Source organism: Haloferula chungangensis, from assembly GCF_042664875.1.
Lineage (GTDB): Bacteria > Verrucomicrobiota > Verrucomicrobiia > Verrucomicrobiales > Akkermansiaceae > Haloferula > Haloferula chungangensis.
The window spans coordinates 1-57671 of the sequence record NZ_JBHTBS010000012.1 but is presented as its reverse complement, the minus strand read 5'-3'; the positions used below and the strand labels follow the sequence as shown (position 1 = coordinate 57671).

Genomic DNA, 57671 nt, shown 5'->3' with positions numbered 1-57671 from the left:
CGGCCAGTGCTTCATCCGTCGCGGTATCCGACTGACGAACAATTTGTCCGAATGTCTGGCTCGTTCCGTTCAAATCAAGCTTGAACCCGGAATTCGTGGCATCGGTAAACCCGGCACCGAAAACGAGATCACTGTTCCAGGCATGGTCGATGCCGGAACCGACCTTCAAACCCACGGAGCCAAAGGCCATTCTCAAGCGAGTCAACTGGTTGCCAGCCACGTTGATCTCATGGCCGGAGTTCGACGTTAGCGCCAGCGTACCATCCGGGGAATTGATGGGCACGGTATCGATGATGAGCGCCTGGTTGAAGGAAGCCACGTCAGTGATCTCCAGACCACCCGACAATTGCAGGGTTCCTCCGCCACGGGTATCAAGATCCGCCGCATCAACCGAGAGAAGACCTGTCACCTGCGTGGTAGTTGCAGCCAGGAGGTTGATGTTGCCACTACCGCTCTTGGCGACCACATCAATGTCGTCGGCGATGATGCCGCCCATGAGGTGAAGTTTGCCAGTTGAAGTCACGACCGTCTGGCCATCCGTTGATCCCAGGCCCGCAGCATCCTCGACGAACAGTGTTCCGTTGGAGACCGTCGTCACACCGGTGTAAGTATTGGGAGTGGCGAGAGTGAGACTTCCCTCGCCAGACTTGGTCAGGCCGAAGGTCCCGCCAATCGGGTCGCCCGTGAAGACGTAGTCCTTGCCAAGGGTATTGTTTACCAGAACGCCTGAGGGCTCGATGGCGCCCAGGATCGTCACGGTTCCAAAGCCCGTATCGCCAAAGGTTGCACTGTCACCATTGGTGAAGGTTTCACCGGACCAGCTGGTCGAGTCCGGGTTCGTCCATGTCAGGTCGTCGCTTCCGTCCCAAGTCGTCCCCGGCACCGTGAGAGTCACCACCACATTATTCCCTTCCAGAGAGATCTCAGAGTCCAGGCCAGGAAATGGTGCGGTGACCGTTGCTGCCAAAGGTGCAATATTATTGGCTCCAGGCGAGGTGATGAGATTGATCACGCCGGGGCCACCTTCATAGTTGGAGCCGTCGACGTTCACCGTCACATTATTCAAGCGCATATACCCTCCGATGGTGATCGGGCTCACTCCAGTCGAATCAAACTCGTAATTGATCTCCACTCGACGCCCGTCGTTGGCGATGTTGAAATTGTCGAGGTTGATGGTGGCGTCATCTCCGGTAATATTGAAAACCAGTCCGCCGTTTCCGAAGGTCTGGCCACCAACGGCACTAAAGAGCCCACCGCTGATATTAATGACTCCGCGGAAAGCGATGGTATCGATGCCGCCGATGGCCCCGTCCACGATGAAGCTGCCGCCGGTGAGGTTGAGGATGCCGGTGCTTCCCGGATTCATCACGTTGAAGGTGGTGCCGCCCGGTATGGGATCCGTGAGGGTGACCGTTCCGGACGAAACATTGAATTGCCCTCCCGCAAGGCTTAGACCTGTCGGAGAAGTGACCGTTCCACCCATCACATTGAAGCTATGACTCGGGTCCGCACCCACGGATATCCCACCCGTTGCGGTGAGAGTTCCTCCCGCTTTCACATTGAGGGTTCCCGTGTCGCTCCCGGCTCCTACCGTTAATAGCCCGGTCGTTTCCAGGCTCCCCCCTGACTCAATATTCAGTGTCGTCGAAAGGAATGTTCCATCCACCGTATTGCTAACAATAACGTCACCAACCGCTCCAAGCGCGGTCGTCACGTCAATAACCCTGTCCTGATTGAGTATAACAGTGTCGCCAATTCCGGGTAACACGGTCGACGCCGCATAGTCCGGTGGAGCAACGCCATCGTCGTTCCATTCGGACAGCGTGGACCAGTCTCCAGAAGCCGTCCGAAGATAGGTCGCGCCTTGCACGGTCACGGGTAGAATACCCGTCATGAGAATCGTCACAGAGACCCTCGCAAATGATAAATTCGAGGGTTTGGGTTTAGGTAGCTTCATTGTTTTTTGGGTTGCCTGAACACGAGCTCCAGGAGTCGAGCTCATCAAATAAATGTCAGATGATGCAGCATCACATGTCCGGAGATTCTGGAGTATCCCTATTTCATATGAGATGCCGGCATTTGCCCGTTCCCAGCCTGGAAGGAACGCTCAAGCAGCTCAGCGGGAAGTGGATGCCATCAGGACAAAACGAACGCAGCCAGAGCCGGGTAGCCCAGCACCGCCATGCCCTCCCTGAGGGAAAAGGAGCGCTCCCCCGGATGAACGAGGAATACCGAGTCCAGCCCAAGATCAGCTTTCGCGATGGTCATCGAGTGGGTCACCCGCGGCTCATCCGTTGTTTGGAAGTCGAATCCATACCGCCGCCCATCGCGCTCAATAACGACATCCATCTCGGCACCTCCGTGGGTTCTCCAGAAAAACATCTCGTCCGCCCTCAGCCTCAGCACGGATACCAGTTGTTCCATCGCAAAGCTCTCCCACGAGAGTCCCAGCAGGGGATTCGACTTCAGCCCTTCCATACCCGTCACCCCTAACAACTCGTGCACGAGCCCGGAGTCTCTCACGTAAACCTTCGGAGCCTTGACCATCCGCTTGCTTCCCGGAGGGATCAGCGGCGACAACTGTCGCAAAATTCCGCAGTCTGTCAGTAGCTCCAGATAGGCACGCGCGGTCGGGTGCGAAACACCCAACTCCTTCGCGATTGCCGAGCTGTTCCATGGCTGACCCTGATGGCGCGCCGTCAGGACCAAGAAGCGGCGCAAACGCTCTGCCGGAAGATCAATGCCCTGCCCCGGTAGATCTCGCCTAAGGAAAGTCTGGATGAACGCCTCCCGAAATCGCGCGCTCTCCCCATCCGTGGGAGCCATGAATGACTCCGGGATACCACCTCTCCACCACAGCCGGTCGCGATTCTCGAAACCCACCTCCCCCACATTCAGCCCGCCCAGTTCGATCACATTCATCGCAGGGTCCGTGATCGAGGCGACCTGCTTTCGCATCTCCCGCGACGCACGCCCCACCACCAGAAATCGCGACGGCCCACCCCAACTTTTCGCCCGATCGAGCAACAGCGGCAGAAGATCTGCCTGATAATGGAGCCCATCGATCACCACCAAGCCTCTCAATTTTCCCAAGGCCTCTCCCGGATTCTCAAAAATTGCCTGATCCATCGGATCCTCCAAATCGAAGAAGTTCTCTTCCTCCCATTCCAATAATCGAAGAAGAGTCGATTTCCCCATTCGAGGGGCTCCCCACAACACCGTCAGCTTGAACGCCCCCAGCGACTCTTCCACCAGCCGTAAAAAGTCCGAGCGTTCAAGGTCATTCATCTTTCATGAAATATGAAAGACGCCTTCCCAATTTTTCAAGATCCAAGTCGAATTCCTTGCCTTATTTTGAGAAATTTGTTCACACTCCTTTCATTTTTCCTGATTGATGGCGTGTTTCGTTGGCTGCGTCACTTCGTGGTTTCACCAGACGCCCATCTCCTTGAGCTGTTTCTCCGCGGCCTCCGCCCATCCTCTGTTTGCCGCCGGGGATGCGGGTGAAGGGTGCAAAATCTTCCCCAGCTTCGCCTCATAGCCGATTCGCCCGACCGCCTCCTTAAGCTTCTGCTCCGCGTAGGCCCCCACACCAATGAGGAATTCAGGTTTCAGAGTTCTAATCACCTGATCAAGATGCTCTTCGCAGGCGGCCTCCACTGGAGCCATTTCTCCCTTGGGAAGCTTGTCTGGAGTGATGTTCGCACCCGTTTCGCTCATCCAAACCAGCGGGCAGTAATTGGCCACGAAGTGCTCAGCAAAGAAGTCATCCGCTCGCGGAAATTTTTCAGCAAACAAGCCCCACAGTCTCCGGCCGCTCACCTCCGAACGCAGGCAGTCGAATCCATCGACTGGTCTTTTCGGGTGTTCCGGATCGGGTTTCGCCACCTTTCCGGAAATCCCCATCCAATCCCGCACCGCGGGAATCTCCCCAAATGGCACCCCCGTCTGCGCCATCCCATACGGCCCAGGATTCATCCCAAGCAGCAGCACCCGTTTCCGGGCTTTGCCGAAGCGCTTCAGATACTTCTCATGGGGAATCCGTGCGTAATCCGTCGGGAGATAAACATACGCCGCCTTCGAAAACGAAAGCGTCCGAAGCCGGTCCGCCTGCACCCGTGCTGCTTCAATCAATGCCTTGCTCACGACCCCAATCAAGCGGCCCTAAGCGATCGGCGCAATGCCAGGCTGCCTGCCAACGGGGCGACTCGTGCCCGGCCATATCACCGCCGATCGTTCCGGAGAATGTTCACCTCGCCACTTCGCCCTTCCATCCCACGCCATCTCGGCTCTGATAGATCCCAATGAATTCCACGCTCCCCGATTACGAAAAGCTCGGATCCTTCTACCTCGGCAAGGACTACGACCTTGAGACCAAAGAGGTCCGGGAGGAGCTCGTGATGTATGATTCCAGAGACCTCGTCACCCACGGCGTGGTTCTCGGCATGACCGGCTCGGGAAAAACCGGACTCTGCATCGCCCTGTTAGAGGAAGCCGCGATGGACAACGTTCCGGCAATCGTTATCGACCCTAAGGGCGATATCTCCAACTTGCTCCTCCAATTTCCCGAGCTCTCCGCCGAGGACTTCCGCCCATGGATCAATGAGGACGATGCTGCGAAGAAGGGAGTCTCGCCCGAGGAATTTGCCGCCAGGACCGCAGAAACGTGGAGGAATGGTCTCGCCGACTGGGGACAGGGCCCTGATCGTATCGCGGCTCTCAAGGAGAAGGTCGACATCAACATCTTCACCCCGGGCTCGAAAGCCGGCATCCCCGTCTCGATCCTCTCCTCCCTCGAGGCTCCGCCCTTCGAAATTGTGGATGACGGGGAACTGTTGGGTGAACGCATCGAATCCACCGTTTCCTCGCTACTCTCGCTTGTCGGTGTCGATGCCGATCCGATCCAATCGCCCGAAGCCATCCTGCTCTCCAACATCTTTGCCAGCGAATGGCGAGGCCAGCGCGACATCTCCCTGGAAACGCTGATCCGCCACATTCAGAAGCCACCTTTCGACAAGGTCGGCATCATCGACCTCGAGTCATTCTGCAACGCAAAGACCCGCCAAACCCTGGCGCTCAAGTTCAACAACCTGCTCGCTTCACCCGGCTTCTCCAGCTGGCTGGAAGGCCCGCCGCTCGACATCAGGAAGATGCTCCACGCGCCCGACGGCAAGCCACGCATTTCGATTTTCTCGATTTCCCACCTCAGCGACAGCGAACGCATGTTCTTTGTCAGCCTGCTGCTCAATCAGATGCTCGGCTGGATGCGTGCCCAGGGGGGCACCACCTCACTCCGCGCGCTGCTCTATATGGATGAAATTTACGGCTTCCTCCCGCCGACGGCCAATCCGCCGAGCAAGAAGCCGATGATGACGATGCTCAAGCAGGCACGCGCCTTCGGCCTCGGCTGCCTGCTCGCCACCCAGAACCCTGTCGACCTCGACTACAAGGCCCTTTCCAACATCGGGACATGGTTTCTTGGCCGACTCCAGACCGAGCGCGACAAGCTCCGCGTGCTCGACGGTCTTGAGGGTGCCGCCGGATCGCAGAACGCCAGATTTGACCGCGCCTCGATGGAAAAACTCCTCTCCGGCCTCGGAAACCGCGTTTTCCTGATGAACAACGTCCACGAAGACGGCCCCGTCCTCTTCCATGTCCGCTGGGTCATGAGCTACCTAACAGGCCCTCTCACCCGGGGAAAAATCAAGCGGCTGATGGATCCAAAACGGGGGGCTTTCGAGGACTCCGCCTTGGCTCCCAGCGGTGCAGCGAATTCCTCCAACCCCATGGCCATGCCTACGGCATCCACCGTACCTCCCAGCGCCCGTCCGATCGTGGGCAATGGCGTCATCGAGAAATTCCAGCCCGTCGCCGGCGCCAGCGATGGTGTCATCTACAGGCCACACCTTCTCCGGGTCGGCGCCGTCACCTTTTCTTCGGCCAAGGCCGACATCGAAACCACCCGCAAGGTCCGCATGGTCAATCCGATCACCGCCGATGGCATTGACTGGGACGAACAGATCCCACCCCCGCTCAATCCTGAAAACCTTGGCAGCGAACCTGATGACAGCACCGGCTTCGCCGAACTCCCCGGCTTCGCCATGAATGCCAGCAACTACAGGCAGGTCGACAAAGACTTCTCCGACTGGCTCTACCGCAACGAGCGAGCTGAAATCTTCGTCTGCAAGGACCTCAAGGAGTATTCAAAAATCGGCGAGTCCGAAGCGGAATTTCGCACCCGACTTTCCCACGCCGCCCGCGAAGCACGCGATGCCGCCGTCGAAAAGCTTCGCGACAGGACCCGATCAAAACTCAGCACCCTCGCCGATCGGCTTCGTTCCGCCGAAGCGCGACTATCCAAAGAGAAGGCCGAAGCCAGCAGCGCCAAAATGCAGGCCGCCACTTCCGTACTCGGTGGACTGCTCGGCGGTCTGTTAGGTCGAAAGACCCGTCGTTCCTCCAGCAGTGCGATCAGTCGTTCCACCCAGGCCTACAAGCAGCAACAGGACGTCTCGATGGCTGAAGACAAGATCGAAGGCATTCAGAATCAGATTTCCGAACTCGAAGCCACCCTCGCCACCGAAATCGCCGAACTGGATCAGGCTTTCGCTCCCACCGCACTCGACCTTGAGACCGAGACCCTCAAACCAACCCGGGCCAACGTTCAAGTCGACACCATTGGTCTCCTGTGGCTCCCCTACGACGAACGTGGCGACCGGGCTTGATAGCGGATGGCATGAAAGGCACTTCAAAGGATTGATGTTCATCAATCGAATCCACAGGATGCCCATACGATCCATTGGGATCAGACTCATCATACTAATCCAACTCCCCAACATTACCCATCCGATGCACCCATTCCTCAAAACCCTCCTACTCACTGTCTTCACTGTCACCGCTTTGTCTGCTGAGGAGGAGGCAGGCTTCGTCTCGCTTTTCGACGGCAAGACTCTTGAAGGCTGGAAGTCGGCCAAAAGCAAAGGCGAGGGAGATTACGGTCCCTTTTCCGTGAATTCCGATGAAAAGGCCATTCACGTCTACGCAGGGCAAGAGCAGGGATCCAAACAGAACAACGACTGCCTCGTCAGCGACAAGCAGTTCAGCCACTACGTTCTCAAACTCGAATACAAGTGGCTGGAAAACCGCCATGCCCCCCGCAGCGACTGGGATCGCGATGCCGGTCTGCTCTATCATGTGCACGGCGATCTCACCAAAGTTTGGCCCCTTTCCCTGGAAATGCAGATTGGCGAATCCCCCGGCGACAAGTCTCATGGCCCAGGAAACAAAGGCCGCTTCCACACCGGCGATCTGTTCGTTCTCGGCAAGGACCTGCGCGTTGATGTCCCGCGCAATGGAAAATACTACGAGGCTGGCGCGCCGTTGAAGAACGGCAAACATTGCGAAACGAAACTCGGTGTCGAAAAGCCCAAGGGCGAGTGGAACGAGATCGAAATCCGGGTCGATGGTGCCAAAAAAGCGACCTACCTCCTCAATGGTGAAGTCGTTTTCGAGCTGGAGAACTTCACCCAGAAGAACGCCGACGGTGAGAAGGTGCCCCTCGACAAAGGCCACCTCGGCCTGCAGGCGGAATGGGCGGAAATCCTCTACCGCAACATTCGCATCAAGGAACTTCCCGCTGAGTGAAGCGGAGCCGCAAACGCTCCCATTCCGCCTCCCCATCAATTTCATTAAGACGGCTCACAGAATGAGCCATCTCGAAACCCATGCGTACCCCGATGATGAGGAGTCGGACATGTCCTGATTTGCTGGCACCCCTTTTGGCTTTCCTGTTCTCGTCGATCTTTGCCGTCGCCGATCCCACGGATCGCCTGAGGGCCGAGCTTGAAAACGCTCACAAGGCATCAGGCGCCCCAGGCATGGCGGCCGCCACCTTCGATACCAAAACGATCCTCGCCCAAACCCAACTCGGCGTTCGAAGGGCCGACAAAAAGGGTGATGTCGAGGCGGGCGACCTGTGGCACATCGGCTCAGACGGCAAAGCCATCACCGCCACCCTGATCGCACGGCTGGTCGAGAGCGGGAAGTTGACTTGGAACACAAGCCTGAAGGAAATTTTCCATGATTCGGTTGGGAACCTTCATCCTCAAGCGCAGCAAATCACCATCCAGCAGTTGCTCAGTCACACGGCGGGATTGCCTGCAAATCCCCCTGACGACCTGATCAACGAAGCGCATGAGGCAGGCGATCGCAACATCCGCAAGCAGCGCATGAAGATCGCCATGGACGCTCTAACAAAAGCTCCACTGAGCACGCCGGGCACGACATTCCTCTACTCGAATACGGGTTACATCATTGCCGGAGCAGTGATCGAGGAACTCCTCGGAACCACTTGGGAAAAGGCGATTGCGAAGGAGGTTTTCTCACCATTGGGAATCAAGAGTGCGGGATTCGGCGCTCCGAGCGGGTCACAGCCGCGAGGCCACCAACTTTCGGATGACGGGAGCAGGCAAGCGGTGGAAGTCGGCTACGCCGGTGACAACCCCGCGATCTACGGCCCCGCTGGAGGCATGCATCTCTCACTCGCCGACTGGGTGGTCTTTCTACAGGATCAAATGCTCGGACATCAGGGAAAAGGTAGGCTCCTTGAGAAAGAGAGCTACCGGAAACTGCACCAGCCGATTCTGAACAATTATGCCATGGGTTGGCTCGCAGGAAAGGGCGGCAAGGTTCTCCAACACGATGGTTCGAATACCTACTGGTATGCCACCGTGACGCTCCACCTTGACACCGGCAGAGGCAGCGTCGCGGTGGCCAACGATGCCGGCCCGAAGACCGGCGCCGCCATGCACCGGGCCATGGCCCGTGCTCTCCAAGAATGACCAACGAGGTCAGCGCTTCTTGATGAGCGCCACCCAGTCCTTGCCATCAGCTTCCGGTGGCATCCCGAGCGAGTGCGCTCCTTTGCCCTCGGCGCTGATCGAAGTCACCTCGCCCTGCTGAAGTGCGCCGCCCTCGCGAGGATTGAACCACTGCAGCTGATACTCACCGCTTTCAAGTGTTAGAGAAATTGCGTTCCCCTTCTTGACCAGAACCACATAGGCCTGACCAGGCTTGGCAAGACAGTAGTCACCTTTCGCGCTCCTCCGGGTTGGGCCGTTATCGACGATCAGCTCGTCGTGACTCTCCATCTCGGCATAGGGCAGCCTGACTTCGTTGAAGAAATCGAGTGCCACCTTGCACTGGTCCCAGAACAAGTCCCGCGATCGCCAGTCCTCACAGGTGAGATCCGAGTGCGGATACTTGTAGCCGAAGTACCACTCCAGTCCCCAGGCTCCCGCCAGAAAAGCCCCCCACAAGCCGTTCTTTCGCGCGTCGTCGTGCTCTGCATCGACTTCATCAGGAGCCAGCGAGAACTGCGCATCACCCGGTTCATCCACCGCCACCGCCCAGATTTTCCCCTTCTTCTTCGAATCCTCAAGGATCCGCAGGACGCTGCCATGGACGTTGCTGAAGTCCTGCTGATTGGTTTGAAGGGATGCACCCGTGTAGTAGCTGTTAGGCCCGTAGAGATCATCGAACCAATTGCCGTTATGGATCACGATATGGTGATGGTAGGGGTCATGATCATGGAAGTACTCCGCCATCGCCAATCGCTGATGCGTGTACTGCGGCGGTGTCCGCTGCTTCGGCTGCCACTCGCCGATCTCCTCGCCCATGTTCCAGTTCAGCGCCGGATGGTGACCGAAGCGCGCGATCAGTTCGCGGTAGTAAAGTCGGCGGAGCGCCCCCAGCCCACCCCCATCGAGCAATCCCTGATTCTCGGCTTCCTGGGTTTTGAAATGAAGGAAGAGCCCCCGTTCGGTGGCATGCTCAAAGAGAATCTCCCACTGATCGAGCTTCGAGACATCCATTCGGTCATAGGTGTCGTAATCGATGTAAGGGAACACGTTCTGGTCATCACCCACGATCGTCAGTGTCAGAAATGAAAAAGCGTTCATCCCCTTCTCCTCGAGATAGTTGAGCGCGCCAATCAGCGCCTTGCCCTTGCCATCCCCCCAGGTCGGGTCCCCCTCCTTCCAGTCCTTGAGATGGGCTTCCCAGGTTTTGATCCCCTCATTCGGATGATCCGCGAAGGCCCCCTTGTTGTAGTGACCGTCGTCGTGGTAACTGCCGTCAAAGTCGGTGTAGGAGAGCAGGTTCTCAGGCGCATCCGGGCCACACTTGAAGAAGATCTCACCCGTTTCCGCGAAGCGCAGGTAGCGATCCCCCGAGACCTGAAGACGACCCTTTCCTCGGAAATCGCGACCCGTCTTATCCGTCTTGTCGACCGTGAACTTCCCCGTCTCTCCGTGCATGTAGCCCGTCTTCGCCGGCTTGGCGGGCTTCTTCCACTCGCTCACCGCCACATAGTCGTATTCATAGAAGCTCGCGGTGTAACTCCACTCGCCGATTTCATCCGGAGAAAAGTGCACGCGCCACTGATCGCCGCTCGTCGCCGAGGTTTGAGCTGCATTTCCATCAGCTGCAAAGTATCCGGGAACCGTGTAGGACTTGCCCGATGCCTCGTGCTTGAACTCCACGTTGAATCGGTAGTGGAGGAAAGGATTGGGATTCGCGGTCTCGGATGTCTCCGGCCCCGTGAAGGTCAGCGTGACCTTGTGCCACTTTTTCAGCTCCCCCGTAATCTTGGCTTGCTCCGAGGCCGAGGCGAGCGAACTCCCCAGCAGGAGGGTGAACAACAACGAGAGGGTTTTCTTAGATCGTAAGGTCATGGTCGTTTGCAATGGTCAGCGTCCACCATCCATCAATGGTGTCACACAAGTAGAGACGAACGAATTCCGCAAAAGGGTCAGAAATCTTCCAAATTCGCATTCTCCCTCCCCGAGACCTCATCGACCCGCAGGTGGAAGAATTCCTTGAAACAAGAAGCTCAGCCACCCCAAGCTCCAGTCAGGCGACCTTGGATCTCAAGGTCCGAGGCGATGACACCATGACCTGTTAGCCGACAAAATGAATCGCATGACCCGTGAAATGGCAAAGAGCATGCCATCGAGGAAGCACCATAGGGACTACGAATACCCAAGCTCCCCAATCGACCGTGATTTAGAGGCCAAACAACTTCGCAAAAGAATCATCGAATCATTTGCAGGAGTTACTTTAGGTGCGGGCATCGGTCTCTGGGAGGCTCAGGCCATCGATGATCGGGAGAACGACGAGGTTCGACTCGCCTGCCGGCGCCGGGACGAAACAGAAGACTGGTCGAAGCTTCGTCTCGATACGCTCCAGCGCTGCAACAGCAGTCCATCTTTTCTGGACGCCGAGGGATTCCGTTTTCATCTTCCCGCCTTCATGCTTTCGGAACTGGAGGGCCGCTACGGCTTCGCCTTCTTCCTCAGCCTGATTCACAACGAAACCCTAGAGTTTGGGCGTTTTGAACTGCTGGATCGAGTCCAGCGAACCATTGTCCGTGACTACCTGATCTTCATATCAACCGATCCAGACAACGCTTATTTCAGAGATGACATCATGGATGCCCTGAACAACTACTGGACCGAATAATGAAGCGGAAACCTGTGGACGCGGAGAGAAGCGTCGGATCAGAGCGACCCTATTCAGCCGCAGATGGGGGCACTTTCCGAATCGAGACGCCTAACAGCAGTCTTGCCTGACCTCCGGTCTGCTGGGTAGGCTACCTTAAGGAATCGAGGAACGCGCCCGAATGGAATAATGCGGTCAAATCTTCCAAGCCTTAAAAACCCAAAACCCTCATCATGGAAAACAAAGGCAGTTCCTTCCTCAAAGGCGGATTAGGATGTTTCGCTCTTTTCATCGTTTTGGCACTACTGGCCGTACTATTCGGAGGGTCCGCCCATCTGGATTTCGGCGGTGTTGTGCTTCTCTTCATCATTGGAGGCATCATTGGACTCGCCGTGAACTGGATCTATCAAAAGGGCAAAAGTGATGCTTCCGATGAGGACGAGGAATTCTAGCAAGCTACCGCCGATGAGCCACGCGAGGCATCGGCACCACGAATGAACCCAGCACAAGTCCTCCGACGAAGCCACCAAGGTGCGCGCTGTAGGCGACGCCCATGTTTCCTCCGAGGAAGCCCATGTAGTCCATCGCCAAACCCATGATCCCCAGGACGGCCAACTGTGCCGGAGGAACCGGCCGGGCCATCGGCCAGATGTGAGGATCGGGGAGTTGCCAGCGCACGGCCATGGCGAGATAGAGTCCTTCGAATCCCATCACGGCACCTGATGCGCCTAGCGATGGGATCGGACTTTCCGCATTCATCGCGACATACAGGATACTGCCGCACAAGGCAGTGAAGACGTAGCTGATCAGCATCCACTTGCTGCCGATCAGCTCGACGGCAAGCGCTCCGAACATCCACAGGAAGAGCATGTTGAAAAGCAGATGGTCGATGCCTTCGTGGAGAAATGTGGCGCTCAAAAGTGGCAGGAACTCACGCCAATGAATGCTACCGTTTCGAGCTTCATTCCACGCGCTCACGATCTCCTGAGGCACAACCATGTAGGGATCATACGCCTCGCCACCTGCCAGCTCCTGCCAGGCGAAGATCATGCTGATGAAAGCAATGAGTCCAAGCAGGGCCGCCTGCTCTCGCAGAACTTCTCTGGGGTGCGATGACATGAAGCGGATCACATACCTCAAACGGTTTTTGTGCAAGCCGGGCGAAGATCGGTGTTCCGGAAAGCAATCCCGGGGAGACTTGCTTCAGCGATCGTTGCCGGCACATTTCGCGACACGAAACCTGCGCCCCAACGCACCATCAACCGGAACGGGCCAGATTGGGTGTGGACGGTCCATGATCGTGCGACGCCGCAGCCTTCGTACCTCATGGAGCGGATTATCGCTCGGTGAAAAAACCAGGCATCGCCGGGAGCCCGGACGCCCTCTGAAAGCGATCAACTCTCAGAGGACACAAGGTCCCAGCGCATTGACATAAGTCCGCTCGGGCATTCGTATCCCCGCCATGCGCCTCGTCGGATGCTCCATTCTCTTCCTGCTGATTCCCTGCCTTGAAGCGGCACCGGAAACCAAAGACTGTGAAAACGGCCTCGTTCGCACCAAGGTCGCCGGCGACCCCTTCTTCAAGAATCCCGTAGCGCTCAGCGTGGATGTCGATGGTTCACTCTACGTTACCGAGAGTGAACGTCGCAAAGTCGGCGACCTTGATATCCGAGAAGCCACTTGGTGGATCCCGAACGATCTTTCGCATTCTTCTATTGAGGAAAAGCAGGCCTTTTTCCGGAAAGAAGTGACCACCGATCGCTTCAAGGACCATCGCTCGGTCGAAGACTTCAACCAGGACGGCCAGATCGACTGGAAAGACCTCACCATGACTTCGGAAAAGATCCATCGGCTTACGGACAGCGACGGTGATGGCGTCATGGACACGCACACGCTTTTTGCCGAAGGCTTCAATACTGAGGTCACGGGCATCGCTGCCGGAGTTCTCGCGCAGCGCGGCGATGTCTACGCCACCATCGCTCCCGATGTGTGGAAACTCCGCGACACCAGCGGCGACGGCGTCGCCGATCAGCGGGAATCCCTCGCCCACGGGTTCGGCCTCCACATCAACTACGCCGGCCACGACATGCACGGCCTGACCTTCGGTCCCGACGGCCGCCTTTACTGGACGATCGGCGATAAGGGCACGAACGTGGTTTCCAAAGAAGGCACCCGCTGGTTTTTCCCCGACGAAGGCGCACTGCTCCGTTGCTACCCGGATGGATCCGGCTTCGAGGTCTACGCCCGTGGTCTGCGCAACGTTCAGGAAATCGCCTTTGACGATTTCGGCAACGTCTTCGGCGTCGACAACGACTCCGACCAGAAAGGCGAAAAGGAACGCTTCGTCTTCATCGCGCCTGGATCGGATACCGGTTGGCGCGTGTTCTATCAGTATCGTAAGAGCGACTACAATCCGTGGATGTTAGAGAACATTTCCGCCCCTTCCGGAGACTTCCGCCCCGCCACCTGGCTGCGCCCGATCTGCGAATACCTCGATGGGCCGGCAGGCTTCTCCCGCGACCCCGGCACCGCCCTCGATGAGCGGCACCGCGGTGCCTTCTTCCTTTCCCAGTTCCCGGCCGGGAAGATCAACGCCTTCAAAACCGAACCGGACGGCGCCGGCTTCAAGATGGTCGACGAACACCTGGTAGCCGAAGGCGATGCCTTCGTGGGATCAAACTTTGGCCCGGATGGCGCGCTTTACGTGGTCGACTGGCAAGGCGGCTACCCGCTGAATGCCAAAGGGGCCGTCTGGAAAATCGATGATCCCAAATCGGCCAACTCACCCATCCGCCAGGAAGTCGCCAGCTTCCTTCGTGAAGGCCCCGGGGAAATCGAATCCTCCGCGCTCGTTTCACGCCTCGGCCATCCTGATCAGCGCGTCCGCCTCGATGCCCAGTGGGAACTCGCCAAACGCCGGGAGTGGGCGCTGCTCAAGCAGGCGGCCAGCTCGCCTGCCGCCGAACCCATCGCCATCGCCCACGCCCTCTGGGGACTCGCCCAAGGACAGCAGTTCGACTCCGAACTCTTCGCGGCTCTTTCAAAATCCAGAGAATCCGAAGTCCGGGCTCAGGCCGCCAAGTGGGCGGGCGACACCAACGCGGAAGGCGCCGATCTCGCCCCTCTCCTCGCCGACCCTTCAGCTCGGGTCCGCTTCCTGTGCGCGCTCGCCGTCTCACAGCTTCGAATCGAGGTTCTGACGCCTGCCGTCATCACGCTGCTAGCTGAAAACAATGACACCGATGCCTGGCTTCGCCACGCCGGGATCACGGCTCTCGCCGCCCTCGCCAAGCCCGACGAACTCGCCGCCCTAACAGCGAACCCTTCGCCAGCCGTCCGTCGCGCTGCCGTGATCGCTGCTCGCCAGGCCATTGAGGCGATCCATTGCATCCGCCCGAATGATGCCGAACCTTCCACGGAGGCGGCCGCACCTTACGCGGAGGCACTCGCCGATTTCCTTGGCGACAGCGACCCAAGCATTGTCAGTGAAGCCGCCATCGCGATCCATTCATCACGCCTCGCGGCTCCTGCTCTCCCAGCGCTTGCCGGCCTGCTGAAGAAAAATCCCGATGCTCCCGAGCCTGCCATCCGCCGGGCCATCTCCGCTGCCCGACAGCTTGCCAATCCGTCCGACCTCCTCCACCTCGCGAACTACGCCGCTCGTAGTAGTTCGCCGGTTATTCTACGCCGCAATGCTCTCCACACCCTCGCCAGTGCTGCCAAGCCACTGCAGCTCGACTCCGTCGATGGTCACTGGTGCGACCTTCCCGCCGCGACTCTTGAGAAAGAAACCCGTCGTTCGCTCGGAGTCGCCCTCGCTTCGATCAACCACAACAAGCTCAAACAGAGCGCAGGCGAAGCCCTCGATGCCGTCGGCGAACGACTCGATGCCAAGCAGCTCGCAGCCCGTGCCCGCGACAGCAAACTGGATCCCGCCCTGCGTGTCCTTGCGCTCACTTCCTTGAAGGGGCTGGACAAAAATACGTGGAAAGCCACCGCCATCGAGATGATCCGCGACGCACAAGCCAGCTTGCGCATCGCCGTCGCCAAGCAGCTCACCAAGGACGAGCCGGCTGCCGTCGTCAGCTACGTGAAGAACATCGGACTTCCGTCGGAGGAGCTTACTGAGCGCCAGGCCGCCGTTGCCCTCCTGCCGGATCTCGATGCTCCGGAGGCACGCGAAATCCTCAAGCGGCTCCTCGCGGATGACAAAGCCGAGCCCGCGCTGCTGCTCGATATTCTCGAAGCAGCCAAATCCGCCAAGCTCGACACCGCCTCGAGAGAATCGAGCATCGGCACCCGGCATCTGCTCAGCGGTGGAGACGCCGAGGCAGGACGTCAGACTTTTGAAGCAAACCTATCCGCCAACTGCACCGCTTGTCACCGCATCGGCGAGGAAGGATCCAACGTCGGTCCCGCTCTCACCGAGATTGGTCACATGGGGCGCGAACACATCCTCGAATCCCTCATCGATCCTCAGGCTAAAATTGCCGAAGGCTTCCCGACTCCATCGAGCATGCCGCCGATGGGGCTGATTCTGCCACCGCGTGAAATTCGCGACCTGGTGGAATTCCTTTCGACCGTGAAATGAAAGGCAAGCGCTCAACCGTGTTTCACTTTTCTTTCTCGCCGAATCATCCGTCTGCCCTTTTCCTCAACTGAATCCCACTTCATCACTGTGCTTGAACTCCAGGACGTCTGTTTCACCATCCAGAAAGACGGCGAGGCCGTCAACCTCGTCGATCGCGCGAGCATCAAGGTTCCTCGCGGCCACTTCATGGCGATCGTGGGTCCATCGGGTTGCGGGAAAACCACGCTCCTCAAGACCATCGCAGGTCTGAACCCCGAGTCCGAAGGCGCCCTGTTCTGGGAAGGTCGGAACCTGTCTGAGGACGCGGATTTCGAACCCTCCGAGATTGGCTACGTCCCCCAGTTTTCCGTCGCTTACGATCCTCTAACCGTCGACGAATCGATCGAAGCCGCCACTCGGCTCCGGGTAAAAACGAACAATGCCGAAGACCTCGATCACCGGATCGACCGGGTTTTGGAAGAAACCGGCATGACCGGCTTTGCGGACCGGCAGGTCAAAGTGCTCTCGGGCGGTCAGAAACGGCGACTCGGCTTGGCCATGGAGCTTGTTTCCGACCCGAAGCTGCTGCTCTGCGACGAAGTCACCAGCGGCCTCGACCCCCGCTCGGAGCGCGAAATCGTGCGCCTGCTTCACGAGCTTTCCCGCCGGGAAGGGCGCATCGTTCTTTCCGTCACCCACTCGCTCGCCCACCTGGAGCTCTACGATTCCATCCTCGTGCTCCACGAAGGTCGCGTGGCCTACCACGGGCCACCGGAGCTGATGAACCACTACTTCTCGGTCCATGACACCGAAGAAGTCTACCCAAAGCTCGCCACTCAATCGAGCGAGCAGTGGCACAACTCGTGGGCCAAGCACCGCGATGCCTACTACGGAAAGCTCGAAAAAGGGCGCGCGAAAGCCATCGCCGCCGGCACCCTGCATGTGCCCCAGAAAGCCGCTGAATCGGAAGAGGACTCCAAACAGCTCAAGACCCCCGGCTTCTTCACCCAGCTCTCGACCCTGCTCTCCCGTCGCTGGCGGATCTTCTTCCGCGATAAAGGCCAGGTCTTCCTCCAACTCGCCATCCTGATCTGCTTTCCGCTGCTGGTGACGCTCTTCTCCGACAAGGCAAGCGACAACATCAAGACGCTCTCCGACTCGAAGCAGGAGAACTTCATCGACGAATATAAAGAGCAGCAGATGGTCCGACAGGACCAGGTCAAGGTCGGCTCCGCCGTCAGCGGGATCATCATGTTCCAGGTCATCCTGCTGTCGCTGATGGGATCTAACAACTCCGCCCGCGAAATTGCCGGTGAGCGACCGATTTTCGAGAAGGAAAAATTCGGTGGCTTGCGACCGTCCGCCTACCTCGCCAGCAAAGTTGCCTTCCTCGCCTGTCTCGTCCTCGCCCAATCCGTATGGATGGGTGTCTTCGTAAATTTCTTCGGGCAGTTCCGCGGCGACTTCGGCCAGCACCTGATCTTCCTCTTATTGATCAATGGGGCCATGACCGCCATCTGCCTTGGCATTTCCGCGATGATGCGGACCGCCGAGCAGGCCTCGCTGCTGTCGATTTACCTCGTCGGCTTCCAGCTCCCGCTTTCCGGAGCGGTGCTCGCGCTCCCCGAGCACATCGAGCAATTCACCCGCCCCTTCATTTCCGCCTATTGGGCCTGGTCGGGAAGCGTCGAATCGCTCGAAGACAAGGTGCTTTCCGCCGTCAAATCCGTGATCGACACTTCGCTGACCGCCCAGAATGCCTGTCTTTACACCCTTGGTCTTCACATTGGCCTCGGGCTACTGGCTTCCTGGATCGGGACGCGGCGACATCAATGGGATTGATTTCGGGAAACTTCCCCGTCAGCCACGGCTTGCATCCTTGCTAGTCTGGGTTTCATTTGGACAATCCCCCCTCTCGACACCGCTTTTTTACCATGCCACGCCGCGCCAGTTCAGGAATTAGTCCGGGACTCCTGATTGGAGTCGCCGTCGTCATTGCCGCCCTCTTTTTCGGCGGGAAGCTGTTGTTTGCCGGGAAGTCCGAAAAAACGATCGCGGGCTCGGTTCTCGACATGGCAGCGGTCGAAGAAAATGCCAACTCCCTTCGCGGCAATGAATACGTCGTCGAAGGCAAGATCGACGATCAGGTTCTCTGGACCGCAGACAAGGGGCAGGTGGTGTCGCTGAAAGTCGATTCGCCCGCCGGAGCGAAGTTTCTCGGCATCGAGATCCCGCCCGGACTTTCCAATGTAAATATCGAGCGGGAACAAACCTACGCCTTCCGCGTGAGTTTTCGCCAGGGCGGCATCGCCGTCGCCGAAGAAATTACCCGGCGCTAAGACCCCTAACATTTGAAAACCCCATGAAAGTCACCCGAATCGCGCTCCTTCTCGCCAGTGCTTCCTTGGCATCCGCGCAGGTCTACACCCCCCCGCCATCCAAGCCGGCATCCGCCAACGACGGCGGTGGAGACACCGTCATCCACCGCCAACCCGAGCAGAAAAACAACGGGCCGGTCATGGGCAACGAAATGCCTTTCATGGATCCTTCCAGCGAACTCATTTCGTGGAATGGCCACAGCTGGGCTGCTACCGACAACCGACTCCTTTCCGCACGCTTCGAACGCTACCTCAACGAGCCCGAAGACAACTCCGAAGCCGCCACGGCTTACCGTGAGACGATCGACGAAATCCTCTCGCTGATTTCGCCGCACCACCCCGGCGGCCCCGATTTCGCGGCGGCCGTGCAGTTGCTCCCGCGGGCCTCCAGCTTTCCCGGCGACGCCCGACTCTGCGACTCCCTTTCTCAGGCAATCTACGCCACCGTCCTTGCCAAGAAGGACGTCAATGCCACCCGGGCATTAAACAAGGCCATGGAGTCCGAGAAGAAGCGTTTGATCGACGATGCCGACTGGAAGGCCCGTCACGAATCGGATCCGACACTTGGTCAAGCCGAGCAAACCGGCAAAGGGGACGGCAAAGGAAAAGGGAAGCAGCCTGCCACCAACCCTGGCCGAGGCATGGTTTCCCTCGACTATCAGGAGCATCTTCGTCGCATCGCGGAAATCGAAGCCCTCAAGAAAACCAACACTGTTAAGAACGAAGTTCAGCTCGTCCAAGCCAAAGTCCAGTATCAGGCCTTGATGATCCAGTTCTTCGTGCAGCGCCGCTTCCAGCACGTGCTGATGGCCTCCCGCTTCTATCATCAGATCTTCAACGACGGCGACAACCGACTCCACATCGACAAGAAGTCCGACGTGTCGAAGATGATCAGCGATACCTTCGGCACCAGCCCGACCGTCGCCGCCGTCGACTCCCTGGCCAACGAAGCCATTCGCGACGTCGATAAGGGTGTCGAGGCCTTCCTTTTCCTCTCCGAGCGCGGCGAACTCCAAAGTGCCTCCAAGCGGCTCAGCGAGTCCTACATGGTGGGCGAGTTCATGCCGGCCATCCAGACGCTGCCGCGCGAGAAAAAGCGCCGGGTTCTCGAGTTTGTTAGAGAGTCCTACAAGCTCATCGCTGCCATCGACTCGAAGGACTACACCGCCGCCGAGGGTCTGGTGGAAAGCCTCAAGAAAACTGCCTCGGACTTCGATGCCACCAAGGCAGAGGCCGCCATCGCGACCTACACCCGGGTCGGCAACATGCACATCGATTCCGCCAAGCTCGCCGCAGCAAGCGGCGACAACGAGAAGGCCGCGGCCGAGATTCAGAAAGCCATGGAAGTGTGGCCACAGAATCCCAAGCTGGCCGAGTTCGATCACCTCGTCTCCCAAGGAAGTGGCCTGGTGATCGCGAAGAATGATTTCGATCGCCTGCTCGCGGAAAACAACTATCGCGAGATCTTCAAGCGCCAGTATGAGCTCGCACCTGCCATCAGGGATGATCCGAGCCGGGAGGATGCCTTCAAGCAGATCATTTCCAACATCTTCCGCATTGATGGGGCCCTCGAAAAGGCCTCCGAGTTCCGCAAGATGGGACAAAGCTACGCTGCCTGGGAACAACTCGCCTTGCTCCGCGAAGAATTTCCTGACGATCCGAAGCTTGGCCGCGAACTTGAACTTCTCGCCCCCCAGGTCGCCGATTTTACGCTCGCGCTCAACAAAGCGAAAACCTTCGACCAACGCCGCGACCGTCAAATCGGATCGGCGCTCTCGTGGTATCTCAAAGCACGGTCGATCTACCCACGCAGCGAGATGGCGATGGAAGGCATTGATCGGCTCGCCAAGGAAATCGTCCCGGACGAGCTCAACGAGCCCAGTGGACGCAGCTCGGCTGGCGCAGAAGACGCTTACGACAACTGAGCCGACGCGAGTCGCCGAAGGTAGTCGAAGCTGTAAATGCCGGTCGAATGGCCGTCTGCCCAGTAGAGCTGGAGGGCATACCCACCGACGACCTCGATCTTTGTCAGCTCAAAGCCGCGGGCTCCAATCTGCTTCTGGGGCCGTAGGACTTTGCCGGTCACATCAGGCTCACCCTGACAAGCCGCGCACGGACAGGCCGCCCTGAGCGGCTCCAGCGACAGGTAGCATTCGACGCCGTCCGCGAAGGCCAAAGCCAGCTCCTGGCCGACCACCGCGGCATTGATAAGTTCGTGCATTCTATTCTGAGAGTTTGTCAAAAATCCTAGCGCCCGCCGAAGATTGCCGAGCCGACGCGGACAATCGTCGAACCTTCTTCAATGGCCACCTCGAAATCGCCGCTCATCCCCATGCTCAGGTGGGGAAGTTCGAGCCCTGATTCCTCGCGGAGCTCGGCCTGCAACTCGCGGGCTTGGATAAACCATGGCCGTGACATCTCGGGATCGTCCACCGCCGGCGGAATCACCATGATGCCCTGAAGCGAAAGATTGGAAAGCTGAGCGAGCGCGTCCATTTCGCGACGAAGCTCGTCCACTTGGAATCCTCCCTTGTTCTCCTCTCCTGCCAGATTTACTTCGAGAAAGACCTTCGGCCGTTTGCCTTCCTCTCCCGCGATCCGGTCAATGTGGCCTGCCAACTTCAATGAATCGACGCTGTGGAGCCAGTCAAAGTCGGCAAGAACCTTTCTCACCTTGTTTCGCTGAAGCTTCCCAATGAAATGCCAGCAAATCTCAGCGGGTAGCTGCGCCACTTTCTCCGCAGCCTCCTGCTGCCTGCTCTCGCCAAAGTGGACCTGACCCGACTCGAAGGCCTCCTGAACACAGGAGGCCGGAAAGGTCTTGGAAACTGCCAGAAGAAGCACGTCCTCGGGCTTCCTTTCCACCATCAAACAAGCAAGCGACACTCGTTCCCGAATGTCGCTCAATCTTTCAGCAATCGCCGCCATCAGCGCCCTTCATTCTTTTTCAGCAAGCCCGCCATCTTCGCATTGCGCGTGATATCGACGAGATCGGAAAGGACATACAAAGCCTCGCGCTTCGTTGGGTCGAGTTTGCTCGGCCATTCCGGCGTATCATCCAGCTCGGCGGTCTTGTCCTCCGCGCGGCGCATGTAGTCTTCCGCATCGAGGGTCGGATCCACTTCACGGAGACCTTTTCCTTCCTCCAGATCATCCAGAGTCAGCTTGAAGAACTTCATCTTGCCGGAATCGGACTTGGACATTTTCGCGTATCGTTCGCGACGCTCCAGATTACGGGCGTTCTGAGTGGCATCCGCCTCAGCCAACTCCTCGCGGCGCTCCTCGATGTTCAAGGACACCTTGTTCTCACGCAGGCGAGCGCGAGCCTTGGTCACATCCTCAATCACGTAGGCGAAATCCTTCGACTTGGTCACCCGTGCGTTGCTCAGTTCCTTGAGCCTCGGAATGAAGAGGTTGGCCTTTGAAAGGGGCTCAAAGCCTGGCGCAGGACGAATGATGTCATGATCCAGGGCGTGATCAAGGTAGCCTTCACCCACTTCCAGCGCATCGGTCAGGCTCGGAAGGATGATGTCGGGAACCACTCCCTTGTTCTGAGTCGAGGATCCTGAGGGACGATAGAACTTCTGAATGGTCACCTTCAAAGTGCCGGCCTTGTTGCGGTCCGCGAAGAACGGCATCTGTCGACCGATGTCCATCGGCTGCTGCACCGTCCCCTTTCCAAAGGTCGAGGAATCGCCGATGATGACGGCACGATTGTCGTCCTGGAGCGCTCCCGCTAGAATCTCGGTCGCAGAGGCACTGCTCTTATCCGTCAAAATCAGCAGCGGTCCATCATAGATCGGTCGGCGATTGTCCGACTCCTTCACCTGGATCTGACCGAGAGTGTTCTTCACCTGCACGACAGGAAGTCGGCGAGTAAAGAAACCCGTCATCCGGCGAACTTCCTCGAGAGCGCCGCCACCATTGTTTCGAAGATCGAAGACAAGTCCATCGATCTGCTCCTCCTTCAAGCGCATCAGCATCAACTCGACATCCACGGAGCAACGGGTCTCACCGGCGTCAAAGTCCGCATAGAATGACGGCAGGGTAATGACTCCGAGTTTCTGAGTCTCGCCATCCGAACCTTTGTACTCGATGACCTCAGCTGAAGTCTGCGCATCCTTGAGTTCCACTTTTCCTCTCTTGATCACGATCAATGCCGTCTCTCCAGGAGGCGCTCCCGCAGGTTCAACTTTCAATCGCACTTCGGTTCCTTCCGCCCCACGAATCAAATCGACCACCTTGTCGATTTTCATGAACATGATGTCGACCATGTCTTCGGGATTCCCTGTGTTTAGTGAGTCCACTCCGACCACGCGATCGTTCAACTTCAGCTGTCCAGCACGGTCAGCGGGCCCGCCAACCACGATTCCCATGATCTTCGTTGCTCCGTCCTCTTCGGCCTGAAGCAAGGCACCGATGCCCACAAGTTGGTTGCGCATGCCATCTTTGAAGCGCTCCATTTCCTTGTAGCTCATGTAGTCGGTATGCGGATCGAAAGTCTGGGCCACGGCGCTAAGGAAATAGGCCGCGATATCGTCGTCATCGACATCCTTCACGCTATGGAGGAACCGTTCATAGCGAAGCTCCAATCGTTCCCGTGGCTCGCGCTCTTCGGCCAAAGGATTCTCTTTCCCCTGATCTTCGGCCAACTTGGCCACCATCTCCCGGCGCAAGCGTTCGGAAAGCAGCGCTTCCTTGATCTGTCTGCGCCAAATCTCCGTTGCTTCCGCCTCATCCTTCGGCCACGGAGCCTCTTTGCGGCTCCTCATGACAGAATCGTTCTTCGAGAAATCAAATTCGTCTTCTTTGAGCATCCGTTTCGCCTCCGCAACGCGAGCCTCCACTCGCTTGACAAACGTTCCATAGATGTCGGTCGCGGCAGTCATGCTGTCCTGCTGGAGGAGCATCTCCGAAAGCTTGTCACCATAGGTTTCCTCGAAACGAGTGACATCCGCCTGGGTAAAATAGACCCGACCATAGTCGAGATCACGGAGGTAGGTTTTAAGAAAATCGTCACCAAGCTCCTTAAACGAGCGGCTTGAGCGATCAAAGTGGCTGTTCTGCAGCATGATCGCCATCTCGCGACCTACTTGATTGAAGTCAGCCTGCTGAGCACAAGCAGCCAAGGTGCATGCGGAAAGTGCCACGGCCAAAGCGGCGGAACGAAAACGTAGTCGATTCATGGATAACTTGGAAAACGGGATTTACAGCCCGAATAGCGTCGCACAGCCCCCCGGAATGTCGATTTTTTAAACTTTAGTCTCGAGGCCTTGGTGTCATCGCCTTCTGTTTCTCTAACCATTCCTGAAAAGCCAGCTCTTCGGCGCTCTTCTCATCGGGCGGAATTTGGTTTGGCATGAAGAAGGGATCGCCTCCGCGAAATTGGAGCGTCTGGTTATAGGTGCCCAGAGACCATGGGCGATGAGCAAGCACGAGTTCGAACTCCAGTCTTTCCTCGCCTCTCAGCACTTCAAATTTGACCTTGTCTCCCCCTCGTTTGCCGCCGATCCGCTCCGCAAATTCGTGCTGGGCCTCTTGCCTGGTCCAGCCTTTCCCATCGAGCTTCAGGATCACATCGGCCACGCGAATTCCAGCCTTCTCCGCCGGGGTCCCGGGGGTAACCGCCTCGACCTGAACTCCTACGCCCCCTCCAGCCGCTTCGGCCGAAAGTTCGACGACCCCCATTCTGATCCCGACAAACCCGGGCCGTTGATCGGTCAACTCCTTGATGACCACCGTTTTCAGTGCCGACAAGGAACGTCGACGAATTTCCGGATCACCCGAGGTTTTGCTAAGCTCGAGCAAAGCGGTTTTCGCCTCATCACCGCGGTTCAGGGCCCATTCACTCAGAGCTCTCTCCGCCGCCATTCTTTCGGGGTAAGCGTCAGCCCCCAGGTTCTTGATCAGCGCAGCCGGCGGCTCCAGGCCAGACGCGCCAAGGGTGGCCACCGCCATGGTGGCCACCCCGAGAACAAAGCCTAAATATTTTCCGGAAGGGCGCATGGCATCACTCCCTCCTTTGGCTCAACGCCCGAAGATATTCTTCTGAGGCACTTCAATCGTATCCGATGGCTCGATCAGCACACCCTTCGACTGGGTCTTGAACAGGTCATACTCGCGCAGTTTCCCGTTTCTGATCAACCTCACGCGATGCATGCTTCCAAAGGGCGTCGCACCTCCACCCGCTTGGACCGCATCATAGAGCGTCAAGCCTCGGACGTACTTCACCGGCCCCGGTCTCTGCACATAACCACCGACGGTGACGATGTGCTCAGTCAGGGTCTCATCGCTTGAAGCAAGCACCTGGACCGTCGGATTGGTGTAAATCTGAGCCGACTTATAGGCCGCCTCGATGCTCTGAGCCAATGAGTTGGGACTCAACCCGGCCGCCCGCACATTCCCAATGAAAGGCATCCGAATGTAACCACCTTCGGAAACTGGATAGGTGCTGTTGACCCGGGCCATTTCCTCATTGGGGACGCCCAGGATACGGATTTCGATGGCACGCCCAGCACTGATGGTGCTTTGGGCACTCGCAATCGACAGCAGGGACGCCATCGCAGCTATGATCAGAAAGATTGTCTTCATGGTCTTAAAAGTTCCTCGATATCGGCTCGGTGTCAATAAAGGTCGTCACCCGATCCCGGTTGGGACACCGGTGCGGAGGCCTGCTTCTCAGCCTGCTTCTTGCTCGTTGGCACTGCAGGCTGACCCTCGGCCGGCGCGTAGTAGGTGTAGTAGCTGGTATAGTACTGATACTGGCTGTCACTACGGACATCCACATTGTTTAGCACCACCCCGATAACGTGGCCACCGACATTCTCGACTGCCTGCTTGACCCTCATCAGCATGTTGCGGGGGAGCTTGCGGTGCTGGACCACGATCATCGTGAGGTCCACTTCACTCGCGAGAACCGAAGCATCGCTGACACCCAGAATTGGAGGGGAGTCGATCAGCACCAGGTCAAAGCGCTGCTTCACATCCTGAATCAATTCGGACATCCGGCGTGAGTTCAGAATTCCGGCGGCATCGGCCGGAAGGATTCCCGAAGGCATGAAATAGAGATTATCGACCGGAGTCTGGAGAATCACATCTTCCAGCATCAGCTCCGTCGTGAGGTAGTTGGTCAGACCGACGGAATTGTTGATGTCAAAGAATGTGTGGAGACGTGGACGACGAAGGTCCGCATCAATCATCAAGGTGGTGTATCCCCCCTGCGCACAAATGTAGGCGAGGTTGACAAGGGTCGTCGACTTACCTTCACCGGCACCACCAGAAACCACCGTGATTGCATTGTCCTCGGGATTTTTCCGGTTGAACTCGATATTGGTTCGCAGGATTCGATAAGCCTCCGAATCCGGGCTCATGCCACTCTGTTTGTAAAGCACGCCAACATCCTTTGGAATCACGGCAAGCACAGGGACCTGGAGGTAACGCTCGACGTCTTCGAGGGTCTTCACCGATGTATCGAGATACTCCAGGAAGAAGGCGATACCGACGCCGAAAATCAATCCAACCACCGCGCCCAAGGCGAGATTCAGGGGAATGTTCGGGCTAACAGCCGTTTGCGATTCGAAGGGCTCCGCATGGATAATGATCGGATTCTCAGTAATACGGCGCTGCATTTCCTCAGCCACCAGCTTGATCTTCAACTGCTCAAGCAGTCGTTGGGATGTTTCGAATTCCGCCTTCGCATCGTCGAATCCGTGAAGACCAATGCCCTGCTGGACAGCACGACCCTTCTTATCTTCCATCTGCTCCTTGAGGCGTGCCAGTTGCTCTGTCGACAACTCAAGTTGTGCTCGCAGGGTTTCGCGCAAGGCGACGACACCTTCATCAAGGTCGCGGCGCATCCCTTCCACAATTTCCTTCTGCTGCTTGACGTTCGGGTGACGCTCACCAAGACCTCCAAGCTTAAGCGCGTCGAGTGTTCGCTTCGCCTCCAAGTACTGGGGGTGCAGGACTCGAATGATGTTCTCGGGAAGCTGGAGCCCCGAGGCGTAGGTCATCAATTGATCTCCATCATACTTGAGGAGCGTCTCAATCTGACTTTCGAGCATGATCTTCTGCTCGGATAGCTCGGCAAACGAAAGCGCCGCAATTCGGGCCTCTTCATCGCTGGATAGTCCACCTTCGCGCCCCCCTTGATTGTTCAAGCCACGATAGATCAGCTCCTGATTCCGAATGATCGTCGTGAGGGTTTTTCTCTTATCCTCGACAGAATCCTCCTGCTTCTGAACCGCATCGCGCAATTCGGCCAATGCCTGTTCGGTGCGCTGACCTTCAAGCTTGGTCCGGCGGCTGCGATAGGCTTCTGAGACACGTTCCGCGATCATGCGAGCGTCCTGGGCGCTTGATGCACGAACTCGAATTTCAATCAGGTCGGTTCCCCGGATGTTTTCCGCATCGATGATGCTCGTGAGCTTGTTGCGTACCGCCTCACGATCCATAGCCCAGCGATTCATCAACTCCAGATCATCGATGACGATATCAAGAGTCTTCTGAGCACGGATCACTTCAAACTCTGTCGGGAAGAAAGTGGGAGTCATTCCGCTGACATCCCGCCCGACAACACCCTGGAACACCTCCATCGAGTGAGTTCTTGGGCGGACCTGAAGAGTTGTCGATGACTCATACTTCTTCGGCATCACATAGGTGATCACCAGCGCCGTCATGAAAACGAGAAGGAAGGTCAACAATATGATGCCATAGCGATTCTTAACGACTTGCCAATAGTCAACGGCGTGAAGAGCTGCTTCCGATGGGTTACTTGCGGGTGAATTCATGGATTAGGACGGGTTGGATTTATCCGCTGGAACGATTCGCTTTTCAAACGAAAAACTCCCGCAATGGCGGGCCATTGCGGGAGTTGAAACGTTTTGATCAGTATTTCTAGAGAAACGATTGGTTTTGACTCAATTTCGCGCTCTTAGAACTCAGCACGGAGACCAACGTTGATGCGGTTTCTGTCGTAGGTGTAACCAACGAAGTCCGAGCTGCTGTCGGTGTAGTTGTAAGAAACCGTTCCGTAGAAGGTTTCGTTGAACTTCACGGAGAGACCCACATAACCATTGAACAGGTCCTCACCGAATCCACTTGCAGCAACCGGGCCGGCACCAGCAACCAGGCGACCTTCATCGAAGGTAGCAGGGATGTAGTCCACTCCACCGAAGAGGCTCAGCATTGGCGACAGTGAGTATTCACCGGTAACACCAAGACGAAGCGTATTGCGCTCATCGAAGTCATACAGGCCACCGAACACGGTCCGGGTGGTGTCGTAAACTTCAACACCATAGCGAGTAAACGCGCGGATCGAGAACTGATCGTTCACTGCGGAACGCAAGGCCAACTCGATGTAGGGAGCCGTGCCATCAGCACCACCAGCAGCATCTCTTTCATAGAGCTGCACACCACCACGAGCGATCAAGATCGTGTTGGGGCTGAAGCGGTGCTCTATACCAGCAAGGAAGTAGAGCGAGTCGGAGTCAGCAGCGAATCCATCAGCCCGTGTATCGGAGTAACGAACATCGAAGGTAAGCACCGATTGTGGGCTCAGCTGATAACGGAACTGATTGTAGACCGACCAGGTAAGACGATCTTGGTTCGGCACGTTGTTGTCATACTCGAGTCCGGTGAAGGAGAAGCCCGTGTAGGTTGCAAAGCGCTCAGTCCAGCGGTAACCGATGGAGTTGTCAGTCTGGTAGTAGAGATACTCACCGACCTGGCGGTTGGTCGCGAAACCATAAGCATAGTCCGGCTCCAACTCATAAGCGATGAAGTTGCGGGTGCTGAAGCGAAGACGCTCACTGAAACGATAGGTCCAGTTCACACCGGCTCGCGCCTGAGTGTAGAAGTCGTCGGAACCAAGGGCAGCTGGCTGATCCAGATAGTAGATCGCTCCCAAGCGGGCGTAGACATCAAGTGTCGACTGCGGCGTCATGTTGACGAACGAAACGCCAACATAAGGATTGAGACTGAAGGCGTCTTCATCCGAGCCGATGAGCACTGCGGTCGGGGTCACGTTGTCATCCCAAGTCGCATTAAGTCCGACGGTCCAAGTCACTGGCAGGCTCTCCTGAGCTTCCGAGCCAACGTAGTAGAGACCTTCGGCAGCATACGATGCCGAAGTAGCCGCGCTTACAGCAGCGATGAGGGCGAATAGATTGCGTTTCATTCTAATATTAAAGGTAGTTGAGTTTTTTGCCTGCAAATTACACCAACGAATTACTGACCAGTATCACCGGAATAGATAGGAGGCATCGGCATTGGATCCGTGTCGGTGCCAGCGGGAGGATTAACCGGACGAATGTTTGGCGTAGGAGTTGGCATCGGAGTGAAAGGAAGAATCGGCGAACCACCTGGCCCACCAGGATTCGGACCGACTGGACCTGCACCCGGGAAGTTGAGTGGATTCCAAGCTGGCTCAGGAGCAACAGGCGTCTTCGAACCCTTGGCGCTTTCGGCCTCATAGCTTGTGTCACCCTTGTTAGGATCCAGGCGAGCTGTCACCGACTGCACCTCAACGAGCGCATCAGGAGCAACCGCAACGGCACACTGAGAGACGAGACGAAGCTGGTCAGGCGCCACGGTGCCGGCCACCTCAACGATTGCAGCCACTTGAGCAGCGTCGGCTTTGCTTGCCTCAATGGCTGCCTTCACGATCTCGCAAGCACATGAAGAATTCGCACCCACTTCGCGCTCAACAATTTGAAGAACATCAGCAGGAGCTGCTGCGACCGCATGTTTTACGGAAACACTCAATTTAAGGCAATCCACCCCTGCCATCGCAGCGGAAGTGAACAAGCCCAAGGCGGCTGCAACGATTGCAAAACGGAAAGTCATTTTCATAAATCTGTGAGTTATTGGGATGTTTCTAGGCAGTCACAGAAAGCGGGTAGCGGGAATCGAACCCGCATAGCTAGCTTGGAAGGCTAGAGCTTTACCACTAAGCTATACCCGCGCTTCAGTGCGCCGGAAGTATCAGGGAAATTCAAAGCGGGGCAAGGCTTTTTTAAACAAAATGACGGGAAACTTGAGATAATTTTGCGACCGCAGTTTACGCAATTCTACAGATATCTCCCCGAACCTGATCTCGTCCAAATTGTCAATAACGAAGCGATCCATTTTCAGCCCTCCGGAATGACTGCACCCAGGCCCCTCAGCTCGTTGATTTTCAGCGGTGAATGGCGCGGACGATGAGAAGACCTTCGATGTTTTCCGCTTCCAAACAGGCCTGCGCAGGCAAGGAGGCCTCGAATCAATGGTTAGAGACCGGTCGGGTGGTCCGCGAACTCCCAATCCAGACCGAATCGTTCGGCAAGAGCCCCGGCCAAGGCCTTTACCCCGAAAGTTTCCGTCGCGTAGTGCCCCCCGAAGACCACATTTAACCCCAACTCTTCCGCAAGCGGGTAGCTCCAATGGGGGCCCTCACCCGTCACGAACGTATCCACACCGGCCGCAGCGGCTTGTGCGACCTCGGATCCGGCACCACCGGTCACTACTCCAACGCTCCGAACTCTTTCTGGTCCTCCCGGGCAATGATGCACGGGCGCGCCGACAGCATGCTCCACGAGCTTCAGCAAGTCCTCACGAGCGAGATCCACCTTCCCCTGAAGCCCAAGTGGCAGGCCTTTCCAGTCCAGAAACGGCTTTGTCTCGGTGATTCCAAGTGCCCGGATCAGGCACGCATTGTTTCCCCAGACCGGATGGACATCCAATGGCAGATGCGCGGAGTAAATGGCCAGACCCGCATCCATCGCCAGCTTGAGCTTCCGATAGAAGGCACCCGTCACTGCCTGCGTGCCCTGCCAGAACATCCCATGATGAACCAGGAGAAGCTGGGCATTTGCCGCGATCGCCTTCTCGACCACGGGCAGGGACGCATCGACAGCCGCAACAATTCGGCTCACTTCCCCACCATTCTCCAGCTGGAGCCCGTTCATTGCTCCGGAATAGTCGGGTATTTCGGAAATTTTCAGCTCCCGATCCAAAAATGCCACGATCTCGGCGAGTGTCGTCATGGACTTCGTTTAACTCATCCGGCCTCGACAAACCGAGCCAAATCCCTGGGCAAGCCCGAACGCCATTCCATCCGCATCCCATTCCAAGCAAGCCCTAGCAGGGTCGCATGCAGCGCATGCCTCGGGAGAATCAGGCCATTTGCGACGCTCTCCGAAATCGATCCCTCCACTTGCTCCAGATACGCCCGTCCGTCGTGCCCATAGATCTTGTCCCCTACGAGCGGGTGACCGAGTTCCTCCAAATGCACCCGAATCTGATGCATTCGCCCCGTCTCGGGAAAACACCGCATGACTGAAAAGCGCCCCCTCTCATTTTCGAATCGTCGCTCGACGTGGAAACGCGTCGCGCACTGGCGACCCGACGGATGCACCCGCTGCCGCAGCCAGATCGCGCACTCTCCCACCGACCCCGCCCTCAAAATCGCCCCCTTTTCCTGTCGCTCATCCCAGATCGGCCAGCCGTGCACCACCGCCAGATATTCCTTTTCGACCTCACGACGTTGAAACAGCCGCGAAAAGTAGGCGGCCGCAGCCCGGTTTTTCGCCACCAGCACCAAGCCGCTCGTCTCCCGGTCCAAGCGTGTTAAAATCGACAGCCCGTTCCCATTTGCCAGTTCGTAGGCCAGCAACTGCTGCAAACCACTCAGCAAGGTCGGCTCACCGAAGCGCCCACTCGCCGGATGCACCATCAATGGGGCCGGCTTCTCCACCACGATCCAGTCCGCCGATTCATCGACTACCTGAAACTCACACAACGCGCGCACGGACAAAGAATGACCTCCACCTTGCGATTCGCCACGCTTTTCTCTGGTCTCGAGAGTCTGGAATCTGGTCTCTTCCCCGCATGTCCGCCGACGCGCAACACACTCTAGCCGGTCCCGCCACCCTTGAAGGCACCTCCCTCCATACAGGAAGCAAGGTCACCATCACCCTCAAGCCCGCACCGGAAAACCACGGCTTCAAGTTCCGCCGCGTCGACATTCCCGACCAGCCTTTCATCGATGCCGACGTCGACAAGGTCCAGACCGTCGAACGGGCCACGACTCTCGCCGAAGGCTCCGTCAAGGTCCACACCGTTGAGCACGTCCTCTCCGCCCTCTGCGGACTCGGCGTCGACAATGCCATCATTGAAATGGACGCCAACGAGCCGCCCATCGGCGATGGCTCGTCCAAACCCTTCGTCGAACTCATCAAGAAGGCCGGCATTGTTGCGCAGAACGCCTCACGCAAAACCTGGGAAATTCGTGAGCCCATTCACCACGAGTGCGGCGATGGCTCCCTGCTGACCATCGTCCCCAGCAAGACCTTCCGAGTCTCCGTCACCAATGTTGGCCCCGACGGCCGTTTCGCCCAGTATTTCTCCTCCGAGATCACGCCGGAGATCTACGAAAAGGAGATCGCGCCCGCCCGGACCTTTGTCTACTACGAAGACGTCAAACCACTGTTAGAGAAGGGACTCATCAAAGGAGGCTCACTCGAAAACGCAGTTGTTGTTAGAGGAGATCAGGTGATGTCAAAGGAAGCGGTTCGCTTTGACAACGAGTTCGCCCGCCACAAGGCGCTCGACCTCATCGGCGACCTGATGCTTTCCGGCAAGCGCATCCTCGGGCACGTCATCTGTGTCAAGCCCGGCCACGGCCCCAACACCCAGCTCGCCGCCATCATCAAGCGCGAATACTCGCGCATGCGCTCGCTTGCCGCCCCCTTCTCGATCCCCTCCGGAGAAGCCGTCCTCAATATCAACGACATCATCAAGATCCTCCCGCATCGCTACCCGTTCCTGATGATCGACCGCATCATCGACTTCGAAGGCGACAACAAGTGCACCGGAGTCAAGAACGTCACCGTCAACGAACCCTTCTTCCCCGGACACTTTCCGGACCATCCGATCATGCCGGGCGTGCTTCAGCTCGAAGCCATGGCGCAGGTTTCCTCGATCGTCATGCTTCGCAAACCGGAGAACACCGGCAAGATCGGCTACTTCATGAGCGCCGACAAAGTGAAGTGGCGTCGCCCTGTTCTTCCGGGCGACACCCTTTATATCGAGGCGGAAATGACGCGTTCGCGGGGAGCCATCGGGACCGCCCGCTGCCGCTGCCTCGTCAATGGCGAGATCGCCTCTGAGGCCGAACTCAAGTTCGCCCTCGTCGACAAGTAAGCAGGGAAGGCGATCCCGCCTCCTTCCCGGATTTATTTCGCAAACTCCGTCATCCCGGCGAAGTCGCCGATCCAGGCCGAAAAATACGGCCAATCGGTGCCATCGCGCCAAAGGAACACGAAGAAGGGTCGATCGAAGATCAGATCGCGGGAAAGCATTTGGGGCGCCGGCGGAGCCTCACCAAAGGGTTCCAGTCCCGCATCGACCACCACCTTCACTTGGGCGCCTCTTTCGTCCAGCTTCAGCAGGTGCTTTTGTTTTGCATATGCGACACGGAATGGCTGTGGACCACCAAATGTTAGAGCGCCGCTCAATCTTTCTGAAAATTCGGCATCCCCTTCAAGCACGAGCGCGGGAATGCGCAGGTTATCCATGGCGTGCAAGGACTTGTCATTTGCCCCACCCCACTCGCCGGATCTCATCGTCCACCGTTCCTTCAAGTCACGAACTTGCTTGCAGGCATCCGTAAAATTCATCGCTTTTGCGGGCTCGAACAAAATTACCCGATCGTCGCCTTCTGCCAAGATCTCCACTGCTTTCGATCGCTTCCCCGCCTCCCACCAAAGGACCCTAACGAAGGATCCATAGTGTCCGCTCCCGCTCCCCGTAATTCCCCAGAACTCAACCTTTCGGGAGTCCTCACCGAATTGAAAATCCAAGCCCTGGGTGGTGGCTCGATGGAACTTTTTCCTGAAGGTCAGATCCCGGGTAAGCAGCGACAAGAACGCCACGCTACCGGAAGGCTGAGCGTGTGTCGCGAAGGGCGCGTCACCACCGCCCAGCATCTCCACCGCTTCGCCATTTACTAAGTCCAGAAACTCCTGAGTCGCCTCTCCAGCCCACGTCTTCCATCCCTCCTGCGGCATCACGGTTTTCGAATTCCACTCAAACGAGTTAAGCTTTGTGATCAACTCGTTTGGCGGCTCTACAACGGCCTCGGCTGCCCCAAAATAACGATTCAATTCATCCCAAGCACCTTGAAAAGCGGGCGACCAAACCACCGTCCGAGAAAAATCCAACTTCTCATCCGGATGTGCGATAGCCTCAAGATCGGCGAAAACCTGCGATACAGAGCAGAGTATGACCACCAGCCGACTGCATCCCTTCATGACTTGACCCTTCTCAGATTGCCGGGCCATCCTCAAGAGATCTTTCTCGCTTCAGCTCGCAATCCGATTCCCCTATACCGGCCCTCATGGACCTCCCCGACGCTATCGCCCACTGCCTCGCGAAACCCGCCGTCGAAGAAACCACACCCTTCGGTCCCGACGTGCTGGTCTACAAGGTCGTCGGAAAAATGTTCGCCCTCACGGACCCATCGAGCTTTCCCGCAACGATGAATCTGAAATGTGATCCGGAACGCTCGGTCGAGCTCCGCGCCGAATACGAGGCCATCATTCCCGGCTACCACATGAACAAGAAGCACTGGAACACCGTCACGCTCGACGATTCCATTCCAAGCGAGTTGGTCCGCGAGCTCATCGACCACTCCTACGAATTGGTCGTTGCCTCCCTGCCGAAATCGAAACGCCCCTAACAAGGTGCGGGGGTTTGAAACCCCCGGCGGAAACCCTGCCGAGTCATCAAGCGGATCATTGCATTTCACATGACCTCAACACACCCACCCTCGGGGCTTGCAAAGCCCCGCTTCCTGGTGGGCGACGGGGGCGTCGCAGATCTTCCTAGTGATACTCCTGCAGAGCCTTCACGGTAAGCTCGTTCTCGCGCAGCGAGCGGATGGCCAGCACGCAGGCTTCCGCCGCCGCCAGATTCGTGGCATGGGAAATCTTCGCGGCAATCGCCGTCGACCGGATCTTCACCTCGTCCTCACGTGCCGCCTGATCGCTCGGCGTGTTGATGACGAATGCGATCTCCCCGTTCTTCATCATGTCGATAACATTCGGGCGCCGCTGCTCCTGAAGCTTGAACAAACGTTCACAGGGAATCTTGTTATCTTTCAGACACTGATAGGTTCCGCCGGTCGCCCAGATCGTGAAGCCGAGTCCGACCAGATCGCTGGCGATCTCCATCGCCTTCGGCTTATCTCGATCGACCACGGAAAGGAACACATTGCCCTCGGTCGGCAGCGGGTTGAAGGCGCTGATCTGGCTCTTCGCGTAAGCCATGCCCCAATCGGCATCGATGCCCATCACTTCACCCGTCGACTTCATTTCAGGACCCAGCACGATGTCGATACCCGGGAAGCGCGCCCACGGGAAGACGGCTTCCTTCACCGAGAAATGCTTCGGAATGACCGTCTCGGTGAAGCCAAGCTCATCGAGCGTCTTGCCCACCATGATCATCGCGGCATACTTCGCCAGAGGCACACCGGTGGCTTTCGAAACGAAAGGCACGGTCCGTGAAGCACGCGGGTTCACTTCGATCACGTAGAGTTCCTCGTCCTTCACCGCAAACTGGATGTTCATCAAACCGCGAACATCGAGTTCCTTGGCGAGGTTCTTTGCTGCGGTGTCGATCTCCTTGAGAATTTTTTCGGAAAGCGAGTAGGAGGGGATGCAGCAAGCCGAGTCGCCAGAGTGAATGCCGGCCTGCTCGATGTGCTGCATGATGGCACCGACGACCGACTTGGTGCCGTCGGAAATACAATCCACATCGACTTCCACCGCACCATCGAGGAATCGGTCGACCAGCACCGGGCGGTCCGGCGACACGTCCACTGCCTCGCGCATGTATTTCCGCAGCTCGGCGTCTTCGTAGACGATCATCATCGCGCGACCACCGAGAACGAAGGACGGGCGCACCAGCACCGGATAGCCAATGCGGTTTGCAATCACCACCGCCTCTTCTTCGGAAACCGCCGTGCCTGCTTCTGCCTGCTTGAGGCCAAGCTTATCGAGCAGTGCCGAGAAGAACTTCCGGTCTTCCGCCAGCTCGATGCTTTCCGGCGAGGTGCCGATGATCGGCACGCCGTGGCGCTTCAGGTCGGCCGCGAGATTGAGCGGCGTCTGACCGCCGAATTGGACGATCACGCCGTGAGGCTTCTCCTGATCGCAGATGTTGAGCACATCTTCCAAGGTCAGAGGCTCAAAGAACAACTTGTCGGAAGTATCGTAGTCGGTCGACACCGTCTCCGGATTGGAGTTCACCATGATCGCCTCGTAGCCCAGCTCCTTCACCGCGAAGGCGGCGTGCACACAGCAGTAGTCGAACTCGATGCCCTGACCGATTCTGTTAGGGCCGCCACCGAGAATGATGATCTTCTTTTTATCCGTCTCGCGAGCTTCGTTCTCATCGCCATAGCTTGAGTAGAAGTAGGGTGTGTAGGCTTCGAACTCCGCCGCACAGGTATCGACCAGGCGATATCCGGGGATCAGGCCCTCGGCCTTGCGCTCCTTGCGGATGTCATCTTCATGAACTCCGCGCGCCTTCGCGATCTGGCGGTCCGAGAAACCCAGCCGCTTGGCATTTTTCAGATCGAGTGTCGCGAGGTTCATGCCCTCGTCGGCAATCTCCTTGAGATGATGCAAAAACCATGGATCGATCGCCGTCGCTTCGAAGACCTCGTCGATCGTCCAGCCATGCGTGAAGGCGGTTTGCAGCCAGAAAATCCGGTCGGCACCCGGCACAGCCAGATGGCGCTCGATTTCATCACGGCTGACGTCATGCAGATCCTTCGAGTCAAAACCAAATCCCCAGCGACCTGTCTCTAGTGAGCGCAGCGCCTTCTGCATCGATTCCTTGAACGTCCGGCCGATCGCCATCGCTTCCCCCACCGCCTTCATCTGGGTGGTCAGCACGGCATTTGCCGCCGGGAACTTTTCAAAGGTAAAGCGCGGCAATTTGGTCACCACGTAGTCGATCGTCGGCTCGAAGCTCGCCGGCGTCTCACGAGTGATGTCGTTCGGAAGCTCATCGAGTGTGTAGCCGACAGCCAGTTTCGCCGCGATTTTGGCAATCGGGAATCCCGTCGCCTTCGATGCCAGCGCCGAGCTTCGTGAAACCCGCGGGTTCATCTCGATGACGATCATCCGTCCGGTCACGGGATCGATGGAAAACTGGATGTTAGAGCCGCCCGTTTCCACGCCGATTTCGCGGATCACCGCGAACGAAGCGTCGCGCATGATCTGATACTCACGGTCGGTCAAAGTCTGCGCCGGAGCCACCGTGATCGAGTCGCCGGTGTGCACACCCATCGGATCGATGTTCTCGATCGAGCAGATGACCACGCAGTTGTCGGCGCAGTCACGCATCACCTCCATTTCGTACTCCTTCCAGCCGAGCAGGCTTTCCTCGATCAGCACCTCGCTAACAGGGGAGAGATCCAAGCCACGGGTGATGATCTCTTCGAACTCCTCACGGTTGTAAGCAATCCCTCCACCTTGACCTCCGAGCGTGAAGGCCGGGCGAATGATCAGCGGAAAATTCTTCCCCGTGTACTCGGCCATCTCGGCCGCCACCTTGCGCGCCTCTTCCATCGTGTGGGCGGTCCCGGACTGCGGCAAATCGACGCCGATCTTGATCATCGCGTCCTTGAAAAGCTGGCGATCCTCACCCTTGTCGATCGCCTCGGCTTTCGCCCCGATCATTTTCACACCGTGCTTGTCGAGAGTGCCGGATTTGAAGAGATCCATCGAGCAATTCAGCGCGGTTTGGCCGCCAAGCGTCGGAAGCAGCGCATCGGGCTTTTCCTTGATGATGATCTTCTCCACCACCGCCGGCGTGATCGGCTCGATGTAGGTCCGGTGGGCAAATTCCGGATCGGTCATGATCGTCGCCGGATTCGAGTTCACCAGCACCACCGTGTAGCCCTCCTCCTTCAGTGCCTTGCAGGCCTGGACTCCGGAATAATCGAATTCACAGCCCTGGCCGATGACGATGGGGCCGGAGCCGATGACGAGGATCTTCTTGATGGAGGTATCTTTTGGCATGGTGGGACGTGTTTTCCGGCTGCCGGACGCGCGTGGCAGCTAAATTTCCAGTGGTCTGGCAGGACAGGCCCAAATTGTAAAGACTCACATGGAAGCTTCGCTACGGTTTATGAAATCCGGGGCTTCTTGACGCATCCCTCGTGCCACGTGTAGAGCCTTGTACATCATGCTCATGAAATCCCCGCTCCTTCGCCTCTTCTCGCTCACTGCGCTCATCTTGACTGGAGCCGCGCTGAGTTCCTGCAGCACCGTCGGCCTTGGTCCTTCCGGAGCTGGCGAATATTCCGGAACCACCATCAACAGCAGCAACCTGGCGCTGATCCGCCAGACTACCGTCGCCGTCTTCGCCGAAAAAGGATTCCGTCTCGATGGCTCGGCCGACTACGGCACCATCCGCTTCGTCAAGGAGGGCACGCGTTCGGCGCAGATCGCCTGGGGCAGTAACATGAACGACAATCCCGTGATGGTTCGCCCGGAAGTCCAGATCAACTCCCTCGGCCCGAAAACCCAGCTCATCTGCAACGTCTACATGACCCAGGAGAGCACCGTTTACGGAGAAAACGTCAAACAGCCGCACCTCACCGGAAAAGCCGGCTACTCCAGCATCCTCAGCACCATCCGCAAACGGGTAGAAGCGGAAGAATAGGCAAAACACTGATCCAAGTTTACCCAACTTCCTCGAAATTAGATAATTTCTGATGGGTTGTGCGTCTCCCCTGACACAAGGTGGTCAGACGCAGGATGAAACGCAGTCAGGTTGAAAGGCTCTACGAAGAGCATGCCGAGGGAATCTACCGATTCCTGCTCTCACTCGTCCGCCACCCGGAAGACGCCCGCGATTTGCTCCAGGACATCTTCGTCCGCGTGGCTCGCAACGACGGCTTCCTCGATACACCTTCCAACGAGAAGGCATTTTTCTTCAAAATGGCGCGCAATGCCGCCATCGACCGCAGTCGCCGACTCGGTGCCAGAGCGCGTCTGAACGACGCACTCACCGATCATAGCAGCGCCTTCGCCGCCGACTCCGATCCCGATACCCAGGCGTTTCGGAATTCGGTCGCCGCCGCACTTCGTCAACTTCCCGACGAGCAGCACACCATCGTCCATCTCAAACTCTGGGAAGACATGACCTTCGAGCAAGCCGCCGAAGTTTGCTCCATCCCGCCTGCCACCGCCGCCAGCAGATACCGCTACGGCATCGAAAAACTGCGGGCTTTGCTGAAACCCATTTACCGAGAAATCACCGAATGAATCCTTCCCACGACCCCGATGCTTTCGAGCGATGCTTGAAAGAAATCCCACTCACCAGGTTACCCGACGTCCTGCGCGACGAAATCCTCAACAATGCTTGTCCGGGCCATTCGAGATTCGCCATCCGCGCACTCTGGCAATCCTCTCCCAAGCCGCTGGTTGTGGGTATTGCCGCCGCGTGGATGCTCATCATCGCGCTCCAGCTTTCCAAGCCTGAAAGCAGCACGACGATCGTGGATTCCAAGCGCGACGCCATCCCCGCAAACGAGGAGAACACCCGCGCCTTCATCGCCTGGGTCGAAAGATCCCAATTCCATCTCGAACAGCCATGAAAGCCCTTCTGAGAAAGCTCACCGGTCGCCGCGCACGGAGAATCTATTTCTGGGGCAGCATCACCCTGCTGACCCTGATCGTTCTCGGTTATCAGATCGAGAATTGGCGCGGTGCCCGCGCCTGGAAACAAGCGAGCGAGCGGCTCGAACGAGAAAACGAAGCCTTCACCATCGCCGAACTCACACCCGAACCCGTCCCCGAATCCGAGAACTTTTTCGGCACCCCTTCACTGGCCGGTATCGCCACCGACGACGAACGCGAGAAAGGACCTCATTCGATTCAACGAAAGCGACTGGTCGATATCTATCCAGGCAACCCTGGAAGTTCCACAGATCTTTCCCCGCCCGATCTCCCCTATCTGAACGAAGATCGACAAATCGATTTCGTAGAATGGATCACCTATGCAAGAGCCGCAGAAACGCTTTCGATCGAAGACAGCCCTCCGGAAACCTCTGCCAAGCGCTTTCTTGAAGCCCTCGATTCGGCGCACGGTCCCCTTTTCCAAGAGCTAAGCGAAGCCGCAAGCAGACCCTATTCAGCCGTCACTCCAAGCTTCGCCGAACTCGCTGAAGGCAAGATGGTTTTCAATGTCGGAATGCACCACATCGGCTCCATCGTTTCACTGGCGAAAACCATGACACTACGCGCAGCCGCCGCTACCGAACTCGGTGACTCCAAGCGGGCCATGGAAAGCATTCAGATCCTGATGAGGCTTTCGGAAGGGATGCGCGCGACGCCCAACTTTCTCGGAGCCGTGGTGTCCTTCGGGATCGACCATCATACCTACCGGGCGATCCGCCAAGGCCTCCAGAGCAATCTCTTCGATACGCAACAATTGCAGACGCTGGAACGCGGGCTGGTACTGAACCGCCAGGGCGACACCATTCTTAGAGCGATGCGGGGCGAGCTAAGAGGCGCGCTAGATGCCATGGACTGGCTACGCCAAAAAAAGACCGACCCGGCATTTCTAAGCACGGTCATCGACATGAAGAACTCCGGTCTAAACTCGCTTGGATTGCTGCTCGCTCGAATGTCCCCTTCGGGCTGGATCGATCAGAATCGCGCTAATCTGTTGAACTGGAGTCTCGACTACATGGTCCTTCCAGCACGCGATTCCAGCTCTCGAGAAATCGCCACAAAGGCGAATGAACTGGAAAATCTCGTAAAGAGGGAACGCGCAAGGAGCCTGTCGCGGCCTCACAACTTCGTCCCGATCGCCGTCATGCCCATGTTTTCCAACATGCTCGTTGCGATGATTCGAGAAGAGACTCAGCACCAGTTCGTTCAGACCGCTTGCCAACTGGCTGGCTACAAAGCCGCTCATGGCCACTACCCCGACAAGCTCAGTGCCCTTGTCCCTGAATTCACTGAGAAGCTCCCTTTTGACCCCCTGGATCCGGAAGGAAAGCCCATCAACTACCAACTCATTGGCGAAGGATACCGACTGAGCGCGGACACCATCGATCAGGAGCTCACCTGGACCCTCCGCAAGCGCGAATAATCCGGATTCTTGACCAATCAAATTTCCCGGGCGACTCCCGCAGGGGCCAAGGCCCGGACACAAAAAAGCCCGCATTCCTGCGGGCTTTTTTGAAGAAAGCTTTGGCAACCCGTAGGGGAATCGAACCCCTATTGCCAGAATGAAAATCTGGAGTCCTAACCGTTAGACGAACGGGTCGCTGTAAGTCGTCCGGCGTGCCGGACGGGGCGGCAAAATAGTCACGAGGAGCGGACTGGCAAGACAAAAGTGTAAGGAAAAATTGCGCCATTCATGACACGGATGAGCGACATCCGGGATTTCACCGTGAAAGGCGGCTTGCCAGCGGGCATTTCGTTCCTACCCTCCGCCCCCTGTCCGTCAGATTTTTAGACACTATGAACACCGAAATCCTCTCCCAAGCCGCCAATCAAGCCCGTGGTCTCGCCATGGACGCTGTCCACGCCTGCTCCTCCGGTCACCTCGGCCTGCCACTCGGCTGCGCCGAAATTGGTGCCGTCCTCTATGGAGCTGGCGGCCTGCGCTTCAATCCCGAAGCTCCCAAGTGGCTCAACCGCGACCGCTTCATCCTCTCGGCCGGTCACGGATCGATGTTCCTCTACTCATGGCTGCACCTCGCTGGCTACGATCTTCCGCTCGAAGAACTGAAGAATTTCCGCCAGCTCGGCTCGCACACTCCCGGCCACCCGGAGTCCTTTGAAACGGTCGGCGTGGAAGCCACCACCGGCCCACTCGGCCAGGGCATCGGCAACGCCGTCGGCTTTGCCCTCTCCGGCAAGCGCGCCGCCGCCAAGTTCAACACCAAGGACCACACCATTTTCGATCACCACGTCTTCGCCCTCCACGGCGACGGCTGCCTTCAAGAAGGTGTCGCCAAGGAAGCGATCGCCTTCGCCGGCCACAACAAGCTCGATAACCTGATCCTCATCTATGATTCCAATGACGTCACCCTCGACGCCATGGCCGATCAGACTCAGAGCGAAGATGCCGAGCAGTATTTCAAATCACAGGGCTGGGACGCCGTGACCATCGACGGCCACGACCTCGTCGCCATTTCTGAAGCCATTTCCAAGGCCAAGTCCGACGACAACGGCAAGCCCAAGGTCATCATCGCCAAAACCCTCATCGGCAAAGGCATCTCCGAAGTCGCCGGCACCGCCAGCGCTCACGGTGAAGGCGGCGCCAAGTTCGTCGACGAAGCCCACAAGGCCCTCGGCCTCCCCGCTGAATACTTCCACGTCTCCGATGAAGTCCGCGAGCATTTCAAGGAAGTCGCCGAGAACGCCAAGCACGAGTTCCTCAGCTGGCAGAGCAACTACGAAGAGTGGGCTCAAGCCAACGAAGCCCTCGCCTGCGAACTCCGCGCCGGCGTCAACGGTGAGATCCCAAGCGACCTCGCCGACCGCATTCCTGCCTTCGCCGACGACTACAAGGACGCCACTCGTGGTGCCGGCGGCATCTGCATCAACGCCGTTGCCAAGGAAGTGCCGCAACTCATCAGCGGCTCTGCCGACCTCTACGGCTCGACCAAGAACTACATCAAGGACGGCGGCGACTTCGGCCCCGACAATCCCGCAGGCCGCAACATCTGGTTCGGCATCCGCGAGCACGCCATGGGCGCGATCTGCAACGGCATCGCCTACGACGGCATCTTCCGTGCCTCCGGCGCGACCTTCCTCGTCTTTGCCGACTACGTGCGCCCTGCGATCCGTCTCGCTGCGCTCTCGAAGCTCCCCGTCACCTACATCTTCACTCACGACTCTGTCGGTGTTGGTGAAGACGGCCCGACCCACCAACCGGTCGAAACCGTTTCCGGTCTGCGCGTGATCCCGAACCTCGACGTCATCCGCCCTGCCGATGCCGAAGAGACCGCCGGCGCCTTCGCCGCTTCGATGCTCCGCACCGACGGCCCAACGCTCCTCGCACTCACCCGCCAAGGCGTGCCCTCCATGAGCCACCTTTCCTCCAGCGAGCGCCGTGAAGGTGTCCGCCGCGGCGCTTACATCGTGAAAAAGGAGAAGGGTGAACTCACCCACATCCTCATGGGTTCCGGCTCCGAAGTGCAGCACGCCCTCAAGGCCGCCGAAGAACTTGGCGATGGCGTCCGCGTCGTCTCCGTTCCTTGCTTCGAGCGCTTCGACCGCCAGGGCGCCGACTACCAGGAAGCCGTCCTTCCGAAAGCCTGCACCAAACGTGTCGCCATCGAAGCCGGTGTCTCCGGACTCTGGTGGAAATACGTCGGCACCGAAGGCAAGGTCGTCGGCATCGACCGCTTCGGCCTTAGTGCCCCGGGCAACACCGTGATGGAGCAGCTCGGCATGAATGCCGCCAGCGTCGTCGCCGCAGCCAAAGCCTAAAGGAGTAAGGACATTCCCGTCCTGACCGACTCACCAAAACGCGCCTTCCCACCCGGGTCGGCGCGTTTTTCGTATAGCTGCAGAGCCCCGGTGCCTTTCACTGCTCACTGCTCACTCGGCACTCGGCACTCGGCGAAACCGCCCTTACACACCCGCCAAAAATTTCCATTCGACGCCCTGCACATGGGGTTCGAACCTGCCTCCCATGTTCTCCCGCCTCCTTCTCCTCTTCATCTTCGTCCCGGTCATCGAACTCGGGATCTTTCTGTGGATTGGTGAACGCCTTAGATTGCTCAACACCCTCGCCATCATTCTCTTCACCGGCGTCCTCGGGGCCGCTCTAACCAAATCCCAAGGCCTGCGCGTCCTCAACGATTTCCGCAAAAGCACAGCATCCGGCCAACTTCCCCATGCTGCGATTGTCGAAGGCCTGATCATCCTCGTCGCCGGGGCCCTGCTGCTCACACCGGGTTTCCTCACCGACGCCGTTGGCTTTCTCGCCCTCGTCCCCGCCGTCCGCAGCAAACTCCGGAAAGCCCTCACTCAATATCTTTCAACACGGATCAAGATCATCACCCCCAACGGGCCCTCGGGAGGCAATCGTCCGCGCCGTTCCAAACCTCTCGACGATGACAATGTCATTGACGTCTGAGGGGACAAATAAGCGCCTCCCATGAGGCCAACTTTCATTTCAACTCACCCTTGATCGGCGCGCTTCATGCTTCGTGCGGATTCATGAAGGCCCTTCCTCCATCCGTCTCGCTCATCGAAGCGGCCCGCGACTACCCGGTCTACGAAATCCGGCACGCCAAGGCCGAAGCCCGCATCGCCGCCCATGGAGCGCATGTCATGAATTGGAAGCCGGCTTCAGCGACCCACGAAGTCGTCTACCTCAGCCCCGATGCCATTCTCCGGGAAGGCAAGGCCATCCGCGGCGGCATTCCGATCTGCTGGCCATGGTTCAACGCCCACCCCAGCGACCCCAAGCTTCCCTCCCACGGCTACGCCCGCGACCGGTTTTGGGAATTGCGCGAAGCCAACGAAGACGAAAACGGCGTGCAACTTGTCTTCACCCTCGACCTGCCAGCCCTCAATGCCGAGCTCCGCATCGCATGCGGCGAGACCCTCGATCTCACGCTCACCACCCGCAACAATGGCCCCGAAACCATCGCGCTCAGCGGAGCCCTGCACAGCTACTTCAGCGTCTCTAACATCCGCGAGGTCGTGATCACCGGGCTCGCGGAAAGCGACTACCTCGACACCGTCGGCAAGCGCACTCCCCGCCACCAGAATGGCGACGTCCGCATTTCCGAAGAAGTCGACCGCATTTACCACAGCGTATCCGCCGTGACCCTCCACGACCCTACTTGGAAGCGTGCTATTCTTATCGAAAAATCCGGCAGTCCTTCCACCGTCATTTGGAATCCTTGGATTGAAAAAGCCGCCGCCCTCGGCGACCTCCCCGACGAAGCTTACGAGGATTTCGTCTGCATCGAGTCTGCGATCGCCAACGAGTCCGCCATCGCCCTCGAGCCTGGCCAATCCCACGGTCTCAGCACCAGGATCTCGCTAATCGATTAGCTCAGCGACCTTCGCCACCCTCTTCCCCATCGATGGGAATGCCCATTTTGGTGGCTCGCTCGGTCCAGAGCTTCCGGGCCAGCACCTGGAGGTCTGGCACCTTATCGTATTCATCGATGATTTCGACTCCGACGATCGTTTCAAGGACGTCCTCCAAGGTCACCAGTCCGACGTTGGTACCATACTCATCATGGACCAGCAGCACATGGGCGCCTTCACTGAGAAAGCGCCGGAAAAGACCATCGACACCGACTTGCTGGGGCACAGCATCCAGTGGTCTCATAACGCTTTCCAGAGGGGCGTCACCGTCCTTGATGCAGGCTTGCAGAGCATCCGACTTGAGCACAAAGCCGCGAACCTCGTCTCGATTCGCGCCGTAAATCGGAATCCGTGAGAAGGAGACCGTCTTGCCATCGATGGTATTGGCGAAATCACGCAGCGACATCGAAGCTGGCAGCATGAAGATCACCGGCCGAGGCGTCATGATGTCGGACACCCGGACTTCACCCAGCTGAAGGATGTTCCGCACGATCGCTCCTTCCTCGGTATTCAGCACCCCTTCCTGCTCGCCCAGACTGGTGACAGCGAGCAGCTCTTCGCGGTGCATCGGCTTCTCGTTGGCTTTTCCGAAGGTGATCAGGCGCGTGACCTGCCTGCAAAGCCAGACCAGGGGATAGAGGATGATTTCCAGCTTCGGCAAAAGCCAGGCGGTCCCCGGCGCGAAGAACATCGCGTATCGGGCACCCAGCGTCTTCGGAATGATCTCGGTGAAAATCAGGATCGCAATGGTCAGCACACCTGCGAATGCACCCGCAGTCGCGCTTCCATAGAGCTTCGCATACTGCGCGCCAGCACCTGCCGCACCCATGGTGTGGGCGACTGTGTTAAGCGTCAGAATGGCCGAAAGCGGACGGTCGATGTCCGACTTCAGCTTCTCCATGGCAAGCGCCCATTTGACACCGTTCTGCTTGGCCGTCTGCACTCCGGTCGGAGTGATTGTCAGCAAGGTCGCTTCCAGCAGGGAGCATAAAAAAGAGAATCCGAGAGCGACGAGGACGTAGGTGATCAGGAGTGCCATGGGCGTGGACCACAGACTCTCTGCAGGAATCGCCCGAGGTCAATGAGACAGTTCGGGGTGGTTTTCCAATTGCCAGGCTGCATCCTGATTCCGTGCTCCTTCGCCTGCTTCAACGAACCGCCCGCTACCGTGACCGCGCGATCCTGGTTTTCATCCTCGCGGTGATCGGCACGGCCTTGGTGCTCGTGCTTCCGGCCATCGCCAAACAATTCACCGACGTGGTGATCGAGGAAAAGCGCAAGGACCTCGTCATTCCCACCGCACTGGTCGGTCTCGGCGCGATCATTCTGCGGCAGATCCTGCTCTCACTCCGCTCTCTAGCAGCTCAGTCGCTTGAAGCCCGCCTCGTCCACGACCTGCGCGTCGAGCTCTACGACAAACTCCAGCGCCTGCCGGTTCGCTGGTTTGATAAAAATGCCTCGGGCGAAGTGATGAGCCGCGTCGCCGATGACGTTCCGGCCATGGACCGTGTGATTGTCGAGGGTCTCGATACCGCCCTCGCCGCGATCCTTCAGTTCACCCTGATCCTTGCCGCCTTGTTCATGCAAGATTGGAAGCTCGCGCTCGTCACCGTGGCCCCGCTGCCGATTATCGGCGTGATCACTTACTTCTACTCACGCTTTTCCGAGCCGCGCTGGCGGGAATCGAGCGAAGCCTCCGCCGCGCTTCACTCCCAGCTTCACGATTCGCTTTCGGGCATCCGTCAAATCAAGGTCTACACCGATGAACCCGAAGCGCTCAGCCGTTTCGAAGAAGCCAGCCACAGCTCACGGCGCAGCTACATGCGCGTGATGAAAGGCCAGGCCATCGTCTGGCCGGGGATCTCGATGCTCGCGGAATGCGGAATCATCGCGATGGTCGCCTACGGTTCATGGCGGGTCATCAACGAGGAAATCAGCGCGGGCGTGCTCTTCTACTTTCTCTTCGCCTGGGGCTTCATCTTCGATCCGATTTCAAAAATCAATCCGCTCACCCAGGTCTTCAATCGCGGACTCGTCTCCGCCAAACGGGTTTTCGAAATCCTCGATCGCCCGGAGGAACACAACCTCGTCGAAGGTGCGCGTCCCGAGTCCGTTCGCGGCGCGATCCGCTTCGAAGATGTCTCGTTTGCCTACGACGACGAAGCGCCCGCCATCGAGCATGTCAGCTTCGATGCCGCACCCGGCCAGACCATCGCGCTCGTCGGACCGACGGGGGCCGGCAAGTCCACTCTCCTTCACCTCCTCGCCCGCTTTTACGAACCCAGCTCCGGCCGCATCCTGCTCGACGGCCAGCCGCTCGACACCCTCTCGAAAGAATGGCTGCGCGACCATACCGGCTACGTCACCCAGGAGAGTTTCCTTTTCAATACCACGCTGCGCGAAAACCTGCTGCTCGCGAAGCACGATGCCAGCGACGACGAACTTTGGAGCGTGCTCGAATCCGCCAACGCCGCCGATTTCATTCGCGAACTTCCCGATGACCTCGGCACCCTCGCCGGCGAGCGGGGCATCCGCTTTTCCGGAGGAGAAAAACAACGCCTCTCGATCGCTCGCGCGCTCCTCAAGAACCCGCCGATCCTGCTCCTTGACGAAGCCACCTCGGCACTCGACAACGAAACCGAGCGACTCGTTCAGGAAGCCCTCGAACACCTTCGCGCCGAACGCACTTCATTCGTCATTGCCCATCGACTTTCGACCGTCCATTCCGCCGACTTGATTTGCGTGCTGGAAGACGGACGCCTCGTGCAAGCCGGCCGCCATGAAGACCTTGTCACCAAGGACGGTCTTTACGCCCGCCTTTGTCAGGCAACAATGCGCTGACACCCCACCCCGCTACTCCCAATTTATGCATTTCCCAGAAATCCGGATCATCTTTCAAGACGTCGATGGCTGCCTGAACCCCGCCGACGGTGAAGACTTCGGCGTCACCCCCGAATGGGAAGCCAGCGAATCTCAGATCGCCATGCTTCACGCCATCGACAAAGCAGTGGAAGCATCCCCCATCGAGCACTTCGTGATCAACACCGGACGCTTCTGGCCGATCCTCGAAAACATCGTCAGGCACTTTTCATCCCCGAAAATCCGCTACTTCGTGATGGAGCACGCCTGCGTCATTCATGACCGCCTCACCGGCACCAATCTCGATCTCGCCGAGCTGGCGAAGTCCTGCGGCATGCCTGAGTTGGCCCATCGCTATACCTCGCTCGACACCATGAAGACCCTGCTCAAGTGGTATGACGAGCACGGTCAGCCGGCCATGGAAGCTCTCTATCAGGTGCCCATGCCGCGACTCGATAAAGTCGGCAACCTTTCCTTCGCCTTCCCGCCTGAAAGCCATGGAGAAGAGGTTCTGGCCGCGATCGAAGCCAAGGTGCAAGAGGGCCTCACGGAGGCAGATTACCAAAGCCTGGAATTCTGCTGCTCCGATCGCTTCGTCGACATCCTTCCCGGCATCCACAAGATGGATGGCATCGAGCTAATGTGCGCCCATCTCGGCATCCATCCGGACCAAGCACTTGCGGTCGGAGATTACCTGAACGACCTCGCCGTTTTCGAAACATTTCCGCAGGTTATGTGCCCCGCCAATGCCCACCCGCGCATCAAGACCCTCACTGCCGAAAAGGCGGGCCGCGGTTACGTTTCCGATCAGCCCTACGGGAAATCGCTCATCGAGCTTCTGGAAAATCTCTCACAAAACCCTGCGTAAAAATTGATCCCTCCGCCGCCAGCTTACAGAATCTTCGTAGCATTATCCGTGACAAGATGTTGGCATTCGCGCCAACCTTCCCCCGCGTCATCTCTATCGCCCACACCAGTTTAAATGCAGACCGTCGTCCAAGTCCCAGAAGCCGATGAACCGTGCACGGTTCGTGAAGTCGTCAGTGCCCTCAAGAAGCAGAAGCTCGAAGCGCGTCTCGATTCACAAAATTGGGGCGACTGGATTCACCTTGAAGGATGCACGACCGTCATCAGCATCGAGTCCATGCGTGGTCTCACCCGCAGTGCCACCATCGAGCACGGCGAAGACGAGCGCAACGATCCCAGCCAGGCGATTCTCGCCGCGTTCCACAAACTCGGCTGGGTGGGGATCGATGAGGACGGTGAGTACTCGCTCGGTTGAGCCCTTCTGCCCGTGGCAGAATCATGCCGCCTCGATATGGTGCACGGACCGCTCAAGAAGCGCTCCAAGAATTTCGGTGCGATCGAAACGCAGAGCAAAGTTGCGTGCATCCGCTGAGAGCTTTTCGCGATCGTCACGGCTCATTTCCGCGACCTGATCGAGGCAATGGCGGAGCCCTGCCACATCCCCGGCCACGTGCTCCAGACAGTGGCCACCGCTGGCCTCCGGAATGCCCCCGGTTCGCGTCGTGATCACCGGGCCCAGACCACCGGCGAGCATCTTCTCAGCCACTGCAATGCCAAAAGTCTCCACAAACTCGGTCTTCGGCTTGCTCGGCAGACACCAGGCGTAGCAGCCGTGCATCAGCACTCCCTTTTCGGCATCGCTCACATTGTCGAAAACCATCACATCGCCAAACTCAGCGGCCAGCTTTCGGATCTTGTCCTTCGCCGGACCATTGCCACAAATGATCAGCTTCTTCTTCCCCCGTAGCTTGCAATCTTTCCACGCGGCAATCAGATCATCGACTCCCTTTGCCGGGGCGATTCTTGAAAGGAACATCACGTAGCCATCCCGCACCAGACCGCGGTCTTCGAGAATCGAGTCCACCATCTTCTCATCCTTTTCAATATCGACATAGGACTTCGTGTCGATCGCAGGGTAGCTGATCCCTACGCGACTTTCGAGCTGCCCCGTGAACGATGTTCCCAGCTGCTCGTCCACCTGTCGCCCGGCATCAACGATGAGATCCCGAGTGAATCGGCTCACCGCCACCGGGTGGTCATGTTCGAGATAGTTTGAGAGAAGAATCTGAGCCGCGCCCATGCGCCCTTCAGCAAGGGCATTGCCGATCACATTCGTGATATCGGAACCCACCGCCTCACCCACTGTGAAGACGGATGAAGAAGTGCCCGACATCCGGAAGCTGTTTACCGCCTGCATGACCATCAAACCATGAGGCACCAGATAAAGATCCATCAACATCGTGCGACCGGGAAGCTTCGCCATCAAATCAACGAGATGACCGCCGATTCCGAGGGAAAGCCGTCCGTCGAGCACCTTGTAATCCCCCATCGGCCGTGGCCGGTCGATCGTGATGCCCGCAGAGTACGGACTGATCGTATCGAGCGGCTTCAATGGCAGTGAGCTTTCTTTCAAGGTATCCAGCGGGTAGCTGACGATGTGCACATTCTCCATTCCAAGCGCCACTGCCGCCTCTGCGAGGTTGCGCGCCTCAGTCGAATGCCCGCAGATGATCGGATCAGCACGGACAAGGAATACGGCGTTCTGGATGGCTGCTTCGGAGTTGATGAATTGCATGGTTTTTCGAATGGAATGGAATCATCCCATAGGCAGATCCCATGCCATCATGGTGAAAAGCTCGGCGGCCTTTCCAAGGTCCCAAATTCCGATGGCTCATCGCCCATCTTCAGTAACAGTGTCCCGCCCTTCAGGAACTCATCCATCTTCAACCAACTACGTTTGATGGGTCGACCATTCAGATGAGCTTCCTGGATGAACACATTCTCGCGGGAATTTCCTTCGGCGATGACCGTGAAGTCCCCTTCCGAAAGATGGAGAGTGGCCTTTCTGAACAAGGGGCTCCCGATCAGCATCACCGGCTGACCACAAACCGGAAAAAGCCCGCAAGCATTCCAAACATACCACGATGACAGACCTCCAGAATCTTCATTTCCTGGAAGCCCACCAGGACCCGTCGTAAACTGGCAATCCATCACACGCCGCACCACTCGTGCAGTGCGATCGTGGCGTCCCGCATAGAGATAGGCATAGGGCGCCTCCATATCAGGTTCATTGTTGAGACCCTCAAAGCGATGAACCCGCTCGCCATGGCCGGCCTCTGAAAAGCCGAAGAACTTATCAAGCAGTGAGACAAAATTCCGATCTCCCCCCGCCAACTCAATCCGCTCCTGCATGTCATGAAGAAGCCGGAACGAATAATTCCAGTTTTCCCCTTCATAATAAGTCGAGTCTTCCCGGAGCAGGCCGGACTTCGGATCGAAGGCATTGCGCCAGTGCTCGATCATCGAAGTCGCGCGGTCATGGATCAACTGATGACCCAGACTTCGGGCCATCCGCGCCATGCAGAAATGGGCGTAGGAAATGTCCAGCGTATGCGAAAGCGGATCGACTTCACCCTTCTTCACATACTCGGCAAAGCGGCTCTTTCGGCCCTTGCCGCTTTGACTCGTCTTCCAGAGCAGCGAAAGCACTCGGTCCCAATCGGCCTCGATTCCGCGCACCCGTGCGTCCTCGAGAATCGCATGACAAAGCCCCGTCGCCTGCTTGGTGAAACGGTCCGGAACATTGTCCATCAGGTAGCTCACAGGAAATCCACCCTCGCGCTCCGCAACCTCACACAGGAACTCGACAAAGGCCGCTGCCCGCTCCGGCCACAGGCTCATCATCAACGGCAGCTGCGTCTTGTAGAGATCCCACAGCGTCGAAAGATCGAAGAAAAACGGCCCCGGCTTGCCGGTGAAAGGATTTTCATCCGTGAAGTCCGCCGGCTTGAGGCAGGCATGATAAAGCGCCGTCGAGAATACCTCGTGCTGCTCCGCGGTGCCGCCCTCCACCTCCACTTTCGCCAGCACTTCCTCCCAGGCCTTGGCGGCGTCGCCCACACACGAATCCCAGCCAGCCGGAATCGCCGCAGTCGCACGCTCACCCGCCTGCAAGGAGAATCCAAAGGTCAACTCGATCCGATTCCCAACCCCTCCACGAAATCCGAATCCGAATGCCGGACGATATTTCTGTTTCTCCAAGCTCAGCTCATAAGCGCGCTCTGTTAGAATATCTTCGTCCTCCCAAAGCCAAGCCTCGCTGCCTTCGCAGATGCAGTGAAAATGCAGCGGAATGCCTTCCATCACCACCTCACCCGCCACCGAGCCATCATCCTCGATCCAAAGCTTCGACCACTGCGGGTAGTTGCCCATTTCATCGATGAGCAATCCTCCGGCGGACACGTCCACCGCGACGGACGGCGCCAAGCCCTCGGGAAATTCATAGCGATGCCTCACACCACGCTCCGCCGCCACCACCTCGAAGCCAATCCCCGACTCCGCGAACTTCCCCGCATAGAAACCCGGCCAAGCCCGCTCCTCCACCAGGCCCTGCCTTTCCAACCTCCCTGCCAAACCGTCCGCACCCAGCGGCGTCGTCAGCAGGTAATTGTAATACATCCGGATCCGCCCCGTGCCGCTCTGCTGAAAGTGCGCAATCCCGACCGCCTCGTGCCGCTCAAACAGCACCGGCGGCGAATCGCCACTCAACGAAACCGCGTAGCGGCCATACCCCGTCACATAGGCTCCGGAATACGCGCAGGCCGACACCATTCCAAACGGACGCGTCGCCCCCGGATGCGTGTTCCCAATCGGCGGCTTCGCGCACCACCAGGTCGCCGCGATGCCTTCCGGTGCCGGCAGGTCAGCTTCGGCATGGCCGATAAAGGGATCGACCCGCGCCATGAAAGGCAGGTCGTCAGGTCGTTTCGTCATTCATCATCAGGGGCTTTCACTCCAAAAAGCAGAAGCCGGGCCAATCCCGAACGGCTCAATCCCAAGAGCTCGTAGTTCCGCCTTCAGGCGGCCCCCCTCGTTCGACTCATTCTTCGCCCCATCGCCGGAAAGCGTCGTGATTGCCTGTCCTCAGACGACCTCGATGCCTGCTCGAGGCCGCCTGAAGGCGGACTACGAACCCTATTAGTCCAGCCTCCTCACCAGCTCCACAAATTCCGCACGCTGTTCTTTCAGATCCTCGGCAAGGGTCGGCTTGGCGATCTCGATCACCTGATCCCAGCTGATCTCATTCACGTCCTCCATCTTCCGCAGCTTCATGCCGAAGAGCGCGGCGGCGGAAGCCATGCGGAAATCATTGCCCGCTTCTTCCCAGGCGACCGCCTCACCCCTCACCGGCGATTCAATCAACTGACTCTTGTCGCCTTCCGGGTGCTTGTAGCGCAGCTTCAGCGTCAGCCAATCATCGCTCGCCACCAGCTCCTTGCGACCTTCCGGTTTTTGATAACGGAGCTCATCGACATTTCCCACTCCCGGCGCAGCCACACCGACCGGCACGATTTCATAAAACGCGGTCACCGTATGCCCGGCACCGATGTCCCCGGCATCGACCTTGTCGTTATTGAAATCCTGATTGCGCAACACGCGGTTGGCGTAGCCGATCAGACGATAGGCCTTCACCTTGCCCGGATTGAACTCGACCTGGATCTTCACGTCCTTCGCGATCGTCACCAGCGTGCCACTCAACTTGTCGAGAAACACCCGCTTCGCCTCATGATCGCCATCGACGTAGAAGTAGTTGCCGTTCCCATCGTTGGTAATCGCTTCCATCATCGCGTCGTTCAGATTTCCACTGCCAAAACCCAACACGCTCAGGCTTACGCCCTTCGCGGCACTCGCCTTCACGGCTTCAACCAGCTGACCCTGACCGGTGATGCCAACATTGAAGTCACCATCGCTCGCCAAAATCACACGGTTCACGCCTTCAGCCTGCATGTTTTCAAACGCCATCAGATAAGCACGCTGTAACCCGGCACCGCCATTCGTCGACCCACCGGCTTCGAGCTTCGCCAAAGCCGCCAGCGCCTTCGACTTGCCCTCTTGATCGAGGCGGGTTGGTGGCAAGACCACACCTTCCGTTCCGGCATAGACCACCATCCCGACCCGATCACGCTCATCGAGTTCATCAATGAGAAGCTTCATCGCCCGTTTGAGCATCGGCAGTTTGTCCGGACTCTGCATCGAGCCTGAAACATCGATCAGGAACACCAGGTTCGATGCCGGACGCGCATTCTTCGCCACCTCACGACCCTTGATCGAAACCCGGGCTAACAGGTGGTCCGTCTTCCACGGACAAGTCGCCAACACCGACTGCACCCGGAACGGGCTGTCACCTTCCGGCTCGGGGTAGTTGTAGTCGAAGTAATTGATGACTTCCTCGATCCGCACCGCATCCGGCTGGATGCTGCGGCCTTCGCGGATCATCCGACGCAGGTTCGTGTAGGACGCCGTATCGACATCGATCGAAAAGGTCGAGAGCGCCTCATCCCAAGCCGACTTCCATGGCTGATCGACGAGCGGGTCGTAGTGGTCGCGGGACAGGTTTCCAGTGCCTCCGCCGCCATGAGGAGGCACGACAATTCGTCCGCGAATCCTAGGCAAATGATTCGAATGATCTTCCTTCTTCTTTGCGAGTGGAACGTCAGTCGTATCGTTTGACCTCGTTTTATCTGCAGCGTCCCGTCCGAAGAATGTATTTCCTCCCCCACCACTTCCACCGCTCTCGCCAGCCCATGCCTCGCCAAAATCATCAGATGACCCGAATTCGGCAAGGGCTTGGACCTCATCGGTAGGCACCGGTACCCCACTTGGTGTTGGTTCGTTCGCCGCGATCACCCGGGCACTGCTCGCACTGGGCGCTGCGGGTTTTGCATCAAGCGCTGAGTTCATCAATTCACTAGAAAGTTCTTCCATTGCAGCCAACGAACTCCTCGCCACTTCCTCTTCAGCAGGCGCCGATGGCGGAGCCATTTCATCGCTACTGACCGACGCCCCTGACGACCTCCTGACTGTCTCAAGCTGCTTGGCTTGAATTTCCGGCATCTCATTCACTGCCATCTCCGCCTTCTTTACGGCCATGTTGGGCAGCGTGAAAACCCCCGCCGCCGTGATCGCCAGCAACGCTGCAATCGACAAAGGCATCGCCCGCCGCCACTTCGAAGGCTTCTTCACTTCTTCCCCATCCAGCGCGGCATCGATGCCTGCCAGCAAAGCCTCATCCGCCTCACGCTTCCTCGCCTGCTCCTTGAGCAAGGCATCCATCAACAGATCTTCCGCTTTCATCTCTCTAAATAGTTGCTTGTTAGTTGTTTCGCGACAGACACAGACGCAGTGCTTCCCGCGCTCGCTCCAGTCGCTTCCTCAAGGCAGGTGCCTTGGTTTCCAAAAGTTCCGCCGCCTCATCCGAAGTCCGGCCCTCATCGTAAATCACCCGCACCACCTCCGACATCGGCTCCGGTAGCTTGCTCCGGCACTCCGCCAGCCTCGCGAACAGGTCCGAATCGTCGGCTGTGCTCTCAAAAGGCTCCTCAAGCCGGGAAAGCGTCTCTTCATCCAGCGCCACCTCGCGCTTGTATTTCCGGCAGTGCTCGCGCCACTTGTTTCGCACGATCCCGCGCATCCAGGTGCCGAAGTCACGGTTCACATCGAATTTCCCCAAACTCTGCCAGGCCGCGACGCAGGAATCCTGCACCAGATCACGGGCGGCGGCTTCGGACTTCACGAGCGCTGTGGCATAGGCCACGAGCCCCCGATGATGCCCACGGATGAGATCGGTGAATCGGTTTCGGTCCATCACGGGAAATTCGATGACTGTGGCTGCTTGCATGGCTCTTCACCCTCCATTGATCCGAGCCGGGAAAACTGTGACAGGTTTTTCCCCTGATCCGCAGAGCGAAAAACCTCCGCGCAGCGATTGTAGACGAAAGGCAACCCGCTCGCCCCACGTAGACCTTCCACCCATGCATCTCCGAATCCTACTCCCAGCGCTTTTCGCCACTTCCCTGGCAGCGTCCGCCGCCGACAAACCGAACATCCTGTTCATCATGTCGGATGACCACACCACTCAGGCCGTCAGCGCCTACGGCTCCCGGCTCGCCGAAATCGCCCCCACCCCGACGATCGACCGTCTCGCTAAGGAAGGCATCCTCTTTGAAAATGCCCTCTGCACCAACGCGATCTGCACGCCATCCCGCGCCTGCATCATCACCGGCCAGTACAACCACACCAATGGCGTCTTCGACCTGAATGGAGAAATCCCACCCGCCCGCCAGACCCTTGCCATCCAGATGGGCCGCGCCGGCTACGAGACCGCGATGATCGGAAAATGGCACCTTAAGGCCGAACCCGCCGCCTTCGACTACTACTGCGTGCTCCCCGGCCAGGGAAAATATTTTGACCCCGATTTCAACATCCGCGGCGACAAGCCATGGCCAAAAAACGTCCGCCACAGCAAAGGCCACTCCACCGACGTCATCACCGACCTCAGCATCGACTGGCTCAAGGACCGCAAGGATAAGGACAAACCCTTCTTCCTGATGCACCACTACAAGGCGCCGCACGACTACTTCGAAAACGCACCACGCTACGAAGACTTTCTCGCCGGTGTCGACATCCCTGCACCCGACTCGCTCTGGAGCTCCCACCCGGATGGCTTTGGCTCCATCGCCACCCGTGGTGCGGACGACGAACTCATCCCCCACATCGGCACCTCCGTAGGTCCGCGCAATCCGCGCCGCAACTACATGATCGATCTCGCCCATCTCTTCCCGAAGGAATTCCCGGACGACTACAACCCCGCGAGCTACAGCGACGATCAGAACAAACGCTTCGCCTACAACGCCTACCTCCGGAAATACCTGCGTTGCGTCAAAGGCATCGACGACGGCCTTGCAAAGCTCTTCAAGTATCTCGAAGAGAGCGAACAGATGGACAACACCGTCATCATCTACACCGGCGACCAGGGCTTCATGCTCGGCGAGCACGACTATCAGGACAAACGCTGGATGTTCGATGAAACCCAGAAAATGCCTTTCCTCGTCCGCTACCCGAAGACCATCAAACCCGGCCAACGCAGCAACGCGATCGTCGAAAACGTCGACTACGCCCCGACCATGCTCGACTTCGCCGGCGTGAAAACGCCCGACTCCATGCAGGGCAAGTCCTTCAAAGCCATCTGCGAAACCGGCAAGGAGCCCGAAGGCTGGAAGCAGGAAGCCTACTACCGCTACTGGATGCACATGGCCCACCACGACAACCCCGGCCAGATGGGCATCCGCACCAAGACCCACAAGCTGATCTACTACTACGGTGCCGACTACGAAGGTGGCTACCAAACCCCTCCGGGCTGGGAACTCTACGACCTCGAAAAAGACCCGAACGAAACCGTCAACCAGTACGACAACCCCGAATTCGCCAACACCGTCAAGGATCTCAAGGCTCGCCTTGCCAAACTCCGCAAAGACATCGGCGACGATGGCTCCCACCATCCCAAGAACGAGGCCATCGTGCAGGAATTCTGGGACTACGACGAAGCCGACCGCGTCAAAGCCATCGAGATCTCTCGCGAGTTCCGCAAGACCCGAGAAGCCGAACTCGCCAAACGAAAGGGCTACCCGACGCCCCATAAATGAAGCATCGTTCTTTCGTTCAGTCAGGCACGGCGGCGATCCTCGGCGCAGGACTTGCGCCTTGGTCACAGGGCATTGGCCAACCCTTCGACCGCGAAGGCGCTGGACGCTTGAAGCTCGGTCTCGCTGCCTACTCGTTCCGCAACTTCTTCCAGTCGGAAAAAGGAGTTCTCAAGGGCCCCCGTGCCGCAAAGCAGGAGTCCGCCTCTCAGAAACGTCTATGCAGGAAGGCGATGCTTCACAAAATTTCTAAGCCTCTCGTCCTTCGACGCCAACAGGACTTGACGAGGCCAGACTTTATCAAAATCGATCAGACATCCCTCACAACAACGGATCGCTTCCCGCGACAAGACAACCTTCCGCGCGTGTTCCAACTGAATGATAGCACCCCTCGAATCGATCATTCCTGATTCAGCCGCCTCAATGAGTTCGATGAGAAATTGTCGGACTACCAGAATCATTAAATTGACATGCTTCAAGTCGTTCCTGCCCGATTGATCGATCGCTGATAAGTTCGCGACCTTGGCCTGAAAAACCGCAAGTATCGGGAGCACACGGACCATGTAACTTCCGTCGCTTTCATCAATTTCGATGCTCATGGACGTAAGCGCCCAACAGAACCCCTCTATTCAAGCGGGGCATAAGTGCCATAGACTGGAGATCTATGGCATCTACGTCTGAAACCACCGCTACTTCCACTATCATCAAAAGCGACCGTATCGGCCGGACG

General features: G+C 57.9%; 45 protein-coding genes and 2 tRNA genes (1 of these 47 running past the window's edge). 22 read left to right on the top strand and 25 right to left on the bottom strand.

Going from position 1 to position 57671, the window contains the following annotated elements; translation table 11 throughout:
• The 3 genes from ACFQY0_RS17870 to ACFQY0_RS17860 all read right to left on the bottom strand — a co-directional run.
• Positions 1-1894, bottom strand: partial view of a beta strand repeat-containing protein gene (locus ACFQY0_RS17870; protein ID WP_379715189.1) — the 5' portion only. The gene continues 2138 nt to the left of window position 1, outside the view; only the first 1894 of its 4032 coding nucleotides appear in the window; its start codon is at positions 1892-1894; its stop codon lies off the left edge, out of view.
• Between the two features lie 242 nt (positions 1895-2136).
• Entirely contained in the window at positions 2137-3288 is a 1152-nt protein-coding gene (locus ACFQY0_RS17865) for an ATP-binding protein (RefSeq protein WP_379715187.1), read from the bottom strand.
• Positions 3289-3429: 141 nt separating this feature from the next.
• On the bottom strand, positions 3430-4155 hold the full coding sequence (locus ACFQY0_RS17860; protein WP_379715363.1) for a uracil-DNA glycosylase family protein: 726 nt from the start codon (positions 4153-4155) through the stop codon (positions 3430-3432).
• Between the two features lie 149 nt (positions 4156-4304).
• On the opposite strand from ACFQY0_RS17860, the gene ACFQY0_RS17855 reads away from it, so the two are divergent.
• The 3 genes from ACFQY0_RS17855 (at position 4305) to ACFQY0_RS17845 (ending at position 8840) form a co-directional block, all read left to right on the top strand.
• Positions 4305-6725: an ATP-binding protein gene (locus tag ACFQY0_RS17855; RefSeq protein ID WP_379715185.1), complete on the top strand. Its 2421-nt coding sequence runs from the start codon at positions 4305-4307 to the stop codon at positions 6723-6725.
• A 124-nt stretch (positions 6726-6849) separates the two neighbouring features.
• Positions 6850-7644 (top strand): 3-keto-disaccharide hydrolase, encoded by a 795-nt coding sequence (locus ACFQY0_RS17850; protein WP_379715183.1) that lies wholly within the window; start codon positions 6850-6852, stop codon positions 7642-7644.
• 134 nt (positions 7645-7778) lie between these two features.
• Positions 7779-8840: a serine hydrolase domain-containing protein gene (locus tag ACFQY0_RS17845; protein WP_379715181.1), complete on the top strand. Its 1062-nt coding sequence runs from the start codon at positions 7779-7781 to the stop codon at positions 8838-8840.
• A 9-nt stretch (positions 8841-8849) separates the two neighbouring features.
• Here ACFQY0_RS17845 and ACFQY0_RS17840 read toward each other — a convergent pair whose 3' ends face one another.
• Entirely contained in the window at positions 8850-10733 is a 1884-nt protein-coding gene (locus ACFQY0_RS17840) for a DUF5060 domain-containing protein (RefSeq protein WP_379715179.1), read from the bottom strand.
• Positions 10734-10971: 238 nt separating this feature from the next.
• Between ACFQY0_RS17840 and ACFQY0_RS17835 the strand changes: the two genes are divergently transcribed.
• Together ACFQY0_RS17835 and ACFQY0_RS17830 are read left to right on the top strand one after the other, a co-directional pair.
• Positions 10972-11520: a DUF6714 family protein gene (locus ACFQY0_RS17835; protein WP_379715177.1), complete on the top strand. Its 549-nt coding sequence runs from the start codon at positions 10972-10974 to the stop codon at positions 11518-11520.
• A 212-nt stretch (positions 11521-11732) separates the two neighbouring features.
• On the top strand, positions 11733-11951 hold the full coding sequence (locus ACFQY0_RS17830) for a hypothetical protein (RefSeq protein ID WP_379715175.1): 219 nt from the start codon (positions 11733-11735) through the stop codon (positions 11949-11951).
• Between the two features lie 4 nt (positions 11952-11955).
• On the opposite strand, the gene ACFQY0_RS17825 is transcribed toward ACFQY0_RS17830, so the two are convergent.
• A complete protein-coding gene (locus ACFQY0_RS17825) occupies positions 11956-12618 on the bottom strand; it encodes a rhomboid family intramembrane serine protease (protein ID WP_379715173.1) in 663 nt (220 codons plus the stop codon).
• 343 nt (positions 12619-12961) lie between these two features.
• Here ACFQY0_RS17825 and ACFQY0_RS17820 point away from each other — a divergent pair, with 343 nt between their 5' ends.
• The 4 genes from ACFQY0_RS17820 (at position 12962) to ACFQY0_RS17805 (ending at position 20372) form a co-directional block, all read left to right on the top strand.
• The gene (locus ACFQY0_RS17820; protein ID WP_379715171.1) at positions 12962-16090 is read left to right on the top strand and encodes a DUF7133 domain-containing protein; all 3129 of its coding nucleotides are present in this window, start codon (positions 12962-12964) and stop codon (positions 16088-16090) included.
• A gap of 87 nt (positions 16091-16177) precedes the next feature.
• The gene (locus ACFQY0_RS17815; RefSeq protein WP_379715169.1) at positions 16178-17911 is read left to right on the top strand and encodes an ATP-binding cassette domain-containing protein; all 1734 of its coding nucleotides are present in this window, start codon (positions 16178-16180) and stop codon (positions 17909-17911) included.
• Positions 17912-18003: 92 nt separating this feature from the next.
• The gene (locus tag ACFQY0_RS17810) at positions 18004-18408 is read left to right on the top strand and encodes a hypothetical protein (RefSeq protein ID WP_379715167.1); all 405 of its coding nucleotides are present in this window, start codon (positions 18004-18006) and stop codon (positions 18406-18408) included.
• A gap of 23 nt (positions 18409-18431) precedes the next feature.
• Complete coding sequence (locus ACFQY0_RS17805; protein ID WP_379715165.1) at positions 18432-20372, top strand: hypothetical protein; 1941 nt, start codon at positions 18432-18434, stop codon at positions 20370-20372.
• Here the strand turns inward: ACFQY0_RS17805 and ACFQY0_RS17800 are convergent.
• The 11 genes from ACFQY0_RS17800 to ACFQY0_RS17750 all read right to left on the bottom strand — a co-directional run bounded on the left by ACFQY0_RS17800 (position 20360) and on the right by ACFQY0_RS17750 (position 31234).
• On the bottom strand, positions 20360-20668 hold the full coding sequence (locus ACFQY0_RS17800) for a gamma-butyrobetaine hydroxylase-like domain-containing protein (protein WP_379715163.1): 309 nt from the start codon (positions 20666-20668) through the stop codon (positions 20360-20362). The two genes, ACFQY0_RS17805 and ACFQY0_RS17800, sit on opposite strands and share 13 nt — an antisense overlap.
• A 26-nt stretch (positions 20669-20694) precedes the next feature.
• Positions 20695-21375: a YggS family pyridoxal phosphate-dependent enzyme gene (locus tag ACFQY0_RS17795; protein WP_379715161.1), complete on the bottom strand. Its 681-nt coding sequence runs from the start codon at positions 21373-21375 to the stop codon at positions 20695-20697.
• Positions 21375-23633 (bottom strand): carboxy terminal-processing peptidase, encoded by a 2259-nt coding sequence (locus tag ACFQY0_RS17790; protein WP_379715159.1) that lies wholly within the window; start codon positions 23631-23633, stop codon positions 21375-21377. Before ACFQY0_RS17790 ends, ACFQY0_RS17795 begins: the two co-directional genes overlap by 1 nt.
• A 73-nt stretch (positions 23634-23706) precedes the next feature.
• Positions 23707-24453, bottom strand: a complete 747-nt coding sequence (locus tag ACFQY0_RS17785) for a PDZ domain-containing protein (protein WP_379715157.1) — start codon at positions 24451-24453, stop codon at positions 23707-23709.
• 21 nt (positions 24454-24474) lie between these two features.
• A complete protein-coding gene (locus ACFQY0_RS17780; protein WP_379715155.1) occupies positions 24475-25038 on the bottom strand; it encodes a polysaccharide biosynthesis/export family protein in 564 nt (187 codons plus the stop codon).
• Between the two features lie 32 nt (positions 25039-25070).
• Positions 25071-27236: a GumC family protein gene (locus ACFQY0_RS17775; protein WP_379715153.1), complete on the bottom strand. Its 2166-nt coding sequence runs from the start codon at positions 27234-27236 to the stop codon at positions 25071-25073.
• Between the two features lie 143 nt (positions 27237-27379).
• Positions 27380-28624 (bottom strand): hypothetical protein, encoded by a 1245-nt coding sequence (locus ACFQY0_RS17770; protein ID WP_379715151.1) that lies wholly within the window; start codon positions 28622-28624, stop codon positions 27380-27382.
• A 50-nt stretch (positions 28625-28674) separates the two neighbouring features.
• Positions 28675-29298, bottom strand: a complete 624-nt coding sequence (locus ACFQY0_RS17765; protein WP_379715149.1) for a hypothetical protein — start codon at positions 29296-29298, stop codon at positions 28675-28677.
• Between the two features lie 41 nt (positions 29299-29339).
• Positions 29340-29410 (bottom strand) — tRNA-Gly (locus ACFQY0_RS17760).
• Positions 29411-29714: 304 nt separating this feature from the next.
• Positions 29715-30470, bottom strand: coding sequence for a Nif3-like dinuclear metal center hexameric protein (locus tag ACFQY0_RS17755; RefSeq protein WP_379715146.1), 756 nt, complete (start codon positions 30468-30470; stop codon positions 29715-29717).
• A 14-nt stretch (positions 30471-30484) separates the two neighbouring features.
• Complete coding sequence (locus tag ACFQY0_RS17750; protein WP_379715144.1) at positions 30485-31234, bottom strand: RluA family pseudouridine synthase; 750 nt, start codon at positions 31232-31234, stop codon at positions 30485-30487.
• A gap of 80 nt (positions 31235-31314) precedes the next feature.
• Between ACFQY0_RS17750 and ACFQY0_RS17745 the strand changes: the two genes are divergently transcribed.
• Positions 31315-32628: a bifunctional UDP-3-O-[3-hydroxymyristoyl] N-acetylglucosamine deacetylase/3-hydroxyacyl-ACP dehydratase gene (locus ACFQY0_RS17745; protein ID WP_379715142.1), complete on the top strand. Its 1314-nt coding sequence runs from the start codon at positions 31315-31317 to the stop codon at positions 32626-32628.
• 32 nt (positions 32629-32660) lie between these two features.
• Here ACFQY0_RS17745 and ACFQY0_RS17740 read toward each other — a convergent pair whose 3' ends face one another.
• Complete coding sequence (locus ACFQY0_RS17740; RefSeq protein WP_379715140.1) at positions 32661-33494, bottom strand: hypothetical protein; 834 nt, start codon at positions 33492-33494, stop codon at positions 32661-32663.
• 329 nt (positions 33495-33823) lie between these two features.
• On the opposite strand from ACFQY0_RS17740, the gene ACFQY0_RS17735 reads away from it, so the two are divergent.
• Positions 33824-34165 carry an MmcQ/YjbR family DNA-binding protein gene (locus ACFQY0_RS17735; RefSeq protein ID WP_379715138.1) on the top strand — a complete coding sequence of 114 codons (342 nt, stop codon included), beginning with the start codon at positions 33824-33826 and terminating at the stop codon, positions 34163-34165.
• Between the two features lie 145 nt (positions 34166-34310).
• Here the strand turns inward: ACFQY0_RS17735 and carB are convergent, their stop codons facing one another.
• The gene (gene carB, locus ACFQY0_RS17730) at positions 34311-37517 is read right to left on the bottom strand and encodes a carbamoyl-phosphate synthase large subunit (RefSeq protein ID WP_379715136.1); all 3207 of its coding nucleotides are present in this window, start codon (positions 37515-37517) and stop codon (positions 34311-34313) included.
• A gap of 172 nt (positions 37518-37689) precedes the next feature.
• Between carB and ACFQY0_RS17725 the strand changes: the two genes are divergently transcribed.
• The 4 genes from ACFQY0_RS17725 to ACFQY0_RS17710 all read left to right on the top strand — a co-directional run bounded on the left by ACFQY0_RS17725 (position 37690) and on the right by ACFQY0_RS17710 (position 40602).
• Complete coding sequence (locus ACFQY0_RS17725; RefSeq protein WP_379715134.1) at positions 37690-38163, top strand: hypothetical protein; 474 nt, start codon at positions 37690-37692, stop codon at positions 38161-38163.
• Positions 38164-38258: 95 nt separating this feature from the next.
• Positions 38259-38768: an RNA polymerase sigma factor gene (locus tag ACFQY0_RS17720; RefSeq protein ID WP_379715132.1), complete on the top strand. Its 510-nt coding sequence runs from the start codon at positions 38259-38261 to the stop codon at positions 38766-38768.
• A complete protein-coding gene (locus tag ACFQY0_RS17715) occupies positions 38765-39100 on the top strand; it encodes a hypothetical protein (RefSeq protein WP_379715130.1) in 336 nt (111 codons plus the stop codon). Before ACFQY0_RS17720 ends, ACFQY0_RS17715 begins: the two co-directional genes overlap by 4 nt.
• Positions 39097-40602 (top strand): hypothetical protein, encoded by a 1506-nt coding sequence (locus ACFQY0_RS17710; RefSeq protein ID WP_379715128.1) that lies wholly within the window; start codon positions 39097-39099, stop codon positions 40600-40602. The genes ACFQY0_RS17715 and ACFQY0_RS17710 overlap by 4 nt, the downstream gene beginning before the upstream one ends.
• A 102-nt stretch (positions 40603-40704) precedes the next feature.
• On the opposite strand, the gene ACFQY0_RS17705 is transcribed toward ACFQY0_RS17710, so the two are convergent.
• Positions 40705-40779: transfer RNA gene (locus ACFQY0_RS17705), tRNA-Glu, on the bottom strand.
• 197 nt (positions 40780-40976) lie between these two features.
• On the opposite strand from ACFQY0_RS17705, the gene tkt reads away from it, so the two are divergent.
• The 3 genes from tkt to ACFQY0_RS17690 all read left to right on the top strand — a co-directional run bounded on the left by tkt (position 40977) and on the right by ACFQY0_RS17690 (position 44537).
• Positions 40977-42956: a transketolase gene (tkt, locus tag ACFQY0_RS17700; RefSeq protein WP_379715126.1), complete on the top strand. Its 1980-nt coding sequence runs from the start codon at positions 40977-40979 to the stop codon at positions 42954-42956.
• A gap of 205 nt (positions 42957-43161) precedes the next feature.
• Positions 43162-43608 (top strand): FxsA family protein, encoded by a 447-nt coding sequence (locus ACFQY0_RS17695; protein WP_379715124.1) that lies wholly within the window; start codon positions 43162-43164, stop codon positions 43606-43608.
• Positions 43609-43691: 83 nt separating this feature from the next.
• Positions 43692-44537 carry a D-hexose-6-phosphate mutarotase gene (locus ACFQY0_RS17690; protein ID WP_379715122.1) on the top strand — a complete coding sequence of 282 codons (846 nt, stop codon included), beginning with the start codon at positions 43692-43694 and terminating at the stop codon, positions 44535-44537.
• A 1-nt stretch (position 44538) separates the two neighbouring features.
• On the opposite strand, the gene ACFQY0_RS17685 is transcribed toward ACFQY0_RS17690, so the two are convergent.
• The gene (locus ACFQY0_RS17685) at positions 44539-45615 is read right to left on the bottom strand and encodes a CNNM domain-containing protein (RefSeq protein ID WP_379715120.1); all 1077 of its coding nucleotides are present in this window, start codon (positions 45613-45615) and stop codon (positions 44539-44541) included.
• Between the two features lie 92 nt (positions 45616-45707).
• Between ACFQY0_RS17685 and ACFQY0_RS17680 the strand changes: the two genes are divergently transcribed.
• The 3 genes from ACFQY0_RS17680 to ACFQY0_RS17670 all read left to right on the top strand — a co-directional run bounded on the left by ACFQY0_RS17680 (position 45708) and on the right by ACFQY0_RS17670 (position 48717).
• Positions 45708-47417, top strand: coding sequence for an ABC transporter ATP-binding protein (locus tag ACFQY0_RS17680; RefSeq protein ID WP_379715118.1), 1710 nt, complete (start codon positions 45708-45710; stop codon positions 47415-47417).
• A gap of 25 nt (positions 47418-47442) precedes the next feature.
• Complete coding sequence (locus ACFQY0_RS17675) at positions 47443-48303, top strand: HAD family hydrolase (protein ID WP_379715116.1); 861 nt, start codon at positions 47443-47445, stop codon at positions 48301-48303.
• Between the two features lie 114 nt (positions 48304-48417).
• Positions 48418-48717: a hypothetical protein gene (locus ACFQY0_RS17670; RefSeq protein ID WP_379715114.1), complete on the top strand. Its 300-nt coding sequence runs from the start codon at positions 48418-48420 to the stop codon at positions 48715-48717.
• Positions 48718-48738: 21 nt separating this feature from the next.
• On the opposite strand, the gene ACFQY0_RS17665 is transcribed toward ACFQY0_RS17670, so the two are convergent.
• The 4 genes from ACFQY0_RS17665 to ACFQY0_RS17650 form a co-directional block, all read right to left on the bottom strand.
• Positions 48739-50037, bottom strand: coding sequence for a glycosyltransferase family 4 protein (locus tag ACFQY0_RS17665; RefSeq protein ID WP_379715112.1), 1299 nt, complete (start codon positions 50035-50037; stop codon positions 48739-48741).
• A gap of 47 nt (positions 50038-50084) precedes the next feature.
• On the bottom strand, positions 50085-52235 hold the full coding sequence (locus ACFQY0_RS17660; RefSeq protein WP_379715110.1) for a glycoside hydrolase domain-containing protein: 2151 nt from the start codon (positions 52233-52235) through the stop codon (positions 50085-50087).
• A gap of 204 nt (positions 52236-52439) precedes the next feature.
• Positions 52440-54596, bottom strand: coding sequence for a vWA domain-containing protein (locus ACFQY0_RS17655; protein ID WP_379715108.1), 2157 nt, complete (start codon positions 54594-54596; stop codon positions 52440-52442).
• Positions 54597-54615: 19 nt separating this feature from the next.
• Positions 54616-55107: an RNA polymerase sigma factor gene (locus tag ACFQY0_RS17650; RefSeq protein ID WP_379715106.1), complete on the bottom strand. Its 492-nt coding sequence runs from the start codon at positions 55105-55107 to the stop codon at positions 54616-54618.
• Positions 55108-55273: 166 nt separating this feature from the next.
• Here ACFQY0_RS17650 and ACFQY0_RS17645 point away from each other — a divergent pair, with 166 nt between their 5' ends.
• Positions 55274-56944, top strand: coding sequence for a sulfatase family protein (locus tag ACFQY0_RS17645; RefSeq protein WP_379715104.1), 1671 nt, complete (start codon positions 55274-55276; stop codon positions 56942-56944).
• Between the two features lie 215 nt (positions 56945-57159).
• Here ACFQY0_RS17645 and ACFQY0_RS17640 read toward each other — a convergent pair whose 3' ends face one another.
• A complete protein-coding gene (locus ACFQY0_RS17640; protein WP_379715102.1) occupies positions 57160-57540 on the bottom strand; it encodes a hypothetical protein in 381 nt (126 codons plus the stop codon).
• Positions 57541-57671 lie beyond the last annotated feature (131 nt).

Excerpts from the sequence above, each read along its gene's own strand:
- ACFQY0_RS17865 (WP_379715187.1), bottom strand. The coding sequence starts at position 3,288 with ATGAATGACCTTGAACGCTCGGACTTTTTACGGCTGGTGGAAGAGTCG.
- ACFQY0_RS17855 (WP_379715185.1), top strand. The coding sequence starts at position 4,305 with ATGAATTCCACGCTCCCCGATTACGAAAAGCTCGGATCCTTCTACCTC.
- ACFQY0_RS17850 (WP_379715183.1), top strand. The coding sequence starts at position 6,850 with ATGCACCCATTCCTCAAAACCCTCCTACTCACTGTCTTCACTGTCACC.
- ACFQY0_RS17840 (WP_379715179.1), bottom strand. The coding sequence starts at position 10,733 with ATGACCTTACGATCTAAGAAAACCCTCTCGTTGTTGTTCACCCTCCTG.
- ACFQY0_RS17835 (WP_379715177.1), top strand. The coding sequence starts at position 10,972 with ATGAATCGCATGACCCGTGAAATGGCAAAGAGCATGCCATCGAGGAAG.
- ACFQY0_RS17830 (WP_379715175.1), top strand. The coding sequence starts at position 11,733 with ATGGAAAACAAAGGCAGTTCCTTCCTCAAAGGCGGATTAGGATGTTTC.
- ACFQY0_RS17825 (WP_379715173.1), bottom strand. The coding sequence starts at position 12,618 with ATGTCATCGCACCCCAGAGAAGTTCTGCGAGAGCAGGCGGCCCTGCTT.
- ACFQY0_RS17820 (WP_379715171.1), top strand. The coding sequence starts at position 12,962 with ATGCGCCTCGTCGGATGCTCCATTCTCTTCCTGCTGATTCCCTGCCTT.
- ACFQY0_RS17810 (WP_379715167.1), top strand. The coding sequence starts at position 18,004 with ATGCCACGCCGCGCCAGTTCAGGAATTAGTCCGGGACTCCTGATTGGA.
- ACFQY0_RS17805 (WP_379715165.1), top strand. The coding sequence starts at position 18,432 with ATGAAAGTCACCCGAATCGCGCTCCTTCTCGCCAGTGCTTCCTTGGCA.
- ACFQY0_RS17800 (WP_379715163.1), bottom strand. The coding sequence starts at position 20,668 with ATGCACGAACTTATCAATGCCGCGGTGGTCGGCCAGGAGCTGGCTTTG.
- ACFQY0_RS17795 (WP_379715161.1), bottom strand. The coding sequence starts at position 21,375 with ATGGCGGCGATTGCTGAAAGATTGAGCGACATTCGGGAACGAGTGTCG.
- ACFQY0_RS17790 (WP_379715159.1), bottom strand. The coding sequence starts at position 23,633 with ATGAATCGACTACGTTTTCGTTCCGCCGCTTTGGCCGTGGCACTTTCC.
- ACFQY0_RS17785 (WP_379715157.1), bottom strand. The coding sequence starts at position 24,453 with ATGCGCCCTTCCGGAAAATATTTAGGCTTTGTTCTCGGGGTGGCCACC.
- ACFQY0_RS17780 (WP_379715155.1), bottom strand. The coding sequence starts at position 25,038 with ATGAAGACAATCTTTCTGATCATAGCTGCGATGGCGTCCCTGCTGTCG.
- ACFQY0_RS17775 (WP_379715153.1), bottom strand. The coding sequence starts at position 27,236 with ATGAATTCACCCGCAAGTAACCCATCGGAAGCAGCTCTTCACGCCGTT.
- ACFQY0_RS17770 (WP_379715151.1), bottom strand. The coding sequence starts at position 28,624 with ATGAAACGCAATCTATTCGCCCTCATCGCTGCTGTAAGCGCGGCTACT.
- ACFQY0_RS17765 (WP_379715149.1), bottom strand. The coding sequence starts at position 29,298 with ATGAAAATGACTTTCCGTTTTGCAATCGTTGCAGCCGCCTTGGGCTTG.
- ACFQY0_RS17755 (WP_379715146.1), bottom strand. The coding sequence starts at position 30,470 with ATGACGACACTCGCCGAGATCGTGGCATTTTTGGATCGGGAGCTGAAA.
- ACFQY0_RS17745 (WP_379715142.1), top strand. The coding sequence starts at position 31,315 with ATGTCCGCCGACGCGCAACACACTCTAGCCGGTCCCGCCACCCTTGAA.
- ACFQY0_RS17740 (WP_379715140.1), bottom strand. The coding sequence starts at position 33,494 with ATGCCGCAGGAGGGATGGAAGACGTGGGCTGGAGAGGCGACTCAGGAG.
- ACFQY0_RS17735 (WP_379715138.1), top strand. The coding sequence starts at position 33,824 with ATGGACCTCCCCGACGCTATCGCCCACTGCCTCGCGAAACCCGCCGTC.
- carB (WP_379715136.1), bottom strand. The coding sequence starts at position 37,517 with ATGCCAAAAGATACCTCCATCAAGAAGATCCTCGTCATCGGCTCCGGC.
- ACFQY0_RS17725 (WP_379715134.1), top strand. The coding sequence starts at position 37,690 with ATGAAATCCCCGCTCCTTCGCCTCTTCTCGCTCACTGCGCTCATCTTG.
- ACFQY0_RS17720 (WP_379715132.1), top strand. The coding sequence starts at position 38,259 with ATGAAACGCAGTCAGGTTGAAAGGCTCTACGAAGAGCATGCCGAGGGA.
- ACFQY0_RS17715 (WP_379715130.1), top strand. The coding sequence starts at position 38,765 with ATGAATCCTTCCCACGACCCCGATGCTTTCGAGCGATGCTTGAAAGAA.
- ACFQY0_RS17710 (WP_379715128.1), top strand. The coding sequence starts at position 39,097 with ATGAAAGCCCTTCTGAGAAAGCTCACCGGTCGCCGCGCACGGAGAATC.
- tkt (WP_379715126.1), top strand. The coding sequence starts at position 40,977 with ATGAACACCGAAATCCTCTCCCAAGCCGCCAATCAAGCCCGTGGTCTC.
- ACFQY0_RS17695 (WP_379715124.1), top strand. The coding sequence starts at position 43,162 with ATGTTCTCCCGCCTCCTTCTCCTCTTCATCTTCGTCCCGGTCATCGAA.
- ACFQY0_RS17690 (WP_379715122.1), top strand. The coding sequence starts at position 43,692 with ATGAAGGCCCTTCCTCCATCCGTCTCGCTCATCGAAGCGGCCCGCGAC.
- ACFQY0_RS17685 (WP_379715120.1), bottom strand. The coding sequence starts at position 45,615 with ATGGCACTCCTGATCACCTACGTCCTCGTCGCTCTCGGATTCTCTTTT.
- ACFQY0_RS17675 (WP_379715116.1), top strand. The coding sequence starts at position 47,443 with ATGCATTTCCCAGAAATCCGGATCATCTTTCAAGACGTCGATGGCTGC.
- ACFQY0_RS17670 (WP_379715114.1), top strand. The coding sequence starts at position 48,418 with ATGCAGACCGTCGTCCAAGTCCCAGAAGCCGATGAACCGTGCACGGTT.
- ACFQY0_RS17665 (WP_379715112.1), bottom strand. The coding sequence starts at position 50,037 with ATGCAATTCATCAACTCCGAAGCAGCCATCCAGAACGCCGTATTCCTT.
- ACFQY0_RS17660 (WP_379715110.1), bottom strand. The coding sequence starts at position 52,235 with ATGACGAAACGACCTGACGACCTGCCTTTCATGGCGCGGGTCGATCCC.
- ACFQY0_RS17655 (WP_379715108.1), bottom strand. The coding sequence starts at position 54,596 with ATGAAAGCGGAAGATCTGTTGATGGATGCCTTGCTCAAGGAGCAGGCG.
- ACFQY0_RS17650 (WP_379715106.1), bottom strand. The coding sequence starts at position 55,107 with ATGGACCGAAACCGATTCACCGATCTCATCCGTGGGCATCATCGGGGG.
- ACFQY0_RS17645 (WP_379715104.1), top strand. The coding sequence starts at position 55,274 with ATGCATCTCCGAATCCTACTCCCAGCGCTTTTCGCCACTTCCCTGGCA.
- ACFQY0_RS17640 (WP_379715102.1), bottom strand. The coding sequence starts at position 57,540 with ATGAGCATCGAAATTGATGAAAGCGACGGAAGTTACATGGTCCGTGTG.